Here is a 57671-nt window from a genome sequence, read left to right on the forward strand (position 1 = left end):
CCTTTTACACCCTGTGCACCTTGAGCTCCTGTCGCTCCGATATCTCCTTTATCACCCTTATCGCCTTTGTCTCCTTGGACACCTTGTGCTCCTGTAGCACCAGTATCACCTTTTACGCCCTGTGCGCCTTGAGCACCTGCCGCTCCGATATCTCCTTTATCACCCTTATCGCCTTTATCTCCTTGGACACCTTGCGCCCCTGTAGCACCAGTATCGCCTTTTACACCCTGTGCACCTTGAACTCCGACATCCCCTTTATCACCTTTATCACCTTTATCACCTTGTGCTCCTGTTGCACCAGTATCACCTTTTACACCCTGCGCCCCTGTAGCACCAGTATCGCCTTTTACACCCTGTGCACCTTGAGCTCCGACATCTCCTTTGTCACCTTTGTCTCCTTGGACACCTTGTGCTCCTGTAGCACCAGTATCACCTTTTACACCCTGTGCACCTTGAGCTCCGACATCTCCTTTATCACCCTTGTCACCTTTATCTCCCTTATCGCCTTTAAGTGAGGTTAGCCATTGGCTTTGGGTACCGACATATCCACCAGCGACTGCTAATTCATAAGCACTTTTACCATCTGCACCAGCCCCAGTCGGTATTGCATCAATCTGACTTTGTAAACTAGTCAACTTCGTATTGACTGCAGTAAAAGCACTCCCAATATTGCTATAATTAGACCCTTGAATCGTATATGTTGGTCCTGAAAAAACGCCATTATTAAAACCAGCGCCTCCTCCAAAAACACTTGCTAGCGAATTTAATTGCCCGAAGTTAACCGCATCATTTGCAGACGTTCCATTTGTTAAATTTGTAATTTTATTATTATTAAAAGAAATCGTTCCGTTACCCGCCGATCCACTTAAAGAACCTTTAGAAGTAATACCTCCTGCTCCAACTTTTAGCGTATCGGCATTGACTGTGACATCAAAATCATCATTTACTATTTTGTCGTCAGAAATTGGTGAATTGTTATAACAATTGATGGCTCCCCAATATTGCTGACTCACAATAGAATTTCCGTGCGTTGTAGCAGCAATCCCTGGATTAGTATTTGCACCTTTTGCGCCACATGTGATCACTTGTTCCGCAAAAACCTGCTGAGTTATTAACGTTGATATGCAAACCCCTAGAGCAATAACAATTGGTTTTAAGCGCAATGTTTCTTGAGGTTTATCATTTTTGAAAGTTTGAGAATCTTTTCTTACATGACCTATTCGACTTGTTTTATGTTCACTGGTTGCATTTTCAGAAACAACAACCACACACCCTAGAGATCTACTCCAAATTTTTTTAAAGATAGTATTCATATTATTCCCTTCATTTTGTGAATATAACCACATAAATTAGAGAACATTTTTCGCACAAATGAATCATTGAAATTTGGTAGAAAAATTAAAAAAACTTCAAAAAAATCGTCTAAATAACAAATTTCAATGATGTCAAAACATCTTAATTTATCTTTAATAACTCAACGCTACGGAGCAACTTTTTTTTAACAACGATAGATAAAAAGGATTCAAAATGGAAACTACAAGTCAATTAAGCAAACGCGAATGCCAGATTTTTTTAAATGTTGGTACATGGCTATCGTATTAAAGAAATAGCGAAAAAAATTCATATCAGTGAACGAACCGTTACCACGCATCAAGAAAATATTTATCAAAAGCTTAATATCCACCATCGCGCCAGTTTAATTCAGTTTTCCCCCTACTATTCTGAATTTCTAACTACCCTCTCACCAAGAGAACACACTATTGCTCAGCTCTTAGCTCAAGATCTTTGTAGTACAGACATTTCACTACGATTAAATCTAAGCATAGAAACGATCTACAGCTACAGAAAATCAATCAACCGAAAATATAAGTGCATTCAAATAAAATACGATGTTTTGGGGATATTCACCCTAGAAGAATGCCATTAAATTAAAACTACAAAAACATCAACAACATGTCTTAAAAACTAAAAGGGGAGAAATATGAGCGCCGACCCATATCTTGGTGAAATTATACTCGTTCCATACAACTTCGTCCCAAGAGGATGGGCTGCATGTAATGGACAACTATTACCAATTGCTCAAAATCAAGCGCTATTTAGCTTATTAGGTACGACTTATGGGGGGAATGGGGTGAGCAATTTCGCCCTACCAAACCTAGGTGGTCGTTTCGCACTTGGAGTAAATAGTAATTTTCAAATTGGCCAAACAGCTGGTAGTCAAACCACGACTCTAACCCTCAATAATTTGCCTGCACATAATCACCTTATTGCAGCTCAAAATATTAATTCGACAGTATCCTTAACACCACAAGCAAGCGGACTCGGTGGAAGCAGCAGTGATCCAAGCAATGCTGTTTGGGCAAATGCCAATGATTCAAGTACAGGGAGTGTATATGACACTTTTACTCAAAGTACAAACTCATTGGTGAATATGAAGACAGTCGCTGGAACAGCTCAAGTCTCCCTACCACAACAAACCACATCATTCACAGGGGCTAACCAACCTGTTGATATTACCAATCCTTATTTGGCTTTGTACTACATCATCAGTTTAGAAGGTATCTACCCTTCTCGCCAATAAAACAATTTAAAGACATCGATTTTCAATCTTAATGCGATCTCATCTGGTCGCATTAGGATTTGTTGTGGACACCAGAAACCACAAAAAATGGGGCGAATTTTGGAAAAACCATCTAAGTATGAGCGATCACTTTTATAAATATTAAAGGAAGTAAAAATCTTGAGCGGATGTCAATGTGCCCTACAAGTAGTACCAGACTATACAAAAGTTGGCTTTAATGGTGAAGGTAGCGATAAATAACAATGATCTGCTATTAAATCAACGAATACGATTGAGTCAGTACAAAACCAACTGCGTAGTACAAATGTAGCGGCATTAGGCCCCAGCGCATGTATCCATACTTCTTATCGCCATGGAGATGTATGCTTTGACTTTCCTATCTTTGGAAATGTTTGTGTAAGTATCGCTATTACTTAGTACTCCCGTAAGTGCCAGTTAATGTGTCTGTGGTGATGCTTGTACCACATGGGGCGTTCCAACTGGTCTCAAAATTATGCTCTATGTAAATGATCAGCCGCTTTAGAGTGCAACAGTCGCTAAAATCTGCTAATAAGCATATGACGGTCATATTCAAAACAGGCTTAATATTAATTAGGCCTAATTCTAAAATTATAAAGATATTTTTTAAAAACTATTTAAAGAATCTAAACACTTAAAATTATTTAACAATAATGATAGAAAATAAATATTTCACGCTTATAATCATAATTATTTTTAAAAAAAGAAAATATTATGATCTCACAAGCAAGGGCAATAGAAAACTCCTTAGAGACACACGCTTCCAGTTTTATACCGTCTGCACCGGTATTAATTGCTGAAGACGATAAAATAATTAAAAAACGATTAAAAAACATATTAACAGAGCTTAATTATAAAAATAATGATTTGATTTTTTCAGAAAGCCTCCATCACTCCTTATTAATTGCACAAAATCAAAATATCTCTTTTGCATTAGTCAATTTAAGTTTATCCGATGGAGATGGAACGAAATTAATAAAAAAATTAAGACAAAAGAACACCACTATTCCAATTTTAGTTATCTCAGCATTGAACACGAAAGAGGCTGTTTTAAAGGCAATACAAGCTGGTGCAACAGGTTACCTGCTTAAAGAGCGTGATGATTTCGAAGTGCTAATGTCGATTAAACAAATTTTAAAAGGGGGACTACCAATCGATCCCTTTTTAATTCAAATGATTTTATCAACAGAAATTAAACCCTCACCTACAAGATCAAATATGACGGAAACTCTTTCTGCTAGAGAGTTAGAAATTTTAGAACTTGTAACACAAGGCTTAAATAATCAAGATATTGCAAACTCACTTAGATTATCACGTTACACCATTGAATCTCACTTGCGTAATATTTATGGAAAACTTTCTGTAGACAGTCGCTCAAAAGCAATTAATATTGCTTATTCATTAGGTTTGTTTTAACGAAAAACAATTAAGAAAAATAAAAATAAAAAAATAATTAAAAACAAAATAATTCAACAATTAAAATAAAAAAGGGCGTCAATTTGATAAAATCAATCGCCCCAACTCAAACATTAATATCAGACATCTAAAATGATCAACTAAAAATTTAGCGCATAACCAAAACACAGATAAATACTATTGTACTGTTGCCGTTAATTTAATCTGATTATTATTAGACACCATATCCATTTTTTGAATACTGATGCCTGCTTGTGACAGTTGCATCAAAAAGTTAGCCAATACCGCATAGTTTTGATGTTCAGCCACCAGCTGGATTTGTTCTCCATTTTGTTGCGAAGACACAGCCAAACCTTGTTGTTGTGCAGTACGTTGAATTTTATCCGCTACAGTTAAACCTGAATCGCCAGCAGGTTTCATGGTCGCCGCATTACTCTGCATCCACACGGTAATATCTTTTAAATCGTTTAAACGCTTCTGTTGCTTATCTGCCAAGGCATGCATTTGCCACAAAGAAAAGCCAATGACAGCAACAATCACAAAAATTGTGGTAAAAATTACCATTACCCGTTCTCGAACAGATAAACTTTGTAGATATTCATTTAATGCTTCAACTTTCTGATCGAAGCTGTTTTGTAATCGAGTAAATGCTTTCATTATTTTACTTTCACCACCCCGATCGCCCCAACACTATCCGCCTGCACATTACCGAGCTCGGCTTGGAAACCCTGTTGGTTTAATTGTTGCGTTAATCCTTGTAAATCGTCTGCAGATTTTGCTTTAAGTGACATTGCCAAAGTCGAAGCATCATAACTCACCTGTTGCGCAACAATTTGTTTTTGCATCAAGATTGGACCGACACGGCTTAATAATGAAAGTGCTTGTGTATCACCTAACTGACTCATCCGCAGTTGCGCTTCAAACGAGCTTTTCAGGTTTTGCTCAGTCACTCGTATATTTTCACCAAACCAAGCTTTATATTGCTCAATCGCTTGAGTTGCAGTTTGATCAGCCACTTTTTTCAGCTTTGACCAACGTAGAGCGTCATACCCCAGTTGTACGATAATCACGGCCAATAATACGACTGCAGCAGCCTTCCAATAACCTGACCATTGCGTTTCTGCATTTTTTGCTTTGGGTAAAACATTAAAAGGATGCTGTTTCGGTCTTAATAACGGCGCGAATTGATAACTGAATTCAGTACGCTGATCTTTGCTCGATGCCGTCGCCAAACTTTCTAACTGCCCTACATTTAAATTCGCAAATTTATATTGTGTTTCTGCAGTTTGAAACTCAAGATATAAGGCGAGGTCATCCACCGAGTTTCCTGACCAGACATTTTCTCTCACCAATAAATGATCATAAAGATTGAGCAGTACTACTTGATCCTGCTCTGGCTCAGGTGCAATCAAAAAGTCAGGTAAGAATGCTGTTATCTGGATCGGCAAAAGACTGAGTGCATGTTGCCATGTTTCAATCGAATATTGTGCGACACCCAAGATGTTAAGCTGATCATTTTGAAAATGATGAACCACTTTCATTTGATCAATTGGCAGGGTCACAAACTCTTCCAAGAGGTATTTAACACCTTCCTGTCCCAATTGTTTGTAATGCACTTTGGTCATAGGTTGTTGTAATAATTGTGCATTTCGGCTTGGAAAATAAACCACAGCCTCTTTTCCATGATGCTCTTGCAAGTCCTGAATCAACTGTTCAAGACTTTGTGCCTGCAACCAATTTTCCCCTGCCGACCAATACCATGTTCCATTGGTTTCGGGCATCCATAAATACAGCATCGGTGTTCAGTACCCTTATCCTATTGAGGATAGATAAAATTATAATGTTGGTGTAAAACGATTCTTTTGCGTCGATAAGCCATTCGCAATCACCGCTTGATCATAAATACGTGCTTCGGCCAATGCAAATGGATTAAAATTTTCATGAGTCAATTGTTCTGCAATATGCGCCACAACATTCATATGACAAACCACTGCAATTGACTCATAGGGTAATTTTGACAACCATTCGATTGCATCTTTGGCATCATCATCGGGTTTAATCTTATCGCAAATTAGCACAGGAATACCGTGAAAATGTGCTTTGATGTGAGCCAAAGTTTCCTGAGCACGTAATAGAGGACTCACCACAAAGATTTCAGGTTGAATCACATCCATTAAGAAGTGTCCTGTTTGCTCAGCTTGTTGATGTCCACGCACTGTTAATGGACGCTGCATATCATTTCCATTAATAGCTGGAGATGCTTCACCGTGACGAACTAAAGTTAACTGCATAAAACGACCTTATTTTTTATTCCTATATCATAACCAAGATTGATGACAGTTTTTTGATTAGACTTCTTGATGCGGTAAAACAAATTCCACATCACTGCGATGCCCATTTTTCATCAAAGACAATGCAATGGTCATTGGCGGTGCACCTTCAAAAATCACATCATACAATGCATTGGTAATCGGCATATACACATCCAGTTCTTCGGCTTTGGTTCGCACCTGAACAATGGTATTAATCCCTTCTGCCGTCTGACCAAGCTCTTTGGTCGCTTGATCTAGGGTTTTCCCAGAGCCTAACGCAAAACCAATTTGATAATTACGACTTAGTGGGCTGTTACAGGTGGCAAATAAATCACCGACACCAGACAGACCGAGGAAAGTCAAAGGATTAGCCCCCTGCTTCACCGCAAAACGGCTCATTTCTGCCAAAGCACGGGTCAAAATCATGCTCTTGGTATTTTCACCAATCTTATACGCACCGCCCATACCCATGGCAACTGCATAAATATTTTTTAATGCACCACCCAATTCAACACCATGTACATCATCACTACCAAATACGCGGAATAATGCACTGTGCAGCGCGTGTTGAACGGCATAACGGACTAACTCCGACTCACTGGCAATCACCGTCCCAGATGGCATGCCTGCCATGATTTCTTTGGCAAGGTTTGGACCTGATAGTACCCCATAAGGCACTTCTGGTAATTCAGTGCGAATGATATCACTCATAAAACTAAAGGTTTTTGCTTCAATCCCTTTAGTCAATGAAACGACTGCTTGTGAGCTAATAAACGGTGCAATTTGTTTTAATACATCACGGAATGAATGACTTGGAATCGCAACCAGAATAATGTCACGATCACGCACAGCAAGCTCTAAATCGGCAACCGCACGTAACCCCTGTTCCAATGGATAATCAGGTAAATAACGTTTATTGATATGCGTTTGATTAATTTCTTCGGCAACAGCAGCGTCACGAATCCAAATCATGGTATCGCAGCCATTTCTGGTCGCTAAATTTGCCATGGCCGTACCAAAACTACCACCACCTAAGACGGTAATTCTTAATGCTGTTTTCTGATCTACGGCAACTGGCTCGACCAAATCGCTAAAATTTAACTCTGACATTTTTTATCCTGAAACGAATTTCTTTCTTTAATAAATGGCTGAAAAAGCTTAGCTCGCTTGCCATTCTTTTACAAAATCTTGGCTACTTATTTCTGCTCTTGGTGCAATCGCTTTAGCTGCCGTACCAATATAAATAATCCCTGAAATTAAATCCTGTTGTTTCAAACCTAACTGCTGTTTTAGCCAATTCGATTCAACCACAGCACCAGAACGCCACATTGTTGCAAAACCTTGTGCTTGTAATGACAGCAAGAAGTTTTGAATTGCCGCACCCGTACTTAAGATCTGTTCAAAATGCGGAACCTTAGGATGATCTTGAATCGTTGTTAAAGCTAAAACCAATAATGGTGCACGGAAAGGATGCTGTTTAACTCGATCAAGCTGCGCTGGATCAACTTCACCCAAGTCAGCCAAAGCTTTAGCTAAATGCTCACCAAAAGCCGCACGCTGTTCAGGTGTAATAATCACGAAACGGGTTGGTTTCAAACGATGATGATCAGGCGCAGTCAGTGCTGCCTGCACTGCTTTTTCGAGTTGTTCTGTATTTGGCGCTGGCTCAATAAGTTGTCCAATAGATTGACGTTGATGAATATTTTGATGAATTGTCTCTATATTTGAGTCCGTCATTGAAATGAATCTAACTAACACAAGGATGGCGCTAGATTAGCATAATCTGAATGATTTCCACTATGCTTTCTTCGTGCTTGTATCAAGTGTATTTATGGATTTTGGTAGCTAAATTGAAAATACTATTAATGCTAAATCCATCATTCATCTGAAAAAATTAACAGAGTCCCTGCATAAACTGTACAGAACCTGCAAAAGCGCTCAGAATTTCTGTGTTCAAATAATACAATTAAACAGCAACTTGAGAAAAACATGAAAAAAACTTTCATCATGAGTTTACTGGGTGGTTTAACCCTTGGTTTAACAGCGTGTGCATCAACACCAACTAACACATTGGCGATCCAGAAAGAAAATAATCAATATGAAGTGACTGGTATTGGTAAAACCAGCTTAATTGCGAAAAATAATGCAGTTACTGCTGCTCAGAAAACCTGTACCCGTAACACCTCCCCAGTCGTTGTAGATGAAAAAACTGCATACCAAGGGGTATTAAAAGGTGTTGTCGATGAACAAACAGGTAAAATGGTTGAGGCAGCAGCAGGCGTAATTGGTACGATTACTGGTAAAAATGCCTCTTTAGCAAAAGATGATGATTATCAAACGACCTTGACTTTCTACTGTAAAGCCAACGCGTAAACACAAAAAAGCCGATGTAGATACATCAGCTTTTTTGTGCTTTGTCACTTAGTGCGCTTCGCTCGCAGCGACTTCAGATGCTGCACCTTGCTCTGCAACATCAGTATTGTTTTCATCTAAATTCGGTTTATCAATCGCATCAATTGCAGCTTGTTGCTCTGGAGTCGTTTGTGTTGTTACAGCAGAAGCTGCTTGATCTTGCTGTTCAGCATTTTTCACTTCTTCTTTCTTTGCACATGCAGTCAGCATAATTGGAGCAATAATAAGAGCGGCAAGGGTTAATTTAAATTTCATCACGGCTTTCCACAGTTACTTGGTTAACTTATGACAAGCATATTTCAGATATATGACATTTTGATGACGACAACGTTGTACAAAAGTAAAAAGAGCCGATAAACATCGACTCTTTTTGAAATATCTTTTGACTAATCAATTCATTGAAACTTGATTATGCACGCTCAAGAAGAACTGCAACAGCAGGTAAAGTTTTGCCTTCTACGAACTCCAAGAATGCACCACCACCTGTTGAGATATAACCAATTTGATCAGCAACTTGATATTTATCAATCGCAGCAAGCGTATCACCACCACCCGCAATTGAGAAACCAGCAGATTCAGCAATTGCCAATGAAAGTGTTTTAGTCCCTTCACCGAATTGATCTACCTCAAATACACCCACTGGGCCATTCCAAAGAATGGTTTTTGACGTTTTTAAGATCTCTGCAAATGCTTTGGCAGTTTCAGGACCAACATCCAAGATCATATCGGTATCAGTTACATCAGCAACGTTTTTCACCACAGCTTGAGCGTTTGCCAATGAACCCAAGAAGTCTTCAAAGTTGATTTGGCTTGCATCAGCAACCACAACATCTGTTGGCAATGGAACACTTACTTTTGCAGCAATTTGTTTTGCCGTTTCGACCAAATCAGCTTCATAGAGTGATTTACCAACGTTATAACCTGCTGCTGCAAGGAAAGTATTGGCAATACCACCACCAACAATGAGTTGATCACAGATGCTAGACAATGAATTTAAGACGTCAAGTTTAGTTGATACTTTAGAACCTGCAACAATCGCAACCATTGGTTTTTCTGGGGTTTGCATTGCACGACCAAGTGCATCTAGCTCAGCAGCCAATAAAGGACCTGCTGCTGCAATTGGTGCAAAACGTGCTGCGCCTTCAGTTGAAGCTTCTGCACGATGCGCCGTACCAAATGCATCCATCACGAATACATCACATAAAGCTGCATATTTTTTTGCAAGTTCTTGGTTATTTTTCTTTTCACCATGGTTGAAACGAACGTTTTCAAGTAAAACCACTTGACCCGCAGCAACTTCAACGCCATCTAAATAATCTGTGAATAATTTTACATCTTGACCTAATGCTTTACTTAAATAAGCAGCTACAGGTGCAAGTGATTGTTCTGGCTTTGGCTCACCTTCTACAGGACGACCCAAATGAGAAAATACCATCACTGCCGCGCCTTTTTCTAAAGCCGCTTTAATTGTAGGCAATGCTGCACGTAAACGTGCATCACTGGTAATTTCCCCATTTTTTACAGGAACGTTTAAGTCTTCACGAATAAGGACACGTTTACCTGCTAAATCAAGATCAGTCATGCGCTGAAAATTCATGGATGGCTCTCTAGTTGATTTTAAAAACGGCGTAATTTTAAATGATTCTCTGAAATAAAGGTGAGTTTTTTTGCAGAAAAGCTGCCGAAAGCTTCAGATTTGATTATGATAATCGGGATCACTAAATTTTTATATTATTATGTCTATTCATCCAGATCCTAAAATTAATCGTTTAAACGTCCTTGGCGAACCTTTAGCCAGCTGTTGTTATGACCCAATCACAGGGTATTTTCGTAATGGTTTTTGTCACACGGCGGTCTCCGATCTTGGTCAGCACACCATGTGCGCGCAAATGACTTCTGAGTTTTTAAATTTCTCACAAAAAGTCGGCAATGACCTGATCACCCCCTTACCTGAAGTGGGCTTTCCAGGGCTTAAACCAGGTGATTTCTGGTGTATCTGTGTGACCCGTTGGGTTGAGGCTTATCAGGCGGGACAAGCGCCACCGATTAAATTGAATGCTTGCCACAATGCCGTTCTACATTATGTTCCTTTGAATATTCTTGTGGAATACGCGGTCTAATGTACCAACCTGAACTAATTTTGGCTTCAAGCAGTCAAACCCGTAAAGATCTGATGGATCGTTTAAGGCTCGATTATCGCTGTATTTCACCTGATATTGATGAGTCAGCAGATGGTGAAGTACATGCCGATGATTTAGCCAAGCGACTGGCCTATGAAAAAGCCCGTGTCATTGCGCAACAACATCCTGATGCGATTGTGATTGGTTCAGACCAAGTGGCTTGGCGTGAACATGCCCCCTATGATTTTATTGGTAAACCTTTAAGCCTTGAAAATGCTATTCAGCAATTACAAGCCAATTCGAGTCAAACCGTATTTTTTAGTACCGCACTCAGTGTTCAACATTTGCAATCTGGCTTTGAAACCACACTGGTTGAGCATTACCAAGTCAAATTTCGTCAGCTGACATTGGCTGAAATTGAGCGTTATATTGCAATTGATCAACCCTTGCATTGTGCGGGCAGCTTTAAATGTGAAAGCTTGGGGATTAGCTTATTTGAAAAAATGGTTGGTGATGATCAAACCACCTTGATGGGCTTACCCATGATTCAACTGTGTAAGATCTTACGTCAGTTTGGAATAAGTGCGCCTTAACAAACACCCTGACCTAAACTTAATTTAGATCAGGGTCAATCATTATTCCTCAACCACGGTGACTCTTTTTGGTAAAGCAAACCAAATAAAAATCGACAGAATCAAGAACAATAATGCAGCCACATTCAATACGGAACGATGCGATTGGCTAAAAGCCTGTTTCGCTGCTTGAATCAAATGTTCAGCAAGCGTTGGCTGTAATTGTTTCGCCGCTTGAATCGCCTCTCCAATTGAACTACTCGCCTGTTGCAGCATGTTATTCGGTACATCACTTGGAATCACAATCGAGTTGGCATAGAACCATGAGAGCATCAGACCAAAAAATGCAATGCCCAAACCTGCACCTAACTCATATGCCATCCCTTCAATCGCACCCGCAGCTGTCGCTTTACTTGGTGGAACAGAGGACATAATTGCTGAAGTTGAAGAAAGTAAGGCAATTTCCACACTCAAACCTAATAACACCATCCATGCCCATGCGTGGATTTGTGCTTGCATAAAGTCGGTATTGGCCAAGCCCCACAGACTGATCGCACTCATCAGCATACCCAGTGAAGCCACAGAACGTAGACCAAAACGGTTCACCAACAGACTGGCAATTGGACCACCTAAACTAATCGCAATCATGAACGGTAAAATAAATGCCCCAGCAGCCAATGGCGAAAGCTGATACACAAATTGCAGCTCTTGCGAAACCAACAGCTCAAATCCTACCAAAGCCATCATTGATACAATTGCCATGACCACACCAGTCGCAATAACGGGGTGTTTGAACAATTGAATATCAATCATTGGTGATTTTGATGTTAACTGCTGACGAATAAAGCCAACCAACAAACTAAAACCAACGGCAAAAATTAAAATCGACCACACAGTAAAGCCATGCATCACCGATTTCACTGCATAGATCATACTCAGGATGGCGATCACTAAGACCAATGCTTGTAACAAATTGAGATTCTGTTTTGGCTGACCTGTTTGTTTTGGAATCAAAAATGCTGCCAATACCACCACGGTGATCATGATAGGCACATTAATCAGGAAGACTGAGCCCCAGTGGAAATGCTCAAGCAAAAAGCCACCGAGTAAGGGACCAAAAGCTGCACCACCGCCACCGACTGTTGCCCAGATCCCTAAAGCAAAGTTGCGTTGTTTTTCATCCAGAAAGGTATTGCGAACTGCCGATAAGGTTGCAGGCAGAATCATTGCTCCACCTACCGCCAATAAAGCACGCGAAGCAATCAATACCAATGCTGTTGGTGAGAATGCGGCTGCCAATGAGGCAAGACCAAATAACACCGCACCAATGATCATGAGACGTTTATAACCGATACGATCACCTAAGGCACCCATCGGTAAAATCAGCCCGGCCATGACCAATGAATAAATATCAATAATCCATAGCAGCTCATTGGCTGAAGAAGAAAGCGACTCGCTTAAAGTAGGTGTCGCCACGTGTAAAATGGTTGCATCAATCGCGACAGGAATATAGATCAATACAACAATTGCAAGAATTAACCACTTGCGTGACATAAATGCCTCTAAATTGGACAACTGTTCAAATTGGCGTTATTATAACCAAAATTGAACACTTGTCCAACTTTTGGATTTAAGTGAGTTTGTTTCTGATTTGTATATGCTGATAGGTGCTAGAGAAAGAATGGCTTATTTGAACCGTGAACAACGCCGTGAAATGATTTTGCAAGCCGCCATGCAGGTTGCCTTAAACGAAGGTTTTTCTGCGATGACGGTTCGCCGTATCGCCACTGAAGCCCAAACCTCAACAGGGCAAGTACATCATCACTTTGCCTCTAGCTCACATCTCAAAGCTGAAGCTTTCATTAAACTGATGCAGCAATTGGACGAAATTGAAAATCAGGTCCAGACTGCCAATTACCTACAACGTCTCTCATTATTTCTTGGGTGTGAGAATATTGAACAAATCCAACCCTATTTACGCCTTTGGAACGAAGCAGAAGTTTTAATCGACCAAGATCAAGAAATCAAACTGGCTTATAATATCGCCATGCAGGATTGGCACCACTCCATTGTCCGTATGATTGATGAAGGCCAAGCACACGGCGAGTTTCAATTTGATACGAATAGCCATGACATTGCATGGCGGCTCATTGCATTTGTTTGCGGTCTTGAAGGTATTTATAAATTAGGTTTGCTGGGGTTGAATGAGACTGATTTTAAGCGTCATACCGAAGCCATTATTCAAGCCGAACTATTTAAAAAGTAAAATGAGTAATAAATGATGCAACCAGCACTACACACATCAAGACTCGATTTATACCGATTTAAAATGGATGATCTGATTGACATCTATCCTTGTGTAACAACAACTTTAACACGTTATATGGCATGGGAACCTGCGCAGAGCTTTACTGAACTCGAACAGATTGGGCAAACATGGCTGATCGCCGAAACCAACCATACAGATCGCCATTTTGTGTTACGGAATAAACAAGATCAGGTCTTTATTGGCTTAATTGGCGTACATCATTTAGATAACCCAACACCCGAATTAGGATTATGGATTCGAGAAGATTACCATCAACAAGGCTTTGCTAAAGAAGCCTTGTTTGAAGTATTCAAATGGGCTTCTTTGCATCTCTCCGCGCAATATTTCTTATATCCTGTTGCCATCGAAAATCAGCCGAGCCGTAAACTGGCTGAATTTTTAGGTGGAACAGTTGCTGCACATAAAACTGAAAAGAAATATGATGCCGTGATTTATCATATTCCGCCCTATCAAGCAAAGTCCAATTAGAACCAGCCTTTGCGACCTGTTAATCGTTCATCTGCACAGCGTAGCGTTTCTTGGCTCAAGCCCCATAGACGATAATCCCCTGTTGCCGAGGTTACGTTAAAGTTATGCGTATAAGCAAAACTTAGTTCACGATCATAATCACACCACGCACCTGAACCATTAAAGCCCACATGTCCAAAGCCATGTGGCGCACGTTTGCCCATGGTGAGAATGCGGTGATATCCCAAACGCCAATGCATTGGAATCGGCATTACGCGATCACGCGCTTTACTTTGTACGGTACTAAGTTGCTTAAATACCTCTGGACGAATCAGTTGCTGCCCTTGCCATTGTCCTTGATTGGCCAGCATGGCATAGACTTTTGCCAAACTATCCGCAGTAAATACGCCATTGGCCGCAGGAATGACAGCTTGCAATCCTTCATCACTGTAGAAACTAAAATTGCGCATGCCTTTAGGGATCATGGCATCCTGAAAATCTTGTGGGTTTTGACCTGAAAGCTCTAATAATCTTTCTGATAAAGATGCTTTACGTGGGGCATTGTTTTTCTTGCTTTGTGGCGCACTTGTTGATGGTGCTTTTGGTTTTTCCAATAAACGAGCCACTCGACCCAATTCTGAAGCTGGTGTACCAAAATACGCACCATCCAGCTCAAGCGGTTGCACCAGATAACGTTGCATTAGCCAACTTAAGGGTTGTTTAGCTGCTTTCTCGATCACACCACCCAAAATCCAACCATAGGTCAAAGGCTGATAAGCAAAACTTTGTCCTGCTGCAAAACGTGGTGTCGCTGCTGCCATAACCTCCAACATATGTGACCAGTCCAGCATTTCTGTTGCAGTTTCAATGCTATTGCGAATATCAAATAGACCACTTTGATGAGACAGGACATGACGTAGCGTAATATTGGCTTTGCCATTCTGAGCAAACTCAGGCCAGTAATAGGCAATCGGCTGTTCATAATCCAGCACCCCTTCACTGACCAATATATGGGCAAGTGTTGCCAGAATACCTTTTCCGGTTGAGTAGCACATCGCTAAAGTATCGGATTGCCAATCTTCTTGTTGAGATTTCTTACCTGTGAAAATATCAACCACTTTTTGACCTTGGAAATACACCACCAATGCCGCACCACCTTGCTGGCTACGCGCATCTTGCAAGCGACTAAATTGGCTTGCTAAATCAATAAAGCGTTCATCAACACTGCCATGATAATGGTGCGTATCGGCAAATAGTATTTCTTTAATCACAGCTCAATTCCTTATGATATTTATGTTTTTTATAATCTCCCTGTTGTGAACAACAGGGATCATTTGCACTAGATGATGGTATTAAAGGGCTTTTACTGTACCCGCAACATGTGGCTTTTTCGATTTCACATTACGAATTAAGAAGTCGGTCTGTTTTGGCTCAGCTGCAGTTAAAAACTCTACTGTAGAAGGTAAGAACATCGGTAACTTGAACCAAACATCGGCCTCATAAGCCGCTGGCAACTCAATACTTGCCAAAGCTTTAGCTTTACTCCACATCCCATGTGCAATCGCCTGTTTAAAGCCAAACGCTTTTGCAGTCACAGCATGGATATGAATCAAGTTAAAGTCACCCGAAATCACGGCATAACGACGGCCTGTATTTTCAGAAATATTCCATTCTGCTTGGGGCTGGTAAGCAGGTTCTTTCACTTCTTTGGCTTTTTCAGTCGCTTTTTTCTCTGTTTTTTGGCGTGATAAATAAGTGGTTAAACTTTCCATCACCACTTCACCACCGACTTTTGCAGTCGTGATGAAATCAAACTGCAAACCTTTGTCATGTGGTTTTAGCTCGCCAAACTTGCACGATAAAGTGATTTGCTCATTCACAGCAATTTTTCGAGTTTGCTTGATTTGGTTACGAATATGCACCAATCCTAAGATTGGGAATGGAAATGCTTCACTGGTCATCATGTGCATTTGCAGACTTTGCGACAAAACTGCCAAATAGATTGCTGGCACGAAACCATCATTTTTAAAACCACAAATCTCGTTATAGCTTTCTAAATGCTTGGCATCAATTTTAAGTGTATCCACCACATATTCAACCTGTGGCAATACCTTTTCGCCCTTTGGCTTTTTAAAAATCAGACCTTGAATGACTTTTGGATAAGCTAAATAAGGTTTTGGCAACTGACTAAAATGACGTGTATTCATAATAAACCTTTCAATATTTTAGGAATCCTCCCCAACCCTCCTTTTATAAAGGAGGGAGCTTCCACAAATTATACAGGTTTTAATTTTCAGGAATTCCCCTCTTTTTAAAGAGGGGTTAGGGGAGATTTTATAGCTTTAAGTTCTTACGCACCTAACAAGCTTTGACCGCAGACACGAACAACGTTACCAGTCACACCAGTTGAACCTGTTGATGCATACCAAGCAATTGCTTCAGCCACATCTACAGGTAAACCACCTTGGTTCATCGAGTTCATACGACGACCTGCTTCACGAATCGCGAATGGAATCGCGGCAGTCATTTGTGTTTCGATAAAACCTGGTGCAACCGCATTAATGGTAATCCCATTCTTCAATGTCGGCGCAGTAAATTTAACCAAACCAATGACACCTGCTTTTGACACAGCATAGTTAGTTTGACCAAGGTTACCTGCGATACCACTGATTGATGATACACAAACGATACGACCATTTGCATTTAAACCATCATGAGAGAGTAAGTAATCGTTAACACGCTCGATTGCAGACAGGTTAATGTTAATTACAAGATCCCAAAGCTCTGGCTTCATATTTGCCAAAGTTTTGTCACGGGTAATCCCTGCATTATGCACGATCACGTCTAAACCGCCTTGTTTTGCAGCAGCAGTTTTGATTTTCTCACCTGCATCGGCAGCAGTGATATCGATTGCCAATACTGAACCACCAATTGAACCAGCAACACGCTCAAGATCGGCTTGTTGTTGCGGAACATCTAAACAAATAACATGCGCACCATCACGCGCCAATACATGCGCAATCGCTTCACCAATACCACGACTCGCACCAGTCACTAATGCTGTTTTACCCGCAAGTGGCTTCGCCCAATCTAAATCAACCACATCTGCTTTAGACACACGGATCACTTGACCAGAGACATAGGCAGAACGCGGTGAAATCAAGAACCGTAAAGTCGATTCAAGGTTTGCTTCTGCGCCTTGGTCTACATAAACCACTTGTGCAGTAATACCTTTTTTGAATTCTTTACCAACCGACTTGATAAAGCCTTCAAGTGCACGTTGTGCAATCGCTTGTTTGACTGTTTTGGCAGTTTCAGGTGTGGTACCAATCACGATCACACGGCCTGAACTTGAGATTTGACGCGCGATTGGATTGAAGAAGTCGTATAACGCTTTTAATTGTTCTGAATCTTGAATACCAGATGCATCAAATACAACCGCTTTAAATTTAGATTCTTTGTCATCGGCATTAAGAGGACGAAGATTTAAACCGACCTTTGCAGCCGTTTGTTGTAATTCAACATTATTACCGACATAGCTATCTGCATGAATATTACTCAAAACTTGAGCAATCGCAGCAGAAATCGTACTAGATGGTGCTGCGCCAAGCAATACTGCACCATTTACAACTGGTTGAGCACTTTCAAAACGATCTAGTGCTACTGGTGATGGTAAACCTAGGTTTTTTACGACAAACTTACCTAAAGGTGATTGTGTAAATGCTTGGTACTGATCAGTCATGGTTATTATCTCTCATACAAATGAATTTGTTACAAACACATGAATCATGTTGGGATATGGCATGAAATCAATGTCTGATTGACTCATAGCAAATCATACTTGAGTTCATGTCTAGATGTCTTGACCTGAATGTGGTCTCAAGCGTCATTCTAGTCAATACAGCACTATCGGAAATATGGTATGTTTGTAGCAAGAATATCGCAATTATGCTTGGAAAAGCCTTATGAGCAAAACAACTCAAGAAAATCCAGCAGTCGAGACTTCCGCTCAAGAGACTGTGTCAAATACATCAAAAGCAGCTTCAACTTCACGTAAAACTGCAAGCACAACTCCGAAAGCGGCAACGACGACACCAAAAACAACGCGTGCTCGCTCTACAACACGTAGTGCGAGTACGACAAAAAGTGCTGCTGCGTCTACAACGACCAAAGCAGCTACAGCTAAAACAACCAAACCTTCTGTTCAACAGGATAAAACCATGAGCCAAAACACTGTGCGCCGTGTTGCCATTATCGGCGGTAACCGTATTCCTTTCGCTCGCTCTAACGGCGCTTATTTCACAGCTTCTAACATCGACATGTTTACAGCTGCGTTAAACGGTTTGGTTGAGCGCTTCAACCTACAAGGTCAACGCCTAGGTGAAGTGGTTGCGGGTGCAGTATTAAAGCACAGCCGTGATTTCAACATGACACGTGAATGTGTTTTAAATACGCAACTTGCACCAGAAACACCTGCATATGATATTCAACAAGCATGTGGTACTGGTTTACAAGCAGCATTCCTCGTTGCAAACAAAATCGCTTTAGGTCAAATCGAAGTGGGTGTTGCTGGTGGTGTTGACACGACTTCTGACGCACCAATCGCTTTCGGTGATGGCTTACGTAAAGCTCTACTTGAACTTAACATTGCTAAAACTGGTAAAGACCGCTTAAAAGCGTTAGCGAAAATCAATGTAAAAGATCTTATGGATGCACCTAAGAATGGTGAACCACGTACAGGTTTATCAATGGGTGACCATCAAGCAATCACTGCGCTTGAATGGGGTATTCCACGTGAAGAGCAAGATATTCTTGCTGCTTCTTCTCACCAAAAAATGGCAAAAGCATACGAAGAAGGTTTCTTCGATGACTTAATCACGCCATTCTTGGGTTTAAGCCGTGACAACAACTTACGTGCTGACTCTACAGCTGAGAAATTAGCAAAATTAAAACCTGCATTTGGTAAAGGCGAAGCTGCAACCATGACAGCGGGTAACTCTACCCCATTGACTGATGGTGCGTCATGTGTACTTTTAGCGTCTGAAGAATGGGCGAAAGCAAATGGTCACGAAGTCCTTGCTTACCTAACTTTCTCTGAAACTGCTGCGGTTGATTTTGTTGGTAAGAAAGAAGGCTTATTGATGGCGCCTGCTTATGCAGTTCCACGTATGCTTGAGCGTGCTGGTCTTAAACTTCAAGATTTCGACTACTATGAAATCCACGAAGCATTTGCATCACAAGTTCTTTCTACCTTGAAAGCATGGGAAGACGAGAAATTCTGTAAAGAGCGTTTAGGCCTAGATGCACCTTTAGGTTCAATTGATCGTAACAAGCTGAACATTAAAGGTTCTTCTTTAGCTGCAGGTCACCCATTCGCTGCTACAGGTGGTCGTATCATCGCGACTGCTGCGAAAATCTTAAATGAAAAAGGTTCAGGTCGTATTCTTGTTTCGATCTGTGCTGCTGGTGGTCAAGGTGTAACAGCGATTATTGAAAAATAATTGTTCATCTGCCCATAAAAAAGCTGAATCATTTGATTCAGCTTTTTTATTTCTGGTATTCCTATGATGATCATACCCTATTGAATCAGGACACAATTAGCTCAATTGTATTTCATTGCTGTCAATATAATTTTTCCAATGCTTATACTTTGCAGGATTTTTAAATTGCTCTGACTCTCCATAATAAAAAAGCAACTGCTTCAATACATAATGATAATCAGCATAATCTAATGCTTTTTCAAAATACTGAATTGCCTTTTTAATATTCTGTTTAAACTGATGTCCTGCCTCATACATCAACCCATAATAGATTGCAGTATAAGCATCAGTTTTATCTCGTTTGATCAATTTAGCCAGTTGGTCATAGGCCGCCTTTCTATAATAAAGATCAGCGAGTTGCTCCCCACAGAAATACAATTGTTTCTCGGCACGTTGGTAATAGTCTTGCGCGGCTTCAAGATCTTGTTCAACCTCAACACCATCATAATACAGTCCTGCTAAATTTTTGCAGGCTTGGCCATTTCCTAACTGTATACTCTGTTTAAAACAGTCAATGGCTTGTTGAATATTCTGATCTACACCATGCCCTTTCAGATACATGCAGCCTAAATTATTCCATCCCCAAGCATTGCCCAGATGCGCTGCTTGCTGATAATAGTTCAACGCTCGCGTATAATCTTGCTCGACGCTTTCACCGTTATCATACATCAGGCCTAATGCCACCATACTCTCACAATCACCCTGATCTACAGCAGCCTGATAATATTGTATGGCTTGGGCAATATCATCATGTTCTTCAAAAGATTGGGCTATTTTCAACAAAGTCTTGGCTTTGAGTTGGTCAAAATAAATATCGCCTTGGGCAGTCTTCCAGCGTAAATAAAATTGCTCGAAAAATTTGAAATCCTTAGCTTGGAAATTAAAACGCTGCAAATAAAATTGACCGACTTGATCTGGTTCTGCTTTTTCCAGTTGGCGTTGCTGATTAATAAAGAATAATTCCAACCCTTTAAATAATGTCAATTGCCCTAATCCAAGGTCATAACGGAGAATCGCAGGCGCAATGTAATCAAAATGTTCACTTAAATACTTTGTCTGAGCATCATAATAAGAGCGTCCAGTTGCCGCCACACACTGAAAGAAACCATGACTGACATGCTCTATACGTTCAAACTGATGAGAAAGAGGAATTAACCATTTTTGCTGAGCTGCATCAAACAATCCATATTTCCCAGCATCTTCAAATGGGTAAATATCATTAAGATCATTTAGATAATTACCTTCTATTAGTTTATCCACTCCCTGTTGCAGCAAAAACTCATGGGTTTCAGTTTGATATACATACCATTTCTTTTGTTTTCGATAAGCAAAGCTGGTATAGCCATAGGCAGACCAATCTTTGAGTTGATCGACCTCATCAATCAGTAATTCAGCATTCGGTTTTAATATCGAGATCTTGCGTTGAAACTTATTCGGATTAATCCATAAATAACCATGACTGAGTGGTTGTAGTACATCTTCAAGAAACTCGCCTAAGTAAGTTCCATCGCTCAGAAAATACCGTCTCTTTGTTGTTCCTACTAGCTCATAAGAATAAAGCTTGTGCTGTTCATTTAAATAATGTTGCTCAAAGGGACTACCCGAAGATTCTGTAATAACCAGTTGATGCTGAAGATTAAAAAGTTGATATTTAGCCTGATGTAGAATATTAAAAGTATCAGAATAAAGTAGTTGCTCAATAGCATCATAACAAGCTGGGATCTTCCATTCCCCGTTATCGAGACAAATGACCCCTTGCCGCTCAGGCGCGTGTTGTGGATGTACTACGGCATAATTTTGTTCTTCAATTTGGAAACTTTCATAGGCTTCAGAAAATTGAGCTTCAACTAAAATCTTCCCGTAATGATTGATGTAACCCTTTTTTTCATTGCAGGTAAATACGGCAATTCCGTCCTGATTAAATGCTGAAATCTGACTAAATTGTGGTGTAACAACCGTCTCTCCTTTACGATTCTTTAACCCCCACAGACCGTTTTTTTCAAAACTTTCGGTTGCGTCTCGGTAAAGCCATGCTTCCCAATAACCAAGCCCCCACTGAATCCAATCTGTCTGTAAAATCTCAAGAAAGCTTTCATAACCACTTCTGGCCAATATCGGATTTAAAACAGATAAATCCCTTAATGTGATCGCTTGGTCATACAAGAATTTTTTTTCTACTATTTCCTCTAGCCAGTCCTGAGCTTGTTGACGATGGCTGTCCTCATTCATGTTAAAAACATCAGTTGCATCCATTTCAAACTGTTCATAAGGTAAGTTTTGCAAGAGCTCAAACATCGTCTGCTGAGCCTCAACAAAATCAGCTTGACCATCCAATTGATAGGTTGCATTCAACAAATCATAGAACCGTTGTAAATAAGCAATACCCCCCAAACGATCAAAGTAAAGTAAATGCCCTTTGCGTGTTGGCTGTATAAAAAATAGAGGAAGTAACAGCTGTGGAATTTCATAATTCCACTCGCCTAAATATCCCGAATAAGTATTTTGTTTATCGTGATCAACATTATATAAATAAATACGATGCGCCATTTATCGACCCTAAATCATTATCTTTATAAATTGAAATATAGAATTTCAAGAGAAATATCGAACAGATATTCACTCGATGTTTTGAATTATAAATTGAATTTCAATTATTCTCGTATTAACTTTCAATCAAATACAAAATGACAAACAACTGAGCGATCTTTTCATATGATCCATCCGTCTTGTCTGTAATCTAGGACTTATCTTGCCCGTTTAAACTTCACATAATAATCATTTAAAACTTTAATCGCTTGCTTAAGTTCTTTAAGATTTTCCTCCGTATTCCCCAATCGCTCAACAAAACGCTGAGAGTATAATTCCAAATCAATCTTTTCATTGATTTGCGGTGCGATTCGAAACAGCTTTTCTAAATCATCAAACCGGTCTAATTTTCGGTTTGAAAAATATTCCAAACGAAAGCCTAGCTCATTTAAGACGATACCATTCAGAATCGGCCCTTGTTCAGCATCAAAGCTCAAAGCATGTTCTTGCAAAAATAATTGCTCAGGCGTTGCTTTGGAACTTTTAAATAGGTTGCTTAATTGGCTTAACATTTTCGGATTGATCATATAGCGATTTTCGAGCCTATTAAACCGCTAAATCATCCATTGAAGCAACCGCTGACTGCACCTATAAAAAAAGCATCTTCTAAAAGATGCTTTCTCGCAATTTATTGGCCGTACTGTTTTTTGAGGTATTCCACAATTTTAGCCGACTCAAACATTTTCACGCCGGTATTGGGATCAATCAAATACGGAACTTGAATATCACGGCCCATCAGTTCAACAATCTTTTCACGCTTACCATTAGGCAACGGAATATATTGGCCTGGTTTTAAACGCAAAATTGCAGGCCCCATATCCTGCCATCGCTCTTTCGGCACATTATGCAGAATGTATGGCAATTCCAACTCAGTCAAAACTTCACGCACCAAACGTGTATAAGGACTTGCCTCAAAGCTCCAAAGTTCTAATAGTTGAGCTGGCGCTGGACGCTCAACAATCTGTGGATTAATCCACACACCACGCGCTGCATTCGCCACGGTCGCCAACGCAGAGACATAAGGAAGTTTTGGATAATGACTAAACTTTTTCGGTGTTTGACCCGTTTTCCCATAATACTTAAACAGATGATGAATAATCTGCTGTGACTCATACAACTGATCACCCGTATTTTCATCAATCAAGAATGGAAACTGCCTTTTCCCACCTTGAGCTTTCACGATGTGGCGATATTTTTGACCACCTTTTGGGCATGGATAAATCTCCACATCCAAATTCAACAAAGTGATCACTTCACGGACACGGCGACAAAATGGAGAACCTTCAAACTCATAGAGCTTAAGTGCTTTTGCAGGTTGATTGGGAAATGGTGTACCAGAGACACCTCGCCCACCTTCAATCAGCGTTGCACATACAGATTGTAAAACCTTGAATTGGTGGCTCACCATTTTTAGCATCGGGTTATCCTTTAACAGTCAGTTAGTTTTTCTTTTGCAATCACAATGCCATTATTATCTGCATAGATATAATCGCCAGAATTGATGGTTACACCGCCAAAATACAACGTGATATCCACTTCACCTATGCCTTTACGATTACTTTTTTGTGGAATCGCAGCCAATGCATGCACACCCAAATCAAGTTCTGCAATGGCATCGACATCACGCACACAGCCATAAATCACCACACCATTCCAATGATGCTTAACCGCCGACTCCGCAATTAAATCACCCATCAAGGCACAACGCATTGAAGCGCCACCATCAACAACTAAGACCTTGCCTGTACCATCGGTTGCCAACAGCTCTTTTACACGGGAGTTATCTTCAAAACACTTTACAGTGACGACTTGCCCACCAAAAGTTTTACGTGCTCCATAGCTTTTAAAAAACTTGCCATCTAAGGATGGTGTGACCACTTGCAAATCTTTTTCAGGGTTATCATCTAATAAATCACAAGTTACAAAAGGGATCGTTGTCACTGAAATTCTCCATTATTTGCTTTGTTGTATACTTAAATTGTCATAGCGTTTGAATGCAGCTGTCTGCGTTAGTGCCGCAAGCAACATAGTATGCGCCAATTGCTCTGCCGATACAGGTTTAAGTTTAAACGGTCTGGTCCACGCTTTTTCGACCAACTTAAATGCTGTCTGTGCCAGATCTTCTAACAAGCGAACATCACTGCGTTTTCCAATTAAAAGTGAAGGCTGGAAGATCGATAGCTTATAAATTGACAGACTTTTCAGGTAATTTTCCAGTTCACCTTTCACTTTATTATAAAAAACTGGTGAATTAGCGTTCGCTCCCAACGCACTAACCACCAATAAATGAATATTTTTATCCTGAACCAAATCTGCAAAATGAGCATTGATTTCATAATCAATTGCATAGAAGGCCTCTTTCGATCCCGCCTGTTTTATGGTGCTTCCCAAGCAACTAAATGCATGGGTATAGCGACTGACATCTTCATCATTCAGCAGCAGAAAATCTTCTAAAACAAGCTGAGTGACCTTACTATAAGCTTTTAATGTATCTGATTTTTTTCTTACGACCACGGTAATTTCACTGAAGTCATCAGAATGCTGTAACTCATCTACAAGCGCCTGACCGACCAATCCTGTCGCACCAATGATAATTGCTTTTTTCTCACCTATTTTCATTTTTATTCGCTCTAAGCCATGAATAAACCTAATGTAACGTTTTCTTGCACGATTATCACCTGTAAAATGTACTTAAAAGTATCACAAGGCTTGACTTCGGGGCTTAGTTTCCTCAAAATATGGCACTTGTTTACGGGCTGGTGAATGTTGCCAATGTTATTTTGGTTTTAACTTCAGCCCGCCCAGACCAACTTATTTTCAAGGAGTGCACGAGTGGCAAACTCTGCTCAAGCTAAAAAACGTGCTCGTCAAAACGTTAAAGCACGTAAACACAACGCAAGCTTGCGTTCAATGGTTCGTACTTACATCAAACGTACTGTAAACGCGATCGCTGCTGGTGATTATGCTACTGCTACAGAAGCTTATAAAACTGCTGTTCCAGTTATCGACCGTATGGCTGATAAAGGCATCATCCACAAAAATAAAGCTGCTCGTCATAAGAGCCGCTTAAACGCTCAAGTTAAAGCATTAGCTAACTAATTTGAAGCATATAAAAAAGCCCGAATTTTTCGGGCTTTTTTATTGTCTTTATTTTGGAATATAGGGCTGTAAACCTGTACCCGCCTCAATCACAATCTTGATCAATTTCTGACAGAACTTATAGCTTTCTTCCAATAAACCCAAATCACTGGCCCGTGCGTTATTCTGCATCAATACGGCCTTATGGTATTGATAGCGTTGTTTTAAATATGCGAGATCTTGGCTTAATGCAATCATCATCAACTCAAAACGAAAATCCAGATCAATTTTAAAATCTGCCGGCATCTCGCCATAGGCCCACGCCTGCAACACCTCTAGTCGACCTTGGCCTAGATTTGTAAAGATAAAATCAATATAAGCATCTAAATTTTTGAAAAAATCCTGAATATCAGCCTGCGAATCCCAACGTCCCGTCAATGCAAAACAAAGTTCACTATTATTTTTCTGTCCTGTATTTTTATGGATATCCATTGAACGTAGGCGAAAAATCAAACGTTCAGACAACTGCTCTTGCAACTGCTCAGGAATAAACCGATCGGTAAAATCCATCGCAAAAGACAGCATTGGACTAACTGTTAACTTTCTAAGCACCATCTTGATTTGATAAAAAACCCCCAACTGCTTTTGGGTCAGCAAAAAGCAACGATAACCTGTATCCAATGCCAACTCAGGTCGGCCAATGTTGCCCCAATTCGAAATAAAATCATGCGCAACATTAAAGACATCAAGCTTAAGATACTGCGTATCCTTTTGTTGTTCAAACCACTGGCTAATTAATTGTTCTGCTTCAGGCATATTCCGTGGCATCTGAAAATCGCTCACCAATACAGCAGGCTCAACTTCAGGAGCAAACTCAAGCTGTTTGACTTGCAAAGGCTCGAGTAAATAAGGCTGCAACATATTGGACACCGCATTTTCAGGAGATTGTAACTCCCCTATGGCCCAGACATTATAATTCGACTCATAGAAGCCAATTCCTGTTTCATGTGCGGCCTCATAAAAGACTCGATAGACCGCATCATTTTGTGCCTCATTTTCCAAAATATCGACTTGCACACTGGCATACAATCCTTGAGCAAACTTGCTCTTAATCCCCTGCACCCATTGCTGCGTTTGTTCAGAAAAATAAGATTGGTACTGTGGATCACAAATCTTGTTGCTAAATAAGTCCAACCACGCATGCAAAGTTCTGCCATGATTAGAAATATGACGATATTGTTGATGCAATTCAAAGGCAACTTGATGTGAATCATCTTCTGCAGGAACCTTACCTGTAAAAATTTCAGGCTCCCATAAATAAATCGTGTTTGATAACATCTTTTTATCCAATTATGTGTCAAGTTTCTCTTTTTATAAGCCTATCATGACGAAAATTTCTACATTTTAAAAGTGCACTTTTATTATTTTTTTAACTTTCCAAAAATTATATTCTGGATAAAAAAATATGAAGCCCCACAGAACTTCATATCATTGATTTATGAAATTTAAATAAACTTGTTAAGCAATTAAGGGCTAACAGCCAGCACCTTGATTGCAAGAGGTAAATTCTTTGCAGACAATCCAGCAAGGATCAAGCTGTTATTTACCACAGGGATCATCCATTTTTGATTTGCCCCACTGGTACATCGATAACGAATTAAGCGTGCACGATTATTGCTTAAATAACCACCCTCCAAATCAAAGCACTGATTTGACTGCTTAATCGCTTGTTCAGTCACATCAATTCCCCAAACCTGACTACTCACGCCACTACACGGCATCAGATTAATCACATTGCCTGCAGTCGTCGTTAAACATTGATCAATATATTGCTTGTTATGAATTTTACCCAAGGCATCATAGACCCACTTCTCAGAATCATCCCCCACACAACCTATCGGGCCACTGATAAATGCATTGAGCTGACCATTTGCTAACGTTTCAGCTTTGAGGCAGTTGTTCCGATTCAATAGACTGGTACTCGATACAATATTCAGATCGCCTTTAAGCGCTAGTTTTTCGACAAAGCTCTGAAATGCTTTCACTGCATCGGTGTTTAAATTATTTAAATCCGAACGATAGACATTGATCCAACGATTGAGTCGATAAAGCTTAATTTGCTGCTGGGTATAACGCACCATTTCATTTTGTGCATCAGGTGATAGTTGATCTTTAAAAGTTCGGTATGAATCAAACAACAACTTAGATTCAGGCGAAAGATTGACAACTGCCTTATCTTTATTCTCTAGCAAAGCCTGTTCTAACTGTGGCAGTTCTATTGTTCTCAGAGCTGAATATTCAGCCTCTTTACCAATCTCAACTGCTGGCGCTAGGACAGTGGTATTGGCAGGTATCGACATACTCGACAATAATACTGCCGCCTGATTGGCCTTTTTACAATATAGATTGACTTGCTGTGGTGCCTCACTTTGTGCAAAGTTGACATGAAATTTATTGGCATTGCTTTTAGCACCCATACGCTGCGGCGCCAAAGCAATATTTTGACTCGTACTGGCAAACTGCACATTCAGCCAACAACTTGCTGTTGCTGCATTCGGATTGGCTTGTGGTAAATCAAATACATTACCCCAGTTCCCTTTGGCGGCAGGATAAACCAAGCCAATCTGCGCCTCTGGATCATATCCACCCAAGATTGTATAGACTGGTACACCAAACATTTTAGGTTTCAAGTAATTACCATCAGTACGGTTATACCAAACATTGCCCGAGTCTGGGGTCTTAGGCTGTGCAACCTCCATCACCCGTGTTGTTGCATTCCATTTTTTATAGCCTGTTGGTGAACTGGCATCCCACACATAACGATCAAATGCAGGTTGGATTCTTGAATAAGTACTATAACCAGTGTAATGGGTATATTTAGAGATACTACTTGTAGTTGCACCACCCGACATCGCATCCCAACCATAGGCATATTTATTTAAGAAGTTCGGTACGCCATTGGCGCCATCGCCTAAATTGGTGGTGGTCCAATTGAGGTTACTACGCATTTTATTTCTAAAGGCAATATAGCCCCAACCACTATCCGCATGATGTGCCGCCCAAAACATATTTGTACCCGCAGCGCCAGGATAATGCCCAAGCCCATAGTGATGCCCAATCTCATGGCTAAATTCATTGCCCACAGAATCAATCAGCGTCAACATGCCATTACCACCACTTAAGCCATGAGTTGCCTCACCGTTGCTATATTTACCACGGGCATAATGTGCTACCACGCTCTGAGCAAGTGGTCTATCGACTTTCGCCACCTCGTCAAACACCATTGGTTGAACTTGGTCTAGCATAGATGCACTGGTCGCACCAACATTGGCCAAGTTGATTCCTACACCAAAAGTCGATTTGGCCGTATCTTCACGCATATCACCAGTATATACATCACCTGTCGTAGCACTCACCGCATCATAAATGACACCGCTTGCCACCATAACTTTATTCAGTTTCAAGTCATCATATTTAGCGACAATCATGCGTGCCGCAGGAATGGTCTGGAAATAATCCGTACCCGCCTTTGCAGGCTCGAGCAGCATATAATGACCTGTAGATTTCGGTGGGTCGGTCAATAGGCCTAGACGGATATTTTGCAATACCAATTCACCCGGTGCGGCTAAATCAATATTGTTCGCAGTTAAATCACCACTACGATTATTCAGTGGATCAACTACGCGAAGATGTAGACCTGCTCGGATCTCACTCCATTTTAAGGCAACTGTCCACGCTCTTTTCGAGTAGCTCACAGGCGGACGGCCATCCGTATTGGACTGATCAGAAGCTGCAATTCTTGATGGTTCTTTTAATTTAACCGTTCTGAGCAGTTGATTACCTTGATAGATCTCAACTTGTAATTTCTGTAGGTCACCCATTTCCGCAAGTGGTGTCACCAATAACAAGGCATCTTTTTCTGTGGTTAAGCGCGGCATTGAATCTTTTTCATTATTTTTAGGATTCACTACATGACTTTGTGCAAATTGTAGCATCGCAGCAAAACTGCCATTTAAGTCATTACGCAGTAGACGTGGCAATCCAAGCTTATCGTAATCATAAAAGCCTAAAACGGCCTCATCAATAATGTCCCTTTGTGGCTCTGGATACTTTTCTCCCACTGGTGGAATCGAAGGTGTTTCTTCTTCACCTTGGTCAGGCGTTTCGGATGTTCCATCACCTGGTAATTCATTGCTGCCTTCACCAGGTATTATGCTGCTACCGCCACCAGCAACATTATTATTGCTTGGTGGTTCAGTATTGGTTGTGGCGCCCGAATGATCTGAACCACCACCACCACAAGCAACCATCATAATCGACAGTAAGCAGACCGTTAAATGCTTAAGTTGCAATTGCATCACACTTCCCCAAGAAAAATTTGATAAATTATCGTTAATGACAAATTACGTTAAATAGTTAAAATTAATATAAATCATATAGTTATATATATTAACAACTTAACCAACAAGAAGGGAAATTAATTTATCGCAAAAACAAGAAATGCTGGATTTATTACACTTTTAACCCAATTCAATTTTATTTACATTTCTAAATTAAACACAACTCACCCACCAGCACCACATTTCCCTCACTCAAACCACCTATTGTATCCAGTTAGAATTCATTTAAATTTAAGTTTTGAGCAATAATCAATCTACAAAAATTGGAGAGCCAAATGAACAAGAATGGGAAGCTCATCATCGCAGTAACACTTTTTTCATGCAGTAGTCTAAGTTTTGCTACAAGCTGCACAAATACCATCGAGAACAACACGATCAGTGATCTCAGCGTTCCCGCAGGTGCACATTGCACACTCAACAATTGAAGGTGATGTAAATGTTGCGAAAGGTGGCAGTTTAATTTTAAATCGCTCTTCTATCCAAGGCAGCATTCAAGCTAAGCAAGCAAAAGCAATTAGATTAATTAACTCAAGTGTCAGTGGTGACATAGATATTGCACAAGCTGCAACAACATTGAGTTTAGATAAGTCGATTATTTCAGGCAATATTCACTGCTCAGCTTCAACCAAGCTGCAAGCAAAGCTCAGTCATATCGAAGGGCAAAAAATTGGAAAATGCGGTTAATCAGACTTTAATCCAATCATGTTGATATTTGAATCCAAATGATCGGTTTGGGTTCAGATCAACAGCAATCTCACTCTATGTCTCAGCCGAGTCACTATGTGATTTTATTTTAATATTTCAAAGCAACATTGCTATGATCGATCGAACTAGCGATTCAAAAACTGCTTTATTTCTAAGGCTTGCCGCTCACCACGCCAGATCCATTTTAATTGACTTTCCGCAAAATCATCACCTTCAAACCATACAAATAAGCCTTCCATCATCTCTGGCCAATCTGTTTGTTCAATTTGATTTTTACCAGAGATCACCGCAACGATTGCTGCAAGAATGGTGTCATGACTCACCGCCAAACTTAAACCACCCTGTTGGGTCGGATGGGTATGATAAAGCAGCTCTAAGACATCAAATACACCAGTGATCGGATGCTTCATTCCTGGTAAGGCATTATTCACAAAACTATTGATAAACCCTAGCGCACCCTGTTTACGGAAATAAGGCGCTGCCTGCTGGATATCCAAAACAAAGCTGCCGGGTTCGACCAATAGACGTTGCTCAACAATTTCAATTTGATGCGTATTGACGGCTTTGCGCGTTTCATCGGCACCTTCAATCATTAAAGCTGCCGTATCAACACAACGCTGAATCGGGCTAGAAATACAATGTTGAATCGCCCGATCGGTATTCTGGATTAAATATTGCCCCCAAGCATAGGCCAGCTCACGACCTTGTTCAGTTAACTGAAGATCATAACCAGCCAAACCTTGTCCATTGACCAATTCACGCAAAGAGTGACGCGTAAACAAAGTTACAGGGGTAGAAGCATCAGGAAGTAAATCAATGGCTTCAAACATGCTTTTAGGCAATAAATGCAGAGTCATATTCACATACAAGCTTTAATTTAACCCACTATAGCATGAGCCAGATAAGTCTCAATCTAAAATGCCAGACCGACTTAACGCATCATATGCAATATTTTTGCAATGCTGATCTCGATAAGCGATAAAGCCACCATTTAAAACCGTTTCACGCTGATTATAAATAAAAGGTTTTTCATCCAAAGTCATCAAACCACCACCAATACTTTCAAGCAGGGCTTGACCTGAACTCGTATCCCACTCCGAAGTTGGATGGAAACGAGGATAAATATCAATTTCCCCTTCCAGCATCATACAAAACTTATAAGCACTGCCTGCTTCACGACGCTCTACCTGACGACTCTGTAAAATTGGCTCAATAAAGTTTTTATACTTTGGATTTTTACTGTTATGACTCAAACCAATTTGCAACGGTGCAGCAAAATCATGATCTTCAAGCTGATATTGGAACCATTCTTGACGGCTAAAACTATATTTATACGGTAATTGCGAGGTATGTCCGATGTACATCACCTGCTCACACGGCACCGCAATAATCGCGAACGTGGTTTGGTGATCCTCAATCAAACTAAGATTAATCGTAAATTCATCACGCTCATGGATAAACTCTTTAGTTCCATCCAGTGGATCCAACATCCAACAGCGTTGCCATGCCGCTCGGGCAGAATAATCACTTTCTTCTGATAACACAGGTAATTGTGGTGTAACTGTGGCTAAGTGCTTTAATAAAAAGTGATTTACCTTTAAATCAGCTTGTGTGACAGGCGAATCATCACTTTTTTCCTGAATATTAAACTCGCACCCAGCACAATAACTTTGGTATTCTTCCAGCAATATTTGACTAGCCTGCGCCATGATCGGAACAAGTTGAGAGATTAACTGATCTTGGGGAGCAAGCGTTTTAATAAACATAGACCAACCTTATGTCATATTCAGATTTACAGCAGCAACCGATTGCCATGTTTGACATGGACGGTACATTACTCGATTTAGCCTTTGATGATTTTATCTGGAATCATTGTCTGCCTGAACGACACGCCCAAGTTCACCAATGTACACTTGAGCAAAGCCAGCAAACACTATTTCAATTCTACCAACAACATAAGCATACACTATCTTGGTATTCTTCGGCGCACTGGACGGCTAAAGTAGGTGTTGATGTGTTGCAACTGCAGTACGAGCATCGTGAAAAAATACGTGCACGAACTGGCTGTCATCAGCTCTTGCAACAGTTGAATGCACATGGCTATCGTTGTTGGCTATTGACCAATGCTGATCGTGCAGGTCTACAACTTAAACTTGAAAATGTCGAACTCAGCCCCTACTTTGAACTTATGATCAGTAGTGAAGAACTCGGGCATGCCAAAGAAGAAGTGGCATTCTGGCAAAAGTTGCAGCAACAACATCCATTTGACCCTGCACAAGCGGTCTTTATTGATGACACAGTTGCTGTACTCAAAGGCGCAGAAGACTTCGGTATCCAACAGTTATTCAGTATATTACAGCCTTCCAGCAGTAAAGCTGCAAGAGCCGCAACTGAGTTGCCGTACCCTACCCTTGATCATTTAACCGAACTTTTTGATTATCTTGAAACCAACCAACAGGTAACAGATGCCAAAACAGCATGAACCAGACAGCATGGATGCCATGCGCATTGATAAATGGCTTTGGGCAGCTCGTTTTTTTAAAACACGCTCGATTGCCAAGGCCGCGATTGAAGGTGGTAAAGTTCACCACAACAATGATCGGGTTAAAGTTTCTAGAGATGTCCGGATTGGAATGGAACTGACCATTCAACAAGGTTTCGAGAAAAAAACGGTGGTGGTGAAGGCTCTTTCTGCCGTCCGAGGTGGTGCTCCAGCAGCTCAGTTACTTTATGAAGAAACAACAGAAAGTATTGCGCGTAGAGAGTTGCATGCATCACAACGAAAATTGCATAATCTAGCCCGACCCGATCATCGACCAAGTAAAAAAGATCGTCGTGATATCAATCGTTTTAAGCAAGAAAATGTCCAATCCTGGTCTTATCATGATGAATAGATGAGATGGATATTTTCTCATTTTGGATGCGTCATCTTGTGTCGCATAGACACAGATCAGATGTAGAATAAACAATGAGAATCTGCCACTATACCCAAGTCCCAACAAGTTGAGATTCAATACATCCACTTGGGTTAGTCGTTAAGAAATAAAGTTTTGAGGTTTTGAGATGGATGATAATAAAAGTAAGGCGTTACAAGCTGCATTGAGCCAGATTGAAAAACAATTTGGTAAAAATACAGTCATGCGCTTAGGCGATAATACCGTACAAGCAGTTGAAGCAGTTTCTACGGGTTCTTTAACACTCGATATCGCATTAGGGATTGGCGGATTACCTAAAGGCCGTATCATTGAAATTTACGGCCCTGAATCATCAGGTAAAACGACCATGACATTGCAGGCCATTGCTCAATGTCAAAAAAATGGCGGTACCTGTGCCTTTATCGATGCTGAACATGCATTGGACCCTGAATACGCACGTAAGCTCGGTGTAGATATTGATAACCTTTTGGTTTCACAACCAGACCATGGTGAGCAAGCGCTCGAAATCGCCGATATGTTAGTGCGTTCAGGTGCAATTGATCTTATCGTTGTCGACTCTGTTGCCGCATTGACCCCGAAAGCTGAAATTGAAGGCGAAATGGGTGACTCACATATGGGCTTGCAAGCACGCTTAATGAGTCAGGCGCTGCGTAAAATTACAGGTAATGCGAAACGCTCGAACTGTATGGTGATCTTCATTAACCAAATCCGTATGAAGATTGGTGTGATGTTTGGTAGCCCAGAAACCACAACAGGTGGTAACGCACTTAAATTCTATGCTTCTGTACGCTTAGATATCCGTCGTATCGGTCAAGTAAAAGAAGGCGACGAAATTACAGGTAACGAAACGCGCGTTAAAGTTGTGAAAAATAAAATGGCGCCTCCGTTCAAAGAAGCTGTATTCCAGATCATGTATGGTAAAGGGACTAACCAACTCGGTGAATTGGTTGATCTTGCAGTTCAACAAGATATCGTACAAAAAGCGGGTGCTTGGTACTCTTATCAAGGCAATAAAATTGGCCAAGGTAAAAATAACGTAATTCGTCATTTTGAAGAGAATGCACAAATGGCTCAAGAAATTGAGAAGCTGATTCGTGAACAATTGCTTACCAAGAACAAGCCTACCGAAAACACAGATATTGAAGAAGAAGAACCAGATTTCTTAGAAAGCTAAACTGAAACGCCCTTCGGGGCGTTTTTCTTTAATGAGGAAAGCATGTTTAATTCCGAAAAAACCGAAAAACCCAAAACTCTCACAGGCTCAAGATTACGCTCTTATGCTTTTGCCCTGCTCACGCGTCGTGACTATTCTCAAGCTGAGTTAATCACCAAGCTCAATCAATATGCGATCAACCCAGAGGAAGTCACAAAGCTGGTCGAAGAATTAGCACAACAAAATTATCAGAGCGACCAACGCGTGGCAGAACTGACGCTGGCAAGTCAACTCAGAAAAGGCAAAGGTTTACAACGGATCAAACAGGCATTAAAAGCAAAGCAACTGGATGCGGAGCTAATTACTGAAGAGCTGCAAGACGTCGATTGGCTTGACCAAGCATATCAACTCAAACTGAAAAAATTTGGACAAGAAGTTGCAACTGACCAAAAAATCAAAGCAAAACAGATTCGATTTTTACAATATCGTGGGTTTGATATGGGGGTAATTATGAAAGCGATTGCTCGAACGAGCGAAGAAGAATAACTGGTGGCAGCCCTACTAGCATGACTTCGGCACATCATAGTTCTACTACCGTTGCTACCTTCCGGTCCTGGCGGGGTTCGTAGAGTACAATTGCGAAGCTACCAGCAGGGCTACCATTGCCTGACAAAGTATAGAGATTTTTACCCGAGTTGCAAGCCTTGTTGCTGTTTTTCAGCGAGTTTTGCATTCAACTGCCTAATTCATCATCAACTGCTATATATTTGTTATCTATTTACTTTCAAGATGAACAAACATTAAACAACAACCCAGTAATTTCCTGCAAAAGTGCTTGAAGATTGTAAATGCTTATTGCATTTAAATGAGTTGCTGTTTTAATGGCTAAATCAAAAATCTATATCTGGTGTGTTGCAAGTAAAAAGAGAAGACTTGTTCGACCACAGCTTTAATTTCAACTTATGGATGAATTTTTATGCTAAAAAAGCATTCCGTACTTTTTATTGCCCTGCTCAGTAGTGCGCACTTATATGCTAATGTTCCAATTGAATCGCGCTCTTTAAGTCAACAACAAGCCAATAATGTTGTTGCAGGCTCTCCAAGTTTAAACTGGGAAATCATGCAAAAAAACCAGAAGCTTGAAGAAGAAATTCGTAAGTTACGTGGTCAACTTGAAGAACATGACAATGCAATTGAACAGTTAAAAAAAGAACTAACCAATCGCTATACCGATCTTGATCAGCGCTTAGAGCTTTTATCTCAAAAAATTGATCCACCAGAAGATAACCCTGAAGCTCAAGATGGTGCTGTAGCCGGAGCAAGCAATACGGATACCGCTGCTGCTCCAGTGATTGCACCAACAGCACCCGCAACACAGCAACAAACACCTTCTGTGAAGCCACAAGCACCAACTGCCGAGCAACCACCACAAGCCAACACTGCGACTACAAGTAATACCACCAATCAAATTGAGCTAGAAAAAGCAGCCTATACCGTTGCGCTTGATGCCTATAAGCAAGGTGGTGCCAAAAAAGCCATTCAACCTATGCAAAACTTCATTAAAAATCACCCCAATGGTATTTATGTCGGCAATGCATATTTTTGGCTAGCTGAATTCTACTTGGCCGTTGAGCCTGTTGACTACAAAGCAGCCAAGCAAAACTATAATATTGTCGCAACACGCTATCCAAATTCTGCCAAAGCATCGCGTGCAGTTTATCAACTATATAGTATTGCCAAAGAAGTCGATAAAAATACAGCCTTGGCAAATCAATACAGAAGTAAGTTGCTCAGTCAATACCCACAATCTGAAGAAGCCAAATTCATTCAGAAAAAGTAATTTACAGTCGCCAATAAAAAAGCCAGTTTTTACAAACTGGCTTTTTTATGCTTAGAACAAAATTATTTGATCTTTGCTTGCGACTTCAAGTATTCGGTATAATCTTCCAAAACTTGCTGACCGCGAAACTGTTGATAAAGCTTGTTCAACTCTTGCAACTGCTCAGCAGGTAATGTGCTCGCAACACTGCTATTTACATTTGAAACAGCAACAATCACGAGTTCATTTGGAAGTTTCGCAGTGGTTGCAGACCACAACCCTTCTTTGCTTGGTGCAGGAATGCTAAACGCAGCACGCTCAATCGCACGCTTCAAGCCTTGTGAACGTGCAAATGTCCCTGCATTTTCAAAAGTGACTTGAGATTTCGCAACCACTTGTGCCGCAGGTTGAGTTTTAAAGTCTGCAAGAATCGTTGCAATTTTCGCTTGCGCAGCTTTATAAGCCTTCGCTTCGATCACTTTTGCTTTCACATCAGCAGTTGCTTGATCCAAAGGTTTAATACCCGCTGCATGATAATTGCGAACTTTAATCCAGATGGTATCACCATTCGCCAATTGAATATTTGAAGATGCATTACGGTCGCCGTTCTTCACATCATCATTAAACAATTTTGCTTTTACACCTAAATCACTTAAATATGGATTATCAGTGGTCAGTGTTACACCATTTACAGATTCAACACGCGCACCCTTCACTTCTTGTGCAACGACATCTAAAGAATCACCACCAACTACCATTTCATTAAGGTTGTTAACCGTATCGCTAAATAAATTCGCAGCTTTTGATTTTTCAACCTCAGCAGTCAAACGTGCTTTTTCAGCTTCAAACGATGGCAGCTTCAACATTGGTGATTCTGTTTCAATAATGTGATAACCGTATTGCGTTTTAACAGGCTTTGAAATCTCACCATTTTTCAAGGCATTGACTGCATTATCAAAATCCGCCGAGAATGCACCTGGCGCATAAGCCTCAACTAAACCACCTTGGGTCTTAGAGGTTGGATCATCGGAGAATTGAGCAGCGGCATCAGCAAAGCTCATACCTGCCTGAATTTTTGCATAGACTTCATTGGCAAGTTTCTGCGCCGCAGCGTCATCACGTGCATCCGTGGTAATTAAAATATGCTTAACCTGAGGTTTAATCGCTTTCTTTTGCTCATCAACAAAAGCCGTATAAGCCTGCTGTAAATCTGCTTCAGTTACCGCAAGATTTGCTTTAGGCAATAATGCTGGGGTTAACACCACATAATCAACATCGACACTGGCAACTTGCTTAAATTCAGTTTTATGCTTGTTGTAGTAATCCGTAATTTCTTGATTCGATGCCGTTACGCCTTTTTTATAATCATCTAACTTAATGCTTGCTAGATGTAAGGTACGTTGTTCTGTTTGTAGATTAGCTAACTGTTGCACATCCGATTTACTCACCAATGCATAATCCATCAAAGATGTTGAAATCATCTTCAATGCATGGTCTTGGCGTAAACTCGCGATTAAGGCTTGGTTAGTCATCCCAACAGAACGTAAATAGTTTTCATATAATTTTTGCGAAAACTGTCCATTTTCTTGGAAACTTGGTTGCTGTGCCAACATTTGTTCAAGTTGTACATCACTTAAAGTCATACCCAGCTTTTCAGCTTGCTGCTGTAACAGACTGCGTGCAACAAGTGCATCCAATGCTTTTTCCTGAATGACAGGTAAATTTAAAAGGGACTCGTCACCTTTGACCAATGACAAATACTGGTCTTTATAGTTCTTGGTTGCACTTTCTAATTCTTTATTAGAAATATCTTGACCGTTTACCGATTTCGCAACGTCTGTTTTATTGCTACCACTAAAATATCCTTCAATACCTACAAGTGCTAAAGGGGTCAAAAACAAAACTAGCAGGACTTTGCCAAGCCAACCCTTAATGAGAGTACGAAACGATTCCATAAGAATTCCAATATTTTATTTCGGGGCAATTTTAACTGAAAAACAAAGACGAATGAATGCAGAATAAGGATCAAATTAACTTTTTCATTCAATAAATAAAAAACGCACCCTAAATGGTGCGTTTATTGATTTAAAAAGATTACGCAACCGAATCTTTTAAACCCTTACCAGCTTTGAAGCTAGGTACTTTACTTGCTTTGATTTGCAGCTCTTCACCAGTCTTAGGGTTACGACCTGTACGAGCAGCACGTTCTTTCACGCTGAAAGTACCGAAACCAACTAAAGTAACCGTGTCACCTTTCTTAAGTGCTTCAGTGATTGATGCAATTGTCGCATCGAGTGCCTTACCAGCATCCGATTTAGACACTCCCCCTTTTTCAGCAATCGCATCAATTAATTCTGATTTATTCATGATAAAAAATATCCTCTTAATATCGTTTGTTAAGATCCAAGGCTATAGTTTAAAAGGCCATGACGCCTTTATAGCAATGCTTTGGGGGAGAACGCAATACTAGAAAGACCTTTTAATTAAAATAAATACTGAAATACGACATAAACAGACGAGTTACCTGCCTTTTTTTTACTTTTTATTCAATTTAGCCTTCAATTGATGGTTTTCTTCGATCAACGCATCGACCTTGATATGGAGCTGAACAAGGAGCTGCTCGATGTGTTGAAGATCCTTGGGGGTAACCAAGCCAATACGATTCAAAGAATGATTGACACCTGTATCCAGAATCTTTTCAACCTTATCCTTGGTATCTGTTACGGACTCTTTAGCCTTCTCTGTTACCTTAACTACGGTATTGTCGGCAAAATCGACTGTTTTTGATTCAAGCTCCTCACCGACCTTGACCAGCGAGTCAAACAATTTATTTCCTTCTTCTTCCGCACGTGAAAAAGCACCCAAACCAGCCAGCCAGATTTGTTGTGTGTATTTTTTGAAATCAAGTGCAGATTTTTTAGAACTCTTTGATTTTGGCTTAGTTTTTACTTCAGCTTCTTCACTAGGATTTTCTATGTTTGAGTTATCCATTGACTATTACTCCTAAGCTCTTTACAAACAGTATGTCGTATTTAACCATAAAAATGTTTTTATAATATCAAAGTTAAGACTTGATCGTTTTAAAAAACTGTTCTACAAAGCAATAAAGTCATGTAAATTATTTTTCACAATTTGAGTACGGATGCTCAAGTTTACAGATTTTATTGTTTCATAACGTTATTGGTAAGGAAAAAGAGATCTATGAGTGATACGCAACAAAGACATAAACACCCCCATTTGTTGCTAAACATTGTCATCATTGTTTTAGAAACTTTTTTCTCCTTCATGCTGACGCACGATGCAGGGTTGCGCTTGCACGCGAAAAAATTGATTGACAAAAAAATCACCATTCGCATCAATAGCTATATTCCGTTCTTCGACTTTTATATCCAATTTACCGAAAAAGGTCTTTTATTTGATATGAAAGCGTTGGATCGAAACATCGATTTGGAAATTAATAGCACACTCATCGATCTGATTAAGATTTTTGTGTTTAACAATCAGCGTAGTATTAGCAATATGCGCATTCTCGGTGATGCCGTTCTTGCAGAAGAGTTCTTAGATTTAGTTCCACATCTCACACTCTCTAGTATTCTGGCAAACTGGAAACAATGGCTCAATTTATTTAACGACGAAGCTGAAGCAGTTGCATCTCAGCAACGTATTGCCCCACTTTTGGATAAAATTGACCAGCAGCGCTCAGAAATCAATACCTTGCTGGTTGAAGTAAAACAATATCAAAATCGTATTCACCGCCTACAAAAACGTCAGCGCTTGATCAATATCAGCTTTGCGGTATTGAGCTTTATTTTCATCGCCTTTTTTGTTTATAATACGTGGATACAATAATTCCAATATATTTTACTTTTCACGCTGATAATGGCAATTTAAAACTTGACTATTTTAGTCGGAATTCATAAAATTTAGTCATCTAGTCTAACCATGTGTACCGAATCATGCGTCTTACAACTCGCGGTCGTTACGCAGTGACTGCTCTACTTGATTTAGCTTTGCAGCCAACTGAACAAACGATCACGCTTGCGGAAATAGCAGCACGCCAATCCATCTCAGTCGCTTATTTAGAACAGTTATTCGCAAAACTTAAACGACATGGGTTAGTTTCAAGCGTTCGCGGTGCAAATGGTGGCTATCACCTTGCGCGCAATGCAAGTGAAATCACAGTGCTAGAAATTATCGAAGCTGTAAATGAAACTGTTGATGCGACTCGTTGTGACCATAAAGGCAACTGCCAGAATGGTGCAATGTGTTTAACGCACGACTTATGGCAAGAACTCTCCCACCATATTGCCGATTATCTCGCAAAAATCACCCTTGCTGATTTAATTGCGCGTGACAACGTTCAAACCGTTGCTCTACGCCAAAATTCACCAAGTTTAGATTCAGCCCTTCTATCGGTTACAGGTATCTGACATGAAACGTCCAATTTATCTTGATTACGCAGCAACCACTCCTGTACTGCCTGAAGTTGCAGAACGTATGATGGAATGTTTAACGTTCGAGGGAACTTTTGGTAACCCTGCGTCACGTTCACATGCCTATGGTTGGCAAGCAGAAGAAAAAGCCGAATATGCGCGTGAGCAAGTTGCAAACCTAATCAAAGCTGACCCACGTGAAATCGTGTGGACTTCAGGCGCAACAGAATCTGATAACTTAGCATTAAAAGGTATTGCTCAGTTCTACGGTTCAAAAGGCAAACACATCATTACAAGTAAAATCGAACACAAAGCTGTGTTAGACCCTTGCCGTGAGCTTGAAGAACAAGGTTTTGAAATTACATATTTAGAGCCTGAACCACGCACAGGATTAATTACCCCTGAAATGGTTCAAGCAGCTTTACGTCCAGACACGATTCTTGTTTCACTGATGATGGTAAACAACGAAATCGGTACAGTGACAGACGTTGCTGCGATTGGTGAATTAACACGCGCCAACAAGACATTCTTCCATGTCGATGCTGCACAAGCTGCGGGTAAAGTTGAGATTGATCTTTCAACCATGAAAGTCGACTTAATGAGTTTCTCTGGTCATAAAGTTTATGGTCCTAAAGGCATTGGCGCCCTTTTCGTTCGCCGTAGCCCACGTGTTCGCTTAAAAGCACAAATGCACGGTGGTGGTCATGAGCGTGGCATGCGTTCTGGTACTTTAGCGACACATCAAATTGTTGGTATGGGTGAGGCTTTTGAAATTGCAGGCAAAACCATGCAGGCAGAACAAGAGCGCATTCGTAAATTACGCGACAAACTTTGGAATGGCTTACAAGACCTTGAACAAGTGTTCTTGAATGGCCACCCAACGCAAAACGTTGCAAACTATCTAAATGTCAGCTTCAACTTTGTTGAAGGTGAATCACTAATGATGGCACTGAAAGATGTTGCTGTTTCAAGTGGTTCAGCATGTACATCTGCAACTTTAGAACCTTCATACGTTTTACGTGCTTTAGGTTTATCTGATGAGTTGGCACACAGTTCAATTCGTTTCAGTTTTGGTAAATACACAACTGAAGCGGACATTGACCATGTGTTGACAATTACCAAAGCTGCGGTTGAGAAATTGCGTGAACTTTCTCCGCTTTGGGATATGTACAAAGAAGGTATCGACCTTTCAACAGTTGAATGGGCTGAACACTAATTTGCTGAGTGCTCAATTGAGCACTTCATTGAAAAACGTGTTTTAACCCTCATATTAATATTAGGCTGACCCCGAGGTTTGGAGAAGCGACATGGCTTATAGCGAAAAAGTAATTGATCATTACGAAAACCCACGTAACGTTGGTGTTTTAGACAAAAATGCAGAAAACGTAGGTACAGGTATGGTCGGTGCACCAGCGTGTGGCGACGTAATGCGTTTGCAAATTCAAGTGGATGACAATGGCGTAATTGAAGAAGCTCGCTTCAAAACTTACGGCTGTGGTTCTGCAATTGCATCAAGTTCACTGGTAACCGAATGGTTAAAAGGTAAAACGCTTGATGAGGCTCAATCAATCAAGAATATTGATATCGCGACTGAGCTTGCACTTCCACCAGTTAAAGTACACTGCTCTGTCTTAGCTGAAGATGCAATTAAAGCTGCGATTGAAGATTATCGCGGTAAAAAAGCGAAAGCTTAATTGATGACCGAAATAACATTGGAGTTTTCATGATCCATTTAACTGAAAATGCTGCGACTCACATCAGCAATTACCTGCAAAACCGCGGTAAGGGTGAAGGGATTCGTATTGGTGTGAAAACTTCGGGTTGTTCTGGGTTGGCTTATGTACTTGAGTTTGTCGACGATGTCGATACACATGATCAAGTCTTTGAACAACTTGGTGTTAAAGTTTTTGTTGATCCCAAAAGTCTAGTTTATCTCGATGGTTTAGAGATGGACTATGTCAAAAATGGTTTAAACGAAGGTTTTGAATTTAGCAACCCTAATCAAAAAGGTGAATGTGGTTGCGGTGAATCATTTACCGTCTAAGCAAACACCCTCTTTCTTTTCGTCAAAACAGTGTGTTCCGCACTGTTTTAACGTATTTATCACTAGCGGAATTCATCTCCCATGAATCATTTTGAGTTGTTCCAATTACCCGAAGCACTCGATATAGATTTAGCAGCTTTAAAAAAACAGTTTTTAAGTTTGCAACAGCAATATCACCCAGATAAAGCCACTGACAAAGATCAGGCCTTGATCAAGTCAAGCGAAATCAACCAAGCGTATAAAGTACTCTCACAAGTTGATAGTCGTGCGGCATATCTACTTGCCTTAAAAAAACAAGATCACCATCTTGACCAATCCATTAGCGATTTTGAATTTTTGCAATCTGCACTCGAAATGCGCGAACAACTTGATGAAGCCACCTCAACAGAGCAACTTCACACTTTAAAAGTTGAAATTCAGCAATGGATCGATGGTCTAGTTCGCGAATTTAAAATTGATTTTACTGACGAAGACTGGGCTGAAGTACGTGATACTGTTCGTAAGTTACGTTTTTTTCAACGTGTTATGAATGATATTGATAAAGCTGAAGATCGCATGCTGGACGAAGAAGAAAGCTTCGACCTCGATGATGATTTTTAATCCGCTGTTACCAATTATTTTCAAGGGATACCGCACGCATGGCACTTTTGCAAATTGCTGAACCTGGTCAATCTACTGCCCCGCATCAACATCGTATTGCGATTGGCATTGACTTGGGGACAACCCACTCTTTAGTGGCGACAGTGCTATCGGGAAAACCGAAAGTTCTACAAGATGACAAAGAGCGAGTATTACTCCCATCTATTGTTCACTATGCAAAGGATGCAACGACGTTTGGCTATGAAGCTAAACCCTTTATGCTGACTGATCCAAAAAATACCGTTGTTTCAGTAAAACGCTTTATGGGTCGTTCACAAGCAGATATCAAATTCCAGCACCCATATACACTCGTTGGTGCAGAAAATGAAATGCCTGCATTTGAAACTGCGGCTGGTCGTAAAACACCTGTCGAAATTTCTGCAGAAATTTTAAAACAGTTAAAAGACCGTGCCGAAGCCAGCCTCAACAACCCTGTGAATGGTGCTGTGATTACCGTTCCAGCCTATTTCGACGAAGCACAACGTCAAGCAACACGTGATGCTGCACAGCTTGCAGGTTTGAATGTTTTACGTTTATTGAACGAACCTACAGCAGCGGCTGTTGCTTATGGATTGGATCAAGACACCAATCTCAACACCGATCGTAACTATGTGATTTACGATCTAGGGGGCGGTACATTTGACGTCTCGATCTTACGTTTTTCACAAGGTGTGTTTGAAGTTCTTGCGACTGGCGGACACACTGCCCTTGGTGGTGATGACATTGATCGCTTAATCGTAAAATGGGCTAAAAAACAGCTCAACATCGAAACCTTAACTGATGAAGAATATGCCGTTTTTGTTGTGGCAGCACGTCAAGCCAAAGAATATTTAACCGATCACGAATCTGCCGAATTAAAATTACTGGATGATCGTCTCACTTTAGATCGCCCAACCTTTGAAGCAATTATTCAAGTCGCACTCGATAAAACCATGAGTGTGTGCAAACGTGTATTACGTGATGCCAAGCTTGATCTCGACGAAATCGAACATGTAGTCCTTGTCGGTGGTTCTACGCGCTCTTATGCCGTACAGAAAGCGGTGAGTGAATTATTTCAACGTGAACCATTATGCACCATTAACCCTGATGAAGTGGTTGCCATTGGCGCATCAATCACTGCCAATCAGTTGATTGGTAATAGCCAAGATGGTTCATTATTGCTTGATGTGACCCCACTTTCTCTTGGTCTAGAAACCATGGGTGGACTGGTTGAACGTTTGATTTCACGAAACACCGCAATTCCTGTGGCGCGCCGTCAGGAATTTACCACCTATCAAGATGGTCAAACTGCCATGTTGATTCATGTAGTGCAAGGTGAACGTGACTTAGTTGAGCATTGCCGCTCATTGGGCCGTTTTGTGTTACATGGCATTCCACCAATGACTGCTGGTCAAGCCCGTATTGAAGTGACTTTCCAAGTTGATGCGGATGGTTTACTCACCGTTTCTGCAAAAGAAACCACCTCTGGTGTTCAAGCACAAATTGATATCAAACCATCTTATGGTTTATCTGCAGCGGATACTGAGCGTTTATTGGTTGAAGGCTTTCAATATGCCGAAGAAGACAAACACCTTCGTCATTTGCAAGAAACCAAAGTCGAAGCGCAACGTGAGCTAGAAGCGCTCGAACAAGCATTGAAAGCAGATACGGATTTACTCTCACAGCAGCAGGCACGCGACTTAATTCTTGCCGCTGAAGCGTTAAAAGCCCGTCTGAAAACCGATGAGCTTGCAGCAATTGAACATGCTGTTCAGCAACTTAAAATTCATAGTGATGCCTTTGCTGCATTGCGTATGAACCGACATATTGACCATGCCTTAAAAGGTACAAAACTTGAAGATTGGTCAAACTCAAACTAAAGGTATAGGTGATCAATATGCCACGTATTAAAGTTCTTCCTCATGCACAAATTTGCCCTGAAGGTGCAGAATTTGAAGTCGAACATAACGCCAATTTATGCCAAAGTTTATTAAAAAACGGCATTAAAATTGAACATGCTTGTGACATGTCAGCAGCATGTACGACCTGTCACGTGGTTGTGCGTAAAGGCTTTGACAGCCTTGAAGAAATGAATGACGTTGAAGCAGATTTGCTTGACCGTGCATGGGGCCTAGAGCCTGATTCTCGCCTGTCTTGCCAAGTTGAAATTGTAGATGAAGATTTAGAAATTGAAATTCCTAAATACACCATCAACCATGCTTCGGAAAATCATTAATTCAACTGATTTTCTCAGACATAAAAAGCTAGAGTCAATCTCTAGCTTTTTATTTGCTAAGCGAAAATTAAAGATCGATGTGCAGCAGCACCAGCCATGGTGCCATCTCCAACAGCCAAAGGCACTGAACCGCCTAAACGGGCAACATCACCGCAGGCAAAAATCCCTGTCACTGATGTTTCTTTCATTGCATTGGTCTTTATTGCCTCACCCATCGCATTCTGTTCAATCTCACAACCCAACTTGAATATCCAGTCCTGAGCGATGCTACATTTTGTGGTTGCAAAAATACCATCCAACTGAATAACAGAACCATCTGCGAGTAACACATCGCTATGCCCGATAATTTCTTGAATCAACCGTTTTTCTACGCGGACACCTCGGGTGGCTAATTGATCAAACAATTCCTCGGCTATAGGATAATCATTTAAGAACAGCGTGGTATCCCCCCAATCTGGCAACATCATCGCCATATGTGCCGCATGCTCAGAACTGGCAATAATCCCGATCTTGCCTTGATCCAACTCATAACCATGACAATAAGGGCAATGAAAAATGCTTTTCCCCCAACGCTCAGCTAAACCTGAAATTTCAGGTAGCCGATCTGTGATGCCTGCGGCAATGATCAAACGTTTTGCGGTGATTGAACGAGTGCCATCAATACAGATTGCAAAACCACCCTCAACTTTTTCTACACGCTTCACCTGACCATCTTCCCAATCAACCGTCTGATAAGCTAAAAGCTGCTGCTTAGCAATATCCACAATCTCACTGGCTTTACGCCCATCCTGTGTTAAAAAGCCATGTGAATGCGCTGCAAAGCGATTCCGCCTTTGCCCAGCATCAATCACTGCCACTTTTTTACGCGCTCTTACCAAGGGCATCGCTGCTGACAAACCCGCATAACTTCCACCAATAATCGCAACATCGTACTGCATAAGTTCAACCCTTAATGTAACTTTAAAAGTTACGTTAATGCTTTTTATTTTAATTTGCAACTTTTGATGTTACATTTAATGTAATCCCTTTTTGTATTTTTATAAATTCAATGCGTACAGACAGTAAACTTTCACGAATGCTTCATGTGCTACTTCACATGGCAAGACAAAACAAGACTTTTACCTCTGATGAAATCGCACAAATGCTTTCCACTAATCCAGTTGTGGTCAGACGGACCATGTCAGGTCTTAAAAAGGCAGGTTTTGTCCATTCAGAAAAAGGCGCAGGTGGTGGTTGGCAGTTAACAGGTGATTTAGAAAAAATTACGCTGTGGGATATTTATCAAGCCGTGGGTGAACCAACGATTTTTGCGATTGGCAATGAACGAGAAAATCCAGAATGCTTAGTTGAACGAGTGGTGAATGCCGCTTTAAATCATGCAATACAAGATGCACAAAATATTCTGACGCAACAACTCAAAGCCACGACACTGGCATCTTTAGCTGCTGAATTTGATCATTTATATGAGATTCATATACATTAAGAATGAACTGACAGAATAGATGGGGGTTAATTATCGAACTTCATCATCTAAAGTCAATTTAGGAATACCCTGTGCATTGGTAATTTTTTGCTGGGTCTTAATACGCTGAACCATATTTTCCAAGATCTCGACCAGTTCAGGATATTCATAGTTCTGTACTTCTTCTAAATTCAGAACTAAATGGAAACCTTTATAATCGAAATCAAACCATTTTTGTGTATCTGATTTCTTGCCTGTGAATTTCTCCATCACCTGCCAGGTTTTAACAGGACCTTGAATACCTTTTAAATAAATAGGTACTTTCGGCACACACAAAAACTCATTTTTAATCAGCTGATGGGTGTCATCGGCAATCAGAATTTCATCAACCTCAGCCGCAGACTGCAAACGGGCTGCCAAGTTTACGTCACGACCAACAATGGTATAAGCCATACGATGAGAAGCCCCGTAGTTACCGACGTGGCAATAACCCGTACTGATACCCATACGAATATGCAAAGCAGGATAACCCATTTTCTTCCAGCGTTCACGTAACAATTTCATTTGCTGGCGCATCGCAATAGCCATTTCGACACAGGATTTTGCATCCTGTTCGACACCCTGCGAGTTTGGATCCCCAAAGAAAATAAGAATCGCATCGCCCATAAACTTGTCGACGGTTGCTTCATACTGCTTGGCAATTTCAGTCATATGACTCAAATAATCATTCAGCAAGAAGGCTAAATCATCGGGAATGAGGGTTTCTGACAACTCAGTAAAACCTTGTATATCAGAAAAGAAAATGGTTAATTTCTTACGCTTATATTCAATTTTTGCCTCTGCCTCACCGCGCATAATTGATTGCCACAACTGTAACGGCGCATAACGGCTCAACTGATTGGCGAACGCAATATAACGCGTCATTTGATTATGATAGTGCTGGCGTTGCTGCCCCAAAATATTCAAACGACGATGCTGATAATAATTACCAATCACAATAAACATCATTAAGCCTAAAAGGCTCACAACAGTCAGTTCTGGATTGGTGGGTTCAAAATACTCTTCTGCACCAAAAATGATGTAGGTACTGAAGTAGAATGTAATGACACCTATCAGCCCGATCAAACAGGAAACAGGCAAAGAAATTCGGTTATTCAATCCGACATAGAGCAGTGCAAATAAAATGGTAAAGGTCGGAACAAGACTCAAATGTATTGCAGCAAGCACCAATGCGACGATCACCGCCTCATTGGCAAACAGAACATTTTTTTCTATTTTTTTATCAAATTTATATTGCAGCCATTTTTCTAAACGAGGACAGAGCAAAAAATAAATGAATAATAAAGGAAGAAGGTAGAGTTGATAGCTAGCACTGGTTGAGGTAAATGCATAAATTACCAAAATAAGTGACAGAATCGAATATCCCATCAAACGATGAAAATAAGCGAACTGTCTAGGTTCTTTATCAATCAACCTATCTAGTGGCACCCTATCCTCCTTTTCTTATTATAGAATACTGTATTTATTCTATTTTTCTGGATCAGTCCATACGCCAATCAAATGGCATATCACCCTGTCCACGCAATGCCAACATTAATGTTTGACGCATATGCGCAAGTACATCATTGCTATAAGGCACAGCTGGTGTTCCCCATACTGGCTTAGGCCATGCAACATCGTTTTGATAACGTACTACATGATGAAAATGAAGCTGAGGAACAACGTTTCCTAAAGCGGCAACATTCATCTTGTCTGCACGGAATACACGTGACAATTGGCTTGATAACCAGCTTGATTCACGTAAAAACTGTTCTTGGTCTGCTTGGCTTAATTCATATAATTCTGTGACGCCTGGAACACGTGGAATCAGGATCAACCAAGGAAATTGCATATCATTCATTAAACGACATGTTGAAAGCGGGAAGTCGCCTACAAAAAATGTATCTTGAGCAAGTTGAGGATGCAAACTAAACATATCTTTATAAATGATGCAGAATAATGATGATCAATACTATCACATCAGTTTTGATGTGAATATTATTAGTAACCCGTTTGATTACAAATAACAATGATTTTCCTCATTTATTGCATGAACATCTGATCAAAAACAGGATCGCATTTGCTAAAAAACACAACTTGCTCAATTAACCAGCAAATCAAATGCTTAAAAGCCTCAATTTAACTCACTCAATAGCTTGTTCAGCAAATCTACAATGAACTGAATCCGCTTATCGTATTCAGCCAATTGCACCGTGACTTTCAAACGTTGACCGCCTTCCATTCGGTAATAGGTTGGATTTTTCTGCATCAGTTGGATTATGCTGATCGCCTGCACAGGAGTATCCGGTGAAAACTCGATATATCCCCCATTACTGTTAATATCAATTTTGGTAATACCCAACTGCTCTGCACGCAAGCGCAGCTGATGCACACTAAACAATTGCTTCACAGGTTGTGGTGGAATACCAAAACGATCAATCAACTCCATACGGATATTGTCGAGCTTCTCTTGGCTATCGGTATTACTGATACGCTTATAGAACAACAAACGTTGATGGACATCACCCAAGTAATCATCTGGGATCAGCGCTGGCATATGTAAATTAATTTCAGCAGTTAATGACAACGGCGCATCAAAATTAGGCGTTTTGCCTTTTTGAATGGCTTTGGTCGCTTTTTCGAGCATCTCCATATACAGACTATAACCAATTGCCTGCATTGAACCACTTTGCTGTTCACCGAGTAATTCACCCGCGCCTCGAATCTCCAAGTCTTCAGTTGCCAGCATAAAGCCAGCCCCCAAAGTGGAAGCACGTTGAATCGCATCTAAACGCTTTTCGGCATCGCCTTTGAGGTGTTTGATCGATGGAACCAATAAATAGGCATAGGCTTGATGATGCGAACGTCCAACACGACCACGCAATTGATGCAGTTGCGCCAGACCCAATTTATCCGCACGCTCAATAATGATGGTATTGGCGTTCGGCACATCAATACCCGTTTCAATAATGGTTGAGCAGACCAATACGTTATATTCTTTGTGATAGAACTGCTGCATTACTTGCTCAAGTTCGCGTTCGCGCATTTGACCGTGCGCAACCGCAACTCGTGCTTCTGGAACTAAATGACGAATGGTTTCAGCGGCGCGTTCAATGGTATCTACCTCATTATGCAATAGGTACACCTGACCACCACGTAATAACTCACGCAGAATTGCTTCTTTGACCGAATCATCCGTATGTTCTTGTACAAAAGTTTTTACGGCTAAACGGCGTGCGGGTGGTGTTGCAATAATCGAGAGATCACGCATCCCAGAAAATGCCATATTCAAGGTACGTGGAATCGGGGTCGCGGTTAGGGTCAACATATCTACATCGGCACGTAAGGCTTTGATCCGTTCTTTGTCACGAACACCAAAACGATGCTCTTCATCGACAATCATGAGTCCAAGATTCTTGAATTGGATGTTTTCTTGCAGAATTTTATGCGTTCCTACCACGATATCGACTTTGCCTTCAGCCAAATCTTCAATAGTTTTTAGGTGGGTCTTATTGCTGCCAAAACGAGACAATACTTCAATTCGTACCGCAGTATCGGCAAAACGATCTTTAAAGGATTCATAATGTTGCTGTGCTAACAAGGTCGTCGGTACAAGAACTGCAACTTGCTTGTTATTTTGTACCGCAACAAAGGCCGCACGCATCGCCACTTCAGTTTTACCAAAGCCCACATCACCACAAACCAAACGGTCCATCGGTTTGGCAAGCTGCATATCATGGAGGGTTGCTTCAATGGCGTTGGCTTGGTCCAAAGTTTCTTCGTAGGCAAAACCACTGGAGAATTGCATATAGCCGGTATGATCGAGCTCAAAAGCAAAACCAGGTTTGGATTGACGACGAGCCTGAATATGTAATAACTCTGCGGCAACATCATGGATTTGCTCCAAAGCTTTGCGCTTCGCTTTACTCCATGTATCTGTACCTAATTTATGCAATGGGGCTAAATCAGGATCGCCACCACTATAGCGGCTGATCAGATGCAAATTGGTTACAGGCACGTAGACTTTCGCGCCATCTGCATAATCAAGCTGCAAGAACTCATGATCCTGCTCGTCGATTTCTAAGGTAATCAGACCCGCATAACGCCCTACACCATGATCGATGTGTACGACAGGTGCACCAATACTCAGCTCGGTTAAACTACGGATCAAGAACTCTTCAGATACTTCTTGCTGGCGTTTACGGCGACGTTGTACCACACGGTGTTCATAAAGCTGATTTTCCGAAATCACCGACAACTGATTACTCAGTAACAATCCTCGATCCAGTGGCGCACTGGTAATCGCAACCTGTAACTTATCTTTTTGGAATTGAGCAAAACTATCTACATTTTGAATTTCACCCAACACACCACGCAGCGCATCTTTTAGCGTTTCTCGACGGCCTGCACTCTCAGCGACCAATAAAACAGGATGCTTGGCTTGGTCGATATAATGTTTTACTGCTTCAAAAGGTTGTTCTTTTTTCGGATCAACAGCCAATTTAGGTGGCTGTTCAGCAGTGATGTTGAGTACACCCGCCTTAGCATCGAAAGCTTCAGCTGAAGCCAAAATTCGAGGGAATTGATTTAATGCCTGTAAAACATGGTTGGGCATTAAAAATAAGTCTTCTGGCGGTAGAATCGGTTGATCAATGTTATGGCGTCGATCTTCATAACGACGCATCACTTCTTTCCAGAAGTGAACAAAATCATCTTCAATTTCACTATTTGTAATGACAACGCAATTCTTTGGTAAGTATGTCGTCAGCATACTTTGTGCTTCCATCACCTTCTTATCAAAGAATAATGGCAAATAAAACTCTAAACCCGGGGTTGCAATTCCTTCTAATACATCCTGATAAATCGGATTTTTCTTCGGATTTGCAGTTGGGAAGCTTTCTGCATAACGGTCTCTAAAAGTCGAACGCCCCTCTTTCAGAGGAAATTCTTTTGCAGGTAAAACAGTAAAGTTTTTTAAGGATTCGGTGGTTCTTTGTGTTTCTGGGTCAAAGAATTTTAGGCTGTCAATTTCATCATCAAATAAGTCAATTCGAATCGGTTGATCTTGTCCAGATGCAAAAATATCCATGATGCTACCGCGAACTGCAAACTCACCGTGATCATAAACTGTGTCAACTAAGCGATAACCTGCTTGAACCAATTGTTTCTTTTGCGCTTCAAGGTCTAGTTTCTGCCCCACTTTAATATCAAAGTGTTCGCCCACAACCCACGAATAAGGTGCAACGCGTTGCGCTAAAGTGCTGGCTGAAACCAGTAAAATCCCTTTTTGTGGCATATTCGATAAAATTGCCAAACGCTCAGAAACAATGTCTTGATGCGGAGATAAACGGTCATAAGGCAAAATTTCCCAATCCGGGAAAATAATGGGCTTGATGCCATAAAATTCGAGTTCGCTCTCAAGCTGAGCAAGATGTTGATTATTCCTTGCAACAATGACATATAGGTTTGAACTTTGTGAGGCAATTTCTTTGAATAATAGTGCTGCGGATGACCCTAACAAGGAACCAATCCAGCGTTTTTCGCCCGCTTTGAATTGTTGTAAGTTTAATTGAGAAATTTCTTGTTGAAACATAGAGAAAATCATGCAATCTAAAAAGATAAGTACCCTATTTTAGCATGATGTTTTTTGAGGAGTGTGAGTTTTTCTACGACTGATTTAAGCTTCAGCTTCTTATAAATTATCGTCTAATTATTTCCTCCGGCGTGATATAAATTTCAGCATCGTCACCTTGTACTGTTGCATGCAGTTTGTTTGCAATCTCGATCATTTTCCTAATCACTTCAGGACTTGGATTTTTAATCGATAAACTACAAGAATCATGACTATATATTAATGGAATTTCTTGCTTATCAATAAGAATCAGAAAGTCTTGTGCTGAATTCTGGAGATCACTTTTTACTGATGGATCTAGCATCATATAAGCGTGCCATTCTGCAGGAGTAATACATTCCCCTTCATTAAAATAAAATTCTTTTTTTGTAATATGTAAATCATAGCCCGCATAGCTGACTTGGCAAACAATGAATAGAATAAGCAAAATTAATTTGAACATCTTTTTATTTATCTCATCTTTTAAAATTACTTAGGCTATTTTCATATTCAAATAAAAGAAAGCCCTGATCGAGCTTTCCTCTTTAAACTTTGTCCTAAACATCAATCTTAAATCCTAAATTAACATCACAAGCTGCTTGTCCACCACGAACACCAAAATTCTCCGAGGGCAGTTCACGAAGCATAATTTTCACATGATCTTTGGGAATGCCTATCGGCTCAAGATTATGCACAATCAATTTATACAGCTGACGCTTGGCATCTAAGGAACGTCCAAGAAAAGCATCAATACTGATCAAGGTATAACATTCAGGTTTTGCCTTTTCTGGCGGACATTGAAAACGATGTGCTTCATGGACAATTAAACGCACATTTCGATCACTGGCCATGATTTTAAACGCATCTCTAAGCGCAGTATGCACCGCTTCCATAATCTCTAGCTCAACTTCAACTGGATATTGCTGCCTGACTTCGATCAGCACACTTGGCATATTGTTATTCTCCTACGATCTTGCATTGTGATATCTATTTATTTTTACTATGTTTGCTACTTTCTTACACAATATTAAATAAACTTTATTGTTCTGACTTTATCAATACTGTAATCAAACCATTTTTTCTAAAACCATAAAAAAGCATTCTTCAGAAAATTCCGAAGAATGCTTTTGTTTCATCATCATGAAGAAGCAAGTTTTGCATTTGGGAAATAACGACCTTCTACCAAGTCATAACACCACTGGAAGATAAATGTATAAACCAAAATACACATGGTCAAACCGAAATCGAGAATTAAGGCCTCGATAAAGCTCATTTTCATCATATATGCAATAATTGGAATAGTAGCCAGCATCAAACCACCTTCAAACCCAATTGCATGCAGAATGCGGACTGGAATGGTTCTTTCCCACTGATATTTATGTTCCACTTTTTCAAAGAAATGGTTAAAAATCATATTCCAGAACACTGAAATGACCGCCATGATCGTACCCAGAATCCCCGTGACTTCAAGCGGCATACTAAAAATAAAACTTAACGCAATTGCGATGATGACCAATAAAATCACTTCATAGCTAATTGCATGAATGAGTCTTCTTTTGGAAATCAACATTTCATAACACTCTTTTATTTGGATTGAGGCTATTTTATTTTTATAATTTTGATTAATCCAATCAGATTCTTTCAGTATTTTTGACAGATGAATATTAATCAAGAACAACTCATCATGTTTCAAACCGTGATTGAAACAGGCTCTTTCTCTGCTGCTGCCCGTAAATTAGGCAAGGTCCCCTCTGCAGTAAGCATGTCGATTGCCAATTTAGAAATTGACCTCAATCTTAATCTGTTTGAACGCGTCGGACGTGAACCCATTCCAACAGCAGAAGCCATCGTCCTGTACGAGAAAACGCAACAATTATTGATTGAAATCAATCAATGGAAACAGCATGCGCATGCCTTGAGTACTGGTTTGGAGTCGACGCTCAACATCGTGGTAGTGTCTGAGCTGCTGTATACCAACTGGACTGACTATATCACCTTGCTGGAGCAGCGTTTTCCAAGTCTTGAAATGAATATTTTTTCAGCCCCACAAGAAGATGCTTTACAGATGTTACTTGATCAATCTGCACAACTTGCATTGATGTTTGAACGTGAACAATTGGATAGCCGCGAACAATTTGTGGAACTAAAAAGAGAAGCGCTTGTTCCTGTCATTGCTAAAAATCATTCTTTAGCACAACTGGATCACGTATCTTTTGAACAAATCGTACAAACACGCCAAATTGTAGTCGCAAGTCGTGATCATAGTATCAAGCCAGAGTTGCTCTATTCTAAAGACTATTGGCGCACAGACAATCATCATTCTGCTTGCATGATGATTATTCGCAACTTAGGTTGGGGTGTCCTCCCCTTACAAATGTTCAATGAAAATCCAGAACTTAAAAAGAAACTGAAGATTTTGGAAATGTATGATTTCACACCAAAATTTGAATACTACGTCGATCTAGTATGGAGCCGTGAAAGTGAATTAGGGCTTGCTGCAAAATACTTAATTGACCACATTCGACAACAACGTCAAAAAAATGAGACATAAGTACAAGTGTAGACAGGATGAACAATTCTGCAAACAAATGCGGGGCTTTGCTTTCATCCAGATTGTGTTATAACAGAAGTTACCAATAATATTGTTTATGTAAGAACGCGATATCAATGACTCAGAATGCATTACACCAATTAAAAAATTTAACCACCGTTGTTGCCGATAGTAGTGATCTAGAAGCGATTGAAAAATTTCGTCCACTTGATGCAACGACCAATCCATCACTCATCACAGCTGCAGCTGAACAACCAGAAAGCCGCGAGCTGATAGAAGATGCTTATACTCAAGCCAAGCAAGAAGGCTATCAACGTGATGAACTGATTGAACGTACCATTGATATTTTGACTGTGAAGTTTGGTGTCGAAATTTTAAAATTGATCGAGGGTCGTGTCTCTACAGAAGTCGATGCTTCTCTTTCTTACAACACGGAAGCAACAATTGCCAAAGCACGTGAGCTCTCTCAGCTCTATCGAGGTTACGGCATTGAGCAATCACGTATTCTGATTAAAATCGCGTCCACATGGGAAGGCATTCAAGCGGCAAAAGTACTCGAAGCTGAGGGTATTCCATGTAATCTCACTTTGTTGTTTGGTTTACATCAAGCTCAGGCTTGTGCTGATGCAAACGTCACGCTGATCTCACCTTTTGTAGGTCGTATATTAGATTGGTATAAAAAAGCTGAAGGTGTAGAGCAATATCCAATTGCCAAAGATCCTGGCGTACTTTCTGTGAAAAAGATTTATAACTACTACAAACAGCAAGGCATTCCAACCCAAGTGATGGGTGCAAGCTTCCGTAGTACCGCACAAGTGCTTGGTTTATCAGGTTGTGACTTACTTACGATTGCCCCAAATCTTTTGGCTCAGTTGGAACAAGACCAACAGCTTGTTGAACCTCAACTAAGTGCCGAATTTGCTCAACACGCAGAAAAAATTGAACGTCCAGCACAAAGCAAAGAGAGTTTTAAAGCTGAACTTGAGCAAGATTTGATGGCCTTTCAATTGCTGCAAGGGGGTATTGATGGCTTTATCAAAGCACGTGACCAACTCAGTTTATTGCTGCGTCAGTCTTTTGGTATTGATGCTGAAATCAAACCATAATTAGTCGATTTTTCACCAATAAAAACCGATTTTTGTTATATTAGCGAAAATCGGTTTTTTAATGAGTTCACTGTGTTCGGTATAACAGATTTAACCACATATATTATTGGTACAATCTTAATTGTGTTATTACCAGGCCCTAACTCTCTCTATGTCATGTCCGTAGCTTCTCGTTATGGCATTCGTACTGGTTACGCGGCAGCTTGCGGTGTATTTACAGGCGATTCTATTTTAATCCTGTGTACGGTATTAGGTGCGGCATCCTTACTCAAAGCCTTCCCGATTCTGTTCATTATTCTCAAATTAACAGGGGCTTGTTATCTCGCCTACTTAGGTTTTAAATTATTACAAGGTGCTTATCAAACTTGGAATAAGCCACCTCACCATGCCGAGCTAGCTGATTTACCGAAACTTGATCAAGTTCATCCTTACCGTACAGCACTCAGTATCAGCTTACTGAATCCGAAAGCGATTCTGTTTTTCCTGTCTTTTTTTGTGCAGTTTGTAGAACCTGATTATGCCTATCCTGCATTAAGCTTTTTAGTATTGGCATTGATTGTGCAAATTGTAAGTTTTAGCTATTTAACCGCTTTGATTTTCTCTGGGATTAAACTGGCTAGTTTTTTCAAACATAATTATAAAATTGCAGCTACTGGGATTTGTGTGGTCGGAATCTTGTTCTTTGGTTTTGGTTTAAGATTGGCAACGTCAACGCTCACCTAAGCATAAATTTGATCGAATGATCAATTTATTCAATCACTTTAGAACTACGATTTAGGTCGCATTAACGATATACTTTTCAACAAATTTTAAACAAGTATAGATGCATAGATGCAACGTCTCCTCCAAGATTTTTCAATTCCAGCAGTTTTTGCTGGCTTTATTACTTTCTTAATCGGGATTAGTGTTTCCGCCATCCTCGTCATTCAAGGCGCACAATCTTTAGGTGCCAATACTGCTCAAATCAGTTCTTGGTTTTGGGCATTGGGACTTGCCATTGGTCTCTCGGGCTTGATCCTGTCTTGGAAATATAAATATCCCGTTGCCACCGCATGGTCGACGCCAGGGATTGCATTGATCATTGCCTCGACTGGGCATTATGATTTATATGAAGCGATTGGTGCTTTCTTGGTCTGTGGTATTGCCA

General features: G+C 40.5%; 59 protein-coding genes, 1 other RNA gene and 1 pseudogene (1 of these 61 running past the window's edge). 29 read left to right on the forward strand and 32 right to left on the reverse strand.

The features are described 5' to 3' along the window. On the reverse strand, nt 1–1313 hold a 1313-nt coding region (locus tag F957_RS20960), incomplete at its 3' end, for an ESPR domain-containing protein (protein WP_016660351.1). 263 nt (nt 1314–1576) lie between these two features. Here F957_RS20960 and F957_RS21130 point away from each other — a divergent pair. The 3 genes from F957_RS21130 (at nt 1577) to F957_RS10365 (ending at nt 4015) form a co-directional block, all read left to right on the forward strand. Next, complete coding sequence (locus tag F957_RS21130) at nt 1577–1927, forward strand: LuxR C-terminal-related transcriptional regulator (protein WP_081401620.1); 351 nt, start codon at nt 1577–1579, stop codon at nt 1925–1927. A gap of 54 nt (nt 1928–1981) precedes the next feature. Continuing rightward, nucleotides 1982–2581, forward strand: coding sequence for a phage tail protein (locus F957_RS10370; RefSeq protein ID WP_016541151.1), 600 nt, complete (start codon nt 1982–1984; stop codon nt 2579–2581). 732 nt (nt 2582–3313) lie between these two features. Continuing rightward, nucleotides 3314–4015, forward strand: coding sequence for a response regulator transcription factor (locus F957_RS10365; RefSeq protein WP_016541150.1), 702 nt, complete (start codon nt 3314–3316; stop codon nt 4013–4015). Nucleotides 4016–4192: 177 nt separating this feature from the next. Here F957_RS10365 and gspM read toward each other — a convergent pair whose 3' ends face one another. The 5 genes from gspM to F957_RS10340 are packed head-to-tail and all read right to left on the reverse strand — an operon-like array spanning nt 4193 to nt 8064. Continuing rightward, a complete protein-coding gene (gene gspM / locus F957_RS10360) occupies nt 4193–4672 on the reverse strand; it encodes a type II secretion system protein GspM (RefSeq protein WP_016541149.1) in 480 nt (159 codons plus the stop codon). Next, complete coding sequence (gene gspL, locus F957_RS10355; protein ID WP_016541148.1) at nt 4672–5811, reverse strand: type II secretion system protein GspL; 1140 nt, start codon at nt 5809–5811, stop codon at nt 4672–4674. Before gspL ends, gspM begins: the two co-directional genes overlap by 1 nt. 39 nt (nt 5812–5850) lie before the next feature. Next, nucleotides 5851–6306 carry a SixA phosphatase family protein gene (locus F957_RS10350; RefSeq protein ID WP_016541147.1) on the reverse strand — a complete coding sequence of 152 codons (456 nt, stop codon included), beginning with the start codon at nt 6304–6306 and terminating at the stop codon, nt 5851–5853. 57 nt (nt 6307–6363) lie between these two features. After that, nucleotides 6364–7437: an NAD(P)H-dependent glycerol-3-phosphate dehydrogenase gene (locus F957_RS10345; protein ID WP_016541146.1), complete on the reverse strand. Its 1074-nt coding sequence runs from the start codon at nt 7435–7437 to the stop codon at nt 6364–6366. 48 nt (nt 7438–7485) lie between these two features. Continuing rightward, nucleotides 7486–8064, reverse strand: a complete 579-nt coding sequence (locus F957_RS10340) for a nitroreductase family protein (RefSeq protein ID WP_016541145.1) — start codon at nt 8062–8064, stop codon at nt 7486–7488. A gap of 252 nt (nt 8065–8316) precedes the next feature. Here F957_RS10340 and F957_RS10335 point away from each other — a divergent pair, with 252 nt between their 5' ends. Beyond that, nucleotides 8317–8700 (forward strand): hypothetical protein, encoded by a 384-nt coding sequence (locus F957_RS10335; protein ID WP_016541144.1) that lies wholly within the window; start codon nt 8317–8319, stop codon nt 8698–8700. A gap of 48 nt (nt 8701–8748) precedes the next feature. Here the strand turns inward: F957_RS10335 and F957_RS10330 are convergent, their stop codons facing one another. Together F957_RS10330 and F957_RS10325 are read right to left on the reverse strand one after the other, a co-directional pair. Further along, nucleotides 8749–8994: a hypothetical protein gene (locus F957_RS10330; protein ID WP_016541143.1), complete on the reverse strand. Its 246-nt coding sequence runs from the start codon at nt 8992–8994 to the stop codon at nt 8749–8751. Between the two features lie 154 nt (nt 8995–9148). After that, nucleotides 9149–10336 (reverse strand): phosphoglycerate kinase, encoded by a 1188-nt coding sequence (locus F957_RS10325; RefSeq protein ID WP_016541142.1) that lies wholly within the window; start codon nt 10334–10336, stop codon nt 9149–9151. A gap of 139 nt (nt 10337–10475) precedes the next feature. Here F957_RS10325 and F957_RS10320 point away from each other — a divergent pair, with 139 nt between their 5' ends. Both F957_RS10320 and F957_RS10315 read left to right on the forward strand, forming a co-directional pair. Beyond that, the gene (locus F957_RS10320; protein ID WP_016660352.1) at nt 10476–10859 is read left to right on the forward strand and encodes a DUF2237 family protein; all 384 of its coding nucleotides are present in this window, start codon (nt 10476–10478) and stop codon (nt 10857–10859) included. Continuing rightward, on the forward strand, nt 10859–11452 hold the full coding sequence (locus F957_RS10315; RefSeq protein WP_016541140.1) for a Maf family protein: 594 nt from the start codon (nt 10859–10861) through the stop codon (nt 11450–11452). The genes F957_RS10320 and F957_RS10315 overlap by 1 nt, the downstream gene beginning before the upstream one ends. Before the next feature lie 42 nt (nt 11453–11494). Here F957_RS10315 and F957_RS10310 read toward each other — a convergent pair whose 3' ends face one another. Next, nucleotides 11495–12985: an MFS transporter gene (locus F957_RS10310; protein WP_016541139.1), complete on the reverse strand. Its 1491-nt coding sequence runs from the start codon at nt 12983–12985 to the stop codon at nt 11495–11497. Nucleotides 12986–13112: 127 nt separating this feature from the next. Here F957_RS10310 and F957_RS10305 point away from each other — a divergent pair, with 127 nt between their 5' ends. Together F957_RS10305 and F957_RS10300 are read left to right on the forward strand one after the other, a co-directional pair. Further along, the gene (locus tag F957_RS10305; protein WP_016541138.1) at nt 13113–13697 is read left to right on the forward strand and encodes a TetR family transcriptional regulator; all 585 of its coding nucleotides are present in this window, start codon (nt 13113–13115) and stop codon (nt 13695–13697) included. A gap of 12 nt (nt 13698–13709) precedes the next feature. Next, nucleotides 13710–14228 carry a GNAT family N-acetyltransferase gene (locus F957_RS10300; protein ID WP_016541137.1) on the forward strand — a complete coding sequence of 173 codons (519 nt, stop codon included), beginning with the start codon at nt 13710–13712 and terminating at the stop codon, nt 14226–14228. On the opposite strand, the gene F957_RS10295 is transcribed toward F957_RS10300, so the two are convergent. The 3 genes from F957_RS10295 to F957_RS10285 form a co-directional block, all read right to left on the reverse strand. Continuing rightward, nucleotides 14225–15478, reverse strand: a complete 1254-nt coding sequence (locus F957_RS10295) for a serine hydrolase domain-containing protein (RefSeq protein WP_016541136.1) — start codon at nt 15476–15478, stop codon at nt 14225–14227. The two genes, F957_RS10300 and F957_RS10295, sit on opposite strands and share 4 nt — an antisense overlap. 81 nt (nt 15479–15559) lie before the next feature. Then, nucleotides 15560–16414, reverse strand: coding sequence for a MaoC family dehydratase (locus F957_RS10290; RefSeq protein WP_016541135.1), 855 nt, complete (start codon nt 16412–16414; stop codon nt 15560–15562). 143 nt (nt 16415–16557) lie between these two features. Next, nucleotides 16558–17949 (reverse strand): 3-oxoacyl-ACP reductase, encoded by a 1392-nt coding sequence (locus F957_RS10285; RefSeq protein WP_005316327.1) that lies wholly within the window; start codon nt 17947–17949, stop codon nt 16558–16560. 223 nt (nt 17950–18172) lie between these two features. Between F957_RS10285 and F957_RS10280 the strand changes: the two genes are divergently transcribed. Continuing rightward, the gene (locus tag F957_RS10280) at nt 18173–19708 is read left to right on the forward strand and encodes an acetyl-CoA C-acetyltransferase (RefSeq protein WP_016541134.1); all 1536 of its coding nucleotides are present in this window, start codon (nt 18173–18175) and stop codon (nt 19706–19708) included. 96 nt (nt 19709–19804) lie between these two features. Here the strand turns inward: F957_RS10280 and F957_RS10275 are convergent, their stop codons facing one another. From F957_RS10275 to F957_RS10255, 5 genes are all read right to left on the reverse strand, one after another. Next, on the reverse strand, nt 19805–22294 hold the full coding sequence (locus tag F957_RS10275; RefSeq protein WP_016541133.1) for an SEL1-like repeat protein: 2490 nt from the start codon (nt 22292–22294) through the stop codon (nt 19805–19807). A gap of 197 nt (nt 22295–22491) precedes the next feature. After that, nucleotides 22492–22845 carry a hypothetical protein gene (locus tag F957_RS10270; protein WP_023270015.1) on the reverse strand — a complete coding sequence of 118 codons (354 nt, stop codon included), beginning with the start codon at nt 22843–22845 and terminating at the stop codon, nt 22492–22494. 116 nt (nt 22846–22961) lie between these two features. Next, a complete protein-coding gene (locus F957_RS10265) occupies nt 22962–23750 on the reverse strand; it encodes a glutathione S-transferase N-terminal domain-containing protein (RefSeq protein ID WP_016541131.1) in 789 nt (262 codons plus the stop codon). An 11-nt stretch (nt 23751–23761) separates the two neighbouring features. Further along, the gene (rraA, locus tag F957_RS10260; protein WP_016541130.1) at nt 23762–24274 is read right to left on the reverse strand and encodes a ribonuclease E activity regulator RraA; all 513 of its coding nucleotides are present in this window, start codon (nt 24272–24274) and stop codon (nt 23762–23764) included. A gap of 12 nt (nt 24275–24286) precedes the next feature. Beyond that, complete coding sequence (locus F957_RS10255; protein ID WP_016541129.1) at nt 24287–24952, reverse strand: NAD(P)H-binding protein; 666 nt, start codon at nt 24950–24952, stop codon at nt 24287–24289. 213 nt (nt 24953–25165) lie between these two features. Between F957_RS10255 and rpsT the strand changes: the two genes are divergently transcribed. Beyond that, nucleotides 25166–25432 (forward strand): 30S ribosomal protein S20, encoded by a 267-nt coding sequence (gene rpsT / locus F957_RS10250; protein ID WP_004652997.1) that lies wholly within the window; start codon nt 25166–25168, stop codon nt 25430–25432. Between the two features lie 48 nt (nt 25433–25480). Here the strand turns inward: rpsT and F957_RS10245 are convergent, their stop codons facing one another. Both F957_RS10245 and F957_RS10240 read right to left on the reverse strand, forming a co-directional pair. Further along, nucleotides 25481–26749 carry a hypothetical protein gene (locus F957_RS10245; protein ID WP_016541128.1) on the reverse strand — a complete coding sequence of 423 codons (1269 nt, stop codon included), beginning with the start codon at nt 26747–26749 and terminating at the stop codon, nt 25481–25483. Between the two features lie 188 nt (nt 26750–26937). Then, nucleotides 26938–29769: a M66 family metalloprotease gene (locus tag F957_RS10240; RefSeq protein WP_016541127.1), complete on the reverse strand. Its 2832-nt coding sequence runs from the start codon at nt 29767–29769 to the stop codon at nt 26938–26940. Between the two features lie 317 nt (nt 29770–30086). Here F957_RS10240 and F957_RS10235 point away from each other — a divergent pair. Continuing rightward, nucleotides 30087–30495 (forward strand): annotated as a pseudogene (locus F957_RS10235) (hypothetical protein). Nucleotides 30496–30641: 146 nt separating this feature from the next. On the opposite strand, the gene F957_RS10230 reads toward F957_RS10235, so the two are convergent. After that, on the reverse strand, nt 30642–31373 hold the full coding sequence (locus F957_RS10230; protein WP_004652993.1) for a histidine phosphatase family protein: 732 nt from the start codon (nt 31371–31373) through the stop codon (nt 30642–30644). A gap of 51 nt (nt 31374–31424) precedes the next feature. Next, nucleotides 31425–32282 (reverse strand): 3'(2'),5'-bisphosphate nucleotidase CysQ family protein, encoded by an 858-nt coding sequence (locus F957_RS10225; RefSeq protein ID WP_016541124.1) that lies wholly within the window; start codon nt 32280–32282, stop codon nt 31425–31427. Nucleotides 32283–32293: 11 nt separating this feature from the next. Between F957_RS10225 and F957_RS10220 the strand changes: the two genes are divergently transcribed. From F957_RS10220 to F957_RS10205, 4 genes are all read left to right on the forward strand, one after another. Continuing rightward, nucleotides 32294–32998, forward strand: a complete 705-nt coding sequence (locus F957_RS10220; protein ID WP_016541123.1) for an HAD-IA family hydrolase — start codon at nt 32294–32296, stop codon at nt 32996–32998. After that, nucleotides 32982–33410 (forward strand): RNA-binding S4 domain-containing protein, encoded by a 429-nt coding sequence (locus F957_RS10215; protein WP_004652990.1) that lies wholly within the window; start codon nt 32982–32984, stop codon nt 33408–33410. Before F957_RS10220 ends, F957_RS10215 begins: the two co-directional genes overlap by 17 nt. 169 nt (nt 33411–33579) lie before the next feature. Beyond that, nucleotides 33580–34626: a recombinase RecA gene (gene recA, locus F957_RS10210; protein ID WP_016541122.1), complete on the forward strand. Its 1047-nt coding sequence runs from the start codon at nt 33580–33582 to the stop codon at nt 34624–34626. A gap of 42 nt (nt 34627–34668) precedes the next feature. Continuing rightward, nucleotides 34669–35151, forward strand: a complete 483-nt coding sequence (locus F957_RS10205) for a regulatory protein RecX (RefSeq protein ID WP_016541121.1) — start codon at nt 34669–34671, stop codon at nt 35149–35151. 10 nt (nt 35152–35161) lie between these two features. Here the strand turns inward: F957_RS10205 and ffs are convergent. Beyond that, an RNA gene (gene ffs, locus F957_RS21140) (signal recognition particle sRNA small type) lies at nt 35162–35258 on the reverse strand. A gap of 323 nt (nt 35259–35581) precedes the next feature. Between ffs and F957_RS10200 the strand changes: the two genes are divergently transcribed. Then, the gene (locus F957_RS10200; RefSeq protein WP_016541120.1) at nt 35582–36445 is read left to right on the forward strand and encodes a YbgF trimerization domain-containing protein; all 864 of its coding nucleotides are present in this window, start codon (nt 35582–35584) and stop codon (nt 36443–36445) included. A gap of 62 nt (nt 36446–36507) precedes the next feature. Here the strand turns inward: F957_RS10200 and F957_RS10195 are convergent, their stop codons facing one another. The 3 genes from F957_RS10195 to F957_RS10185 all read right to left on the reverse strand — a co-directional run bounded on the left by F957_RS10195 (nt 36508) and on the right by F957_RS10185 (nt 39415). Continuing rightward, nucleotides 36508–38379, reverse strand: coding sequence for a SurA N-terminal domain-containing protein (locus F957_RS10195; RefSeq protein WP_016541119.1), 1872 nt, complete (start codon nt 38377–38379; stop codon nt 36508–36510). Nucleotides 38380–38518: 139 nt separating this feature from the next. After that, nucleotides 38519–38791 carry an HU family DNA-binding protein gene (locus F957_RS10190; RefSeq protein WP_004639426.1) on the reverse strand — a complete coding sequence of 91 codons (273 nt, stop codon included), beginning with the start codon at nt 38789–38791 and terminating at the stop codon, nt 38519–38521. 168 nt (nt 38792–38959) lie between these two features. Then, the gene (locus tag F957_RS10185; RefSeq protein WP_016660354.1) at nt 38960–39415 is read right to left on the reverse strand and encodes a phasin family protein; all 456 of its coding nucleotides are present in this window, start codon (nt 39413–39415) and stop codon (nt 38960–38962) included. A gap of 210 nt (nt 39416–39625) precedes the next feature. Between F957_RS10185 and F957_RS10180 the strand changes: the two genes are divergently transcribed. The 8 genes from F957_RS10180 to fdx all read left to right on the forward strand — a co-directional run bounded on the left by F957_RS10180 (nt 39626) and on the right by fdx (nt 45755). Beyond that, a complete protein-coding gene (locus F957_RS10180) occupies nt 39626–40273 on the forward strand; it encodes a hypothetical protein (RefSeq protein ID WP_016541118.1) in 648 nt (215 codons plus the stop codon). A 107-nt stretch (nt 40274–40380) separates the two neighbouring features. Continuing rightward, nucleotides 40381–40854, forward strand: a complete 474-nt coding sequence (locus tag F957_RS10175) for an Rrf2 family transcriptional regulator (RefSeq protein ID WP_004771673.1) — start codon at nt 40381–40383, stop codon at nt 40852–40854. A gap of 1 nt (nt 40855) precedes the next feature. Next, nucleotides 40856–42073, forward strand: a complete 1218-nt coding sequence (locus tag F957_RS10170) for an IscS subfamily cysteine desulfurase (RefSeq protein ID WP_004652982.1) — start codon at nt 40856–40858, stop codon at nt 42071–42073. Between the two features lie 91 nt (nt 42074–42164). Further along, on the forward strand, nt 42165–42551 hold the full coding sequence (gene iscU, locus F957_RS10165; RefSeq protein ID WP_004652980.1) for a Fe-S cluster assembly scaffold IscU: 387 nt from the start codon (nt 42165–42167) through the stop codon (nt 42549–42551). A gap of 29 nt (nt 42552–42580) precedes the next feature. Then, on the forward strand, nt 42581–42901 hold the full coding sequence (gene iscA / locus F957_RS10160) for an iron-sulfur cluster assembly protein IscA (RefSeq protein ID WP_004652979.1): 321 nt from the start codon (nt 42581–42583) through the stop codon (nt 42899–42901). Between the two features lie 81 nt (nt 42902–42982). Continuing rightward, entirely contained in the window at nt 42983–43501 is a 519-nt protein-coding gene (hscB, locus tag F957_RS10155) for a Fe-S protein assembly co-chaperone HscB (protein WP_016541117.1), read from the forward strand. Between the two features lie 38 nt (nt 43502–43539). Then, nucleotides 43540–45399: a Fe-S protein assembly chaperone HscA gene (gene hscA, locus F957_RS10150; RefSeq protein ID WP_016541116.1), complete on the forward strand. Its 1860-nt coding sequence runs from the start codon at nt 43540–43542 to the stop codon at nt 45397–45399. Between the two features lie 17 nt (nt 45400–45416). Continuing rightward, a complete protein-coding gene (fdx, locus tag F957_RS10145; protein WP_004652975.1) occupies nt 45417–45755 on the forward strand; it encodes an ISC system 2Fe-2S type ferredoxin in 339 nt (112 codons plus the stop codon). Between the two features lie 56 nt (nt 45756–45811). Here the strand turns inward: fdx and F957_RS10140 are convergent, their stop codons facing one another. After that, nucleotides 45812–46693 (reverse strand): NAD(P)/FAD-dependent oxidoreductase, encoded by an 882-nt coding sequence (locus F957_RS10140; protein ID WP_016541115.1) that lies wholly within the window; start codon nt 46691–46693, stop codon nt 45812–45814. 110 nt (nt 46694–46803) lie between these two features. On the opposite strand from F957_RS10140, the gene F957_RS10135 reads away from it, so the two are divergent. After that, nucleotides 46804–47238 carry an Rrf2 family transcriptional regulator gene (locus F957_RS10135; protein WP_016660355.1) on the forward strand — a complete coding sequence of 145 codons (435 nt, stop codon included), beginning with the start codon at nt 46804–46806 and terminating at the stop codon, nt 47236–47238. Between the two features lie 30 nt (nt 47239–47268). Here the strand turns inward: F957_RS10135 and F957_RS10130 are convergent, their stop codons facing one another. The 6 genes from F957_RS10130 to aceI form a co-directional block, all read right to left on the reverse strand. Further along, complete coding sequence (locus F957_RS10130) at nt 47269–48705, reverse strand: adenylate/guanylate cyclase domain-containing protein (RefSeq protein WP_016541113.1); 1437 nt, start codon at nt 48703–48705, stop codon at nt 47269–47271. A 52-nt stretch (nt 48706–48757) separates the two neighbouring features. After that, nucleotides 48758–49192, reverse strand: a complete 435-nt coding sequence (locus F957_RS10125) for an HIT domain-containing protein (protein ID WP_004652971.1) — start codon at nt 49190–49192, stop codon at nt 48758–48760. 198 nt (nt 49193–49390) lie between these two features. Next, the gene (gene mfd, locus F957_RS10120; RefSeq protein ID WP_016541112.1) at nt 49391–52849 is read right to left on the reverse strand and encodes a transcription-repair coupling factor; all 3459 of its coding nucleotides are present in this window, start codon (nt 52847–52849) and stop codon (nt 49391–49393) included. Nucleotides 52850–52955: 106 nt separating this feature from the next. Beyond that, nucleotides 52956–53330, reverse strand: coding sequence for a hypothetical protein (locus F957_RS10115; RefSeq protein WP_016541111.1), 375 nt, complete (start codon nt 53328–53330; stop codon nt 52956–52958). 94 nt (nt 53331–53424) lie between these two features. After that, nucleotides 53425–53820 (reverse strand): tautomerase family protein, encoded by a 396-nt coding sequence (locus tag F957_RS10110; RefSeq protein ID WP_016541110.1) that lies wholly within the window; start codon nt 53818–53820, stop codon nt 53425–53427. Between the two features lie 185 nt (nt 53821–54005). Beyond that, nucleotides 54006–54437 (reverse strand): chlorhexidine efflux PACE transporter AceI, encoded by a 432-nt coding sequence (aceI, locus tag F957_RS10105; RefSeq protein ID WP_016541109.1) that lies wholly within the window; start codon nt 54435–54437, stop codon nt 54006–54008. Between the two features lie 87 nt (nt 54438–54524). Here aceI and aceR point away from each other — a divergent pair, with 87 nt between their 5' ends. The 4 genes from aceR to F957_RS10085 form a co-directional block, all read left to right on the forward strand. Further along, nucleotides 54525–55418, forward strand: a complete 894-nt coding sequence (gene aceR / locus F957_RS10100) for an HTH-type transcriptional regulator AceR (RefSeq protein ID WP_016541108.1) — start codon at nt 54525–54527, stop codon at nt 55416–55418. Nucleotides 55419–55534: 116 nt separating this feature from the next. Further along, a complete protein-coding gene (gene tal / locus F957_RS10095; RefSeq protein WP_016541107.1) occupies nt 55535–56524 on the forward strand; it encodes a transaldolase in 990 nt (329 codons plus the stop codon). Nucleotides 56525–56596: 72 nt separating this feature from the next. Further along, a complete protein-coding gene (gene leuE, locus F957_RS10090) occupies nt 56597–57247 on the forward strand; it encodes a leucine efflux protein LeuE (RefSeq protein WP_016541106.1) in 651 nt (216 codons plus the stop codon). 108 nt (nt 57248–57355) lie between these two features. After that, a protein-coding gene (locus F957_RS10085) for a benzoate/H(+) symporter BenE family transporter (RefSeq protein ID WP_016541105.1) crosses the window boundary here: on the forward strand, nt 57356–57671 show its start. Its footprint extends 863 nt past the window's final position; only the first 316 of its 1179 coding nucleotides appear in the window; the start codon lies at nt 57356–57358; its stop codon lies off the right edge, out of view.

It is taken from the genome of Acinetobacter gyllenbergii CIP 110306 = MTCC 11365 (genome assembly GCF_000413855.1).
Classification (GTDB): domain Bacteria; phylum Pseudomonadota; class Gammaproteobacteria; order Pseudomonadales; family Moraxellaceae; genus Acinetobacter; species Acinetobacter gyllenbergii.

Coding starts and splice junctions, on each gene's coding strand:
- F957_RS21130 (WP_081401620.1), top strand. CDS start 1,577: ATGTTGGTACATGGCTATCGTATTAAAGAAATAGCGAAAAAAATTCAT.
- F957_RS10370 (WP_016541151.1), top strand. CDS start 1,982: ATGAGCGCCGACCCATATCTTGGTGAAATTATACTCGTTCCATACAAC.
- F957_RS10365 (WP_016541150.1), top strand. CDS start 3,314: ATGATCTCACAAGCAAGGGCAATAGAAAACTCCTTAGAGACACACGCT.
- gspM (WP_016541149.1), bottom strand. CDS start 4,672: ATGAAAGCATTTACTCGATTACAAAACAGCTTCGATCAGAAAGTTGAA.
- gspL (WP_016541148.1), bottom strand. CDS start 5,811: ATGCTGTATTTATGGATGCCCGAAACCAATGGAACATGGTATTGGTCG.
- F957_RS10350 (WP_016541147.1), bottom strand. CDS start 6,306: ATGCAGTTAACTTTAGTTCGTCACGGTGAAGCATCTCCAGCTATTAAT.
- F957_RS10345 (WP_016541146.1), bottom strand. CDS start 7,437: ATGTCAGAGTTAAATTTTAGCGATTTGGTCGAGCCAGTTGCCGTAGAT.
- F957_RS10340 (WP_016541145.1), bottom strand. CDS start 8,064: ATGACGGACTCAAATATAGAGACAATTCATCAAAATATTCATCAACGT.
- F957_RS10335 (WP_016541144.1), top strand. CDS start 8,317: ATGAAAAAAACTTTCATCATGAGTTTACTGGGTGGTTTAACCCTTGGT.
- F957_RS10330 (WP_016541143.1), bottom strand. CDS start 8,994: ATGAAATTTAAATTAACCCTTGCCGCTCTTATTATTGCTCCAATTATG.
- F957_RS10325 (WP_016541142.1), bottom strand. CDS start 10,336: ATGAATTTTCAGCGCATGACTGATCTTGATTTAGCAGGTAAACGTGTC.
- F957_RS10320 (WP_016660352.1), top strand. CDS start 10,476: ATGTCTATTCATCCAGATCCTAAAATTAATCGTTTAAACGTCCTTGGC.
- F957_RS10315 (WP_016541140.1), top strand. CDS start 10,859: ATGTACCAACCTGAACTAATTTTGGCTTCAAGCAGTCAAACCCGTAAA.
- F957_RS10310 (WP_016541139.1), bottom strand. CDS start 12,985: ATGTCACGCAAGTGGTTAATTCTTGCAATTGTTGTATTGATCTATATT.
- F957_RS10305 (WP_016541138.1), top strand. CDS start 13,113: ATGGCTTATTTGAACCGTGAACAACGCCGTGAAATGATTTTGCAAGCC.
- F957_RS10300 (WP_016541137.1), top strand. CDS start 13,710: ATGATGCAACCAGCACTACACACATCAAGACTCGATTTATACCGATTT.
- F957_RS10290 (WP_016541135.1), bottom strand. CDS start 16,414: ATGAATACACGTCATTTTAGTCAGTTGCCAAAACCTTATTTAGCTTAT.
- F957_RS10285 (WP_005316327.1), bottom strand. CDS start 17,949: ATGACTGATCAGTACCAAGCATTTACACAATCACCTTTAGGTAAGTTT.
- F957_RS10280 (WP_016541134.1), top strand. CDS start 18,173: ATGAGCAAAACAACTCAAGAAAATCCAGCAGTCGAGACTTCCGCTCAA.
- F957_RS10275 (WP_016541133.1), bottom strand. CDS start 22,294: ATGGCGCATCGTATTTATTTATATAATGTTGATCACGATAAACAAAAT.
- F957_RS10270 (WP_023270015.1), bottom strand. CDS start 22,845: ATGTTAAGCCAATTAAGCAACCTATTTAAAAGTTCCAAAGCAACGCCT.
- F957_RS10265 (WP_016541131.1), bottom strand. CDS start 23,750: ATGCTAAAAATGGTGAGCCACCAATTCAAGGTTTTACAATCTGTATGT.
- F957_RS10255 (WP_016541129.1), bottom strand. CDS start 24,952: ATGAAAATAGGTGAGAAAAAAGCAATTATCATTGGTGCGACAGGATTG.
- F957_RS10245 (WP_016541128.1), bottom strand. CDS start 26,749: ATGTTATCAAACACGATTTATTTATGGGAGCCTGAAATTTTTACAGGT.
- F957_RS10240 (WP_016541127.1), bottom strand. CDS start 29,769: ATGCAATTGCAACTTAAGCATTTAACGGTCTGCTTACTGTCGATTATG.
- F957_RS10230 (WP_004652993.1), bottom strand. CDS start 31,373: ATGACTCTGCATTTATTGCCTAAAAGCATGTTTGAAGCCATTGATTTA.
- F957_RS10225 (WP_016541124.1), bottom strand. CDS start 32,282: ATGTTTATTAAAACGCTTGCTCCCCAAGATCAGTTAATCTCTCAACTT.
- F957_RS10220 (WP_016541123.1), top strand. CDS start 32,294: ATGTCATATTCAGATTTACAGCAGCAACCGATTGCCATGTTTGACATG.
- F957_RS10215 (WP_004652990.1), top strand. CDS start 32,982: ATGCCAAAACAGCATGAACCAGACAGCATGGATGCCATGCGCATTGAT.
- recA (WP_016541122.1), top strand. CDS start 33,580: ATGGATGATAATAAAAGTAAGGCGTTACAAGCTGCATTGAGCCAGATT.
- F957_RS10205 (WP_016541121.1), top strand. CDS start 34,669: ATGTTTAATTCCGAAAAAACCGAAAAACCCAAAACTCTCACAGGCTCA.
- F957_RS10200 (WP_016541120.1), top strand. CDS start 35,582: ATGCTAAAAAAGCATTCCGTACTTTTTATTGCCCTGCTCAGTAGTGCG.
- F957_RS10195 (WP_016541119.1), bottom strand. CDS start 38,379: ATGGAATCGTTTCGTACTCTCATTAAGGGTTGGCTTGGCAAAGTCCTG.
- F957_RS10190 (WP_004639426.1), bottom strand. CDS start 38,791: ATGAATAAATCAGAATTAATTGATGCGATTGCTGAAAAAGGGGGAGTG.
- F957_RS10185 (WP_016660354.1), bottom strand. CDS start 39,415: ATGGATAACTCAAACATAGAAAATCCTAGTGAAGAAGCTGAAGTAAAA.
- F957_RS10180 (WP_016541118.1), top strand. CDS start 39,626: ATGAGTGATACGCAACAAAGACATAAACACCCCCATTTGTTGCTAAAC.
- F957_RS10175 (WP_004771673.1), top strand. CDS start 40,381: ATGCGTCTTACAACTCGCGGTCGTTACGCAGTGACTGCTCTACTTGAT.
- F957_RS10170 (WP_004652982.1), top strand. CDS start 40,856: ATGAAACGTCCAATTTATCTTGATTACGCAGCAACCACTCCTGTACTG.
- iscU (WP_004652980.1), top strand. CDS start 42,165: ATGGCTTATAGCGAAAAAGTAATTGATCATTACGAAAACCCACGTAAC.
- iscA (WP_004652979.1), top strand. CDS start 42,581: ATGATCCATTTAACTGAAAATGCTGCGACTCACATCAGCAATTACCTG.
- hscB (WP_016541117.1), top strand. CDS start 42,983: ATGAATCATTTTGAGTTGTTCCAATTACCCGAAGCACTCGATATAGAT.
- hscA (WP_016541116.1), top strand. CDS start 43,540: ATGGCACTTTTGCAAATTGCTGAACCTGGTCAATCTACTGCCCCGCAT.
- fdx (WP_004652975.1), top strand. CDS start 45,417: ATGCCACGTATTAAAGTTCTTCCTCATGCACAAATTTGCCCTGAAGGT.
- F957_RS10140 (WP_016541115.1), bottom strand. CDS start 46,693: ATGCAGTACGATGTTGCGATTATTGGTGGAAGTTATGCGGGTTTGTCA.
- F957_RS10135 (WP_016660355.1), top strand. CDS start 46,804: ATGCGTACAGACAGTAAACTTTCACGAATGCTTCATGTGCTACTTCAC.
- F957_RS10125 (WP_004652971.1), bottom strand. CDS start 49,192: ATGTTTAGTTTGCATCCTCAACTTGCTCAAGATACATTTTTTGTAGGC.
- mfd (WP_016541112.1), bottom strand. CDS start 52,849: ATGTTTCAACAAGAAATTTCTCAATTAAACTTACAACAATTCAAAGCG.
- F957_RS10115 (WP_016541111.1), bottom strand. CDS start 53,330: ATGTTCAAATTAATTTTGCTTATTCTATTCATTGTTTGCCAAGTCAGC.
- F957_RS10110 (WP_016541110.1), bottom strand. CDS start 53,820: ATGCCAAGTGTGCTGATCGAAGTCAGGCAGCAATATCCAGTTGAAGTT.
- aceI (WP_016541109.1), bottom strand. CDS start 54,437: ATGTTGATTTCCAAAAGAAGACTCATTCATGCAATTAGCTATGAAGTG.
- aceR (WP_016541108.1), top strand. CDS start 54,525: ATGAATATTAATCAAGAACAACTCATCATGTTTCAAACCGTGATTGAA.
- tal (WP_016541107.1), top strand. CDS start 55,535: ATGACTCAGAATGCATTACACCAATTAAAAAATTTAACCACCGTTGTT.